General features: G+C 70.5%; 55 protein-coding genes (1 of these 55 only partly in view). 28 read left to right on the plus strand and 27 right to left on the minus strand.

Features of this window, described 5'->3' with window-relative positions; genetic code table 11:
* Window positions 1-54 precede the first annotated feature (54 nt).
* The gene (locus ACFQ7C_RS15930; protein ID WP_378903274.1) at window positions 55-2,199 is read right to left on the minus strand and encodes a S9 family peptidase; all 2,145 of its coding nucleotides are present in this window, start codon (window positions 2,197-2,199) and stop codon (window positions 55-57) included.
* A 157-nt stretch (window positions 2,200-2,356) separates the two neighbouring features.
* Here ACFQ7C_RS15930 and ACFQ7C_RS15935 point away from each other — a divergent pair, with 157 nt between their 5' ends.
* The 5 genes from ACFQ7C_RS15935 to ACFQ7C_RS15955 all read left to right on the plus strand — a co-directional run bounded on the left by ACFQ7C_RS15935 (window position 2,357) and on the right by ACFQ7C_RS15955 (window position 7,159).
* Entirely contained in the window at window positions 2,357-3,661 is a 1,305-nt protein-coding gene (locus ACFQ7C_RS15935) for an anion permease (protein ID WP_378903277.1), read from the plus strand.
* Window positions 3,658-3,987: a peptidase gene (locus tag ACFQ7C_RS15940; RefSeq protein WP_378903280.1), complete on the plus strand. Its 330-nt coding sequence runs from the start codon at window positions 3,658-3,660 to the stop codon at window positions 3,985-3,987. The genes ACFQ7C_RS15935 and ACFQ7C_RS15940 overlap by 4 nt, the downstream gene beginning before the upstream one ends.
* Before the next feature lie 52 nt (window positions 3,988-4,039).
* Entirely contained in the window at window positions 4,040-4,951 is a 912-nt protein-coding gene (locus ACFQ7C_RS15945; protein WP_378903283.1) for a phosphodiesterase, read from the plus strand.
* 147 nt (window positions 4,952-5,098) lie between these two features.
* Window positions 5,099-6,580: an aspartate ammonia-lyase gene (locus ACFQ7C_RS15950; RefSeq protein WP_378903286.1), complete on the plus strand. Its 1,482-nt coding sequence runs from the start codon at window positions 5,099-5,101 to the stop codon at window positions 6,578-6,580.
* 60 nt (window positions 6,581-6,640) lie between these two features.
* Window positions 6,641-7,159, plus strand: a complete 519-nt coding sequence (locus tag ACFQ7C_RS15955; RefSeq protein WP_378903289.1) for a DUF4190 domain-containing protein — start codon at window positions 6,641-6,643, stop codon at window positions 7,157-7,159.
* 66 nt (window positions 7,160-7,225) lie between these two features.
* Here the strand turns inward: ACFQ7C_RS15955 and ACFQ7C_RS15960 are convergent, their stop codons facing one another.
* Complete coding sequence (locus ACFQ7C_RS15960) at window positions 7,226-8,089, minus strand: fumarylacetoacetate hydrolase family protein (protein WP_378903292.1); 864 nt, start codon at window positions 8,087-8,089, stop codon at window positions 7,226-7,228.
* 86 nt (window positions 8,090-8,175) lie between these two features.
* Between ACFQ7C_RS15960 and ACFQ7C_RS15965 the strand changes: the two genes are divergently transcribed.
* From ACFQ7C_RS15965 to ACFQ7C_RS15975, 3 genes are all read left to right on the plus strand, one after another.
* Complete coding sequence (locus ACFQ7C_RS15965) at window positions 8,176-9,402, plus strand: PrsW family intramembrane metalloprotease (protein ID WP_378903295.1); 1,227 nt, start codon at window positions 8,176-8,178, stop codon at window positions 9,400-9,402.
* A 197-nt stretch (window positions 9,403-9,599) separates the two neighbouring features.
* The gene (locus ACFQ7C_RS15970; protein WP_056370156.1) at window positions 9,600-9,968 is read left to right on the plus strand and encodes an FKBP-type peptidyl-prolyl cis-trans isomerase; all 369 of its coding nucleotides are present in this window, start codon (window positions 9,600-9,602) and stop codon (window positions 9,966-9,968) included.
* A 173-nt stretch (window positions 9,969-10,141) separates the two neighbouring features.
* The gene (locus ACFQ7C_RS15975; protein WP_378903299.1) at window positions 10,142-10,705 is read left to right on the plus strand and encodes a YceI family protein; all 564 of its coding nucleotides are present in this window, start codon (window positions 10,142-10,144) and stop codon (window positions 10,703-10,705) included.
* Between the two features lie 72 nt (window positions 10,706-10,777).
* Here the strand turns inward: ACFQ7C_RS15975 and ACFQ7C_RS15980 are convergent, their stop codons facing one another.
* Window positions 10,778-11,425 (minus strand): NAD(P)-dependent oxidoreductase, encoded by a 648-nt coding sequence (locus ACFQ7C_RS15980; RefSeq protein WP_378903302.1) that lies wholly within the window; start codon window positions 11,423-11,425, stop codon window positions 10,778-10,780.
* Window positions 11,426-11,523: 98 nt separating this feature from the next.
* Between ACFQ7C_RS15980 and ACFQ7C_RS15985 the strand changes: the two genes are divergently transcribed.
* A complete protein-coding gene (locus ACFQ7C_RS15985; protein ID WP_378903305.1) occupies window positions 11,524-12,471 on the plus strand; it encodes an AraC family transcriptional regulator in 948 nt (315 codons plus the stop codon).
* Between the two features lie 21 nt (window positions 12,472-12,492).
* Here ACFQ7C_RS15985 and ACFQ7C_RS15990 read toward each other — a convergent pair whose 3' ends face one another.
* Window positions 12,493-13,434: a DMT family transporter gene (locus ACFQ7C_RS15990; RefSeq protein WP_378903308.1), complete on the minus strand. Its 942-nt coding sequence runs from the start codon at window positions 13,432-13,434 to the stop codon at window positions 12,493-12,495.
* 101 nt (window positions 13,435-13,535) lie between these two features.
* Complete coding sequence (locus ACFQ7C_RS15995) at window positions 13,536-14,846, minus strand: MFS transporter (protein WP_378903311.1); 1,311 nt, start codon at window positions 14,844-14,846, stop codon at window positions 13,536-13,538.
* Between the two features lie 176 nt (window positions 14,847-15,022).
* Here ACFQ7C_RS15995 and rpsO point away from each other — a divergent pair, with 176 nt between their 5' ends.
* Window positions 15,023-15,292: a 30S ribosomal protein S15 gene (gene rpsO, locus ACFQ7C_RS16000; RefSeq protein ID WP_005048780.1), complete on the plus strand. Its 270-nt coding sequence runs from the start codon at window positions 15,023-15,025 to the stop codon at window positions 15,290-15,292.
* A 99-nt stretch (window positions 15,293-15,391) separates the two neighbouring features.
* Here the strand turns inward: rpsO and ACFQ7C_RS16005 are convergent, their stop codons facing one another.
* Together ACFQ7C_RS16005 and ACFQ7C_RS16010 are read right to left on the minus strand one after the other, a co-directional pair.
* A complete protein-coding gene (locus ACFQ7C_RS16005) occupies window positions 15,392-15,637 on the minus strand; it encodes a hypothetical protein (RefSeq protein ID WP_378903314.1) in 246 nt (81 codons plus the stop codon).
* Window positions 15,638-15,701: 64 nt separating this feature from the next.
* Window positions 15,702-16,724: an isopenicillin N synthase family dioxygenase gene (locus ACFQ7C_RS16010; RefSeq protein ID WP_378903317.1), complete on the minus strand. Its 1,023-nt coding sequence runs from the start codon at window positions 16,722-16,724 to the stop codon at window positions 15,702-15,704.
* Between the two features lie 104 nt (window positions 16,725-16,828).
* Here ACFQ7C_RS16010 and ACFQ7C_RS16015 point away from each other — a divergent pair, with 104 nt between their 5' ends.
* Entirely contained in the window at window positions 16,829-17,677 is an 849-nt protein-coding gene (locus ACFQ7C_RS16015; protein ID WP_378903319.1) for an SDR family oxidoreductase, read from the plus strand.
* A 45-nt stretch (window positions 17,678-17,722) separates the two neighbouring features.
* Here the strand turns inward: ACFQ7C_RS16015 and ACFQ7C_RS16020 are convergent, their stop codons facing one another.
* Entirely contained in the window at window positions 17,723-18,934 is a 1,212-nt protein-coding gene (locus ACFQ7C_RS16020; protein ID WP_378903322.1) for an oxygenase MpaB family protein, read from the minus strand.
* Window positions 18,935-19,093: 159 nt separating this feature from the next.
* A complete protein-coding gene (locus ACFQ7C_RS16025) occupies window positions 19,094-20,269 on the minus strand; it encodes an acyltransferase family protein (protein ID WP_378903325.1) in 1,176 nt (391 codons plus the stop codon).
* 59 nt (window positions 20,270-20,328) lie between these two features.
* Between ACFQ7C_RS16025 and ACFQ7C_RS16030 the strand changes: the two genes are divergently transcribed.
* Entirely contained in the window at window positions 20,329-21,897 is a 1,569-nt protein-coding gene (locus tag ACFQ7C_RS16030; RefSeq protein WP_378903328.1) for a carboxylesterase/lipase family protein, read from the plus strand.
* Between the two features lie 13 nt (window positions 21,898-21,910).
* Entirely contained in the window at window positions 21,911-22,792 is an 882-nt protein-coding gene (locus ACFQ7C_RS16035; protein WP_378903331.1) for an alpha/beta fold hydrolase, read from the plus strand.
* A 41-nt stretch (window positions 22,793-22,833) separates the two neighbouring features.
* On the opposite strand, the gene ACFQ7C_RS16040 is transcribed toward ACFQ7C_RS16035, so the two are convergent.
* The 4 genes from ACFQ7C_RS16040 to ACFQ7C_RS16055 are packed head-to-tail and all read right to left on the minus strand — an operon-like array spanning window position 22,834 to window position 28,178.
* Window positions 22,834-23,751, minus strand: a complete 918-nt coding sequence (locus tag ACFQ7C_RS16040; RefSeq protein ID WP_378903334.1) for a carbohydrate ABC transporter permease — start codon at window positions 23,749-23,751, stop codon at window positions 22,834-22,836.
* Window positions 23,751-24,686 carry a carbohydrate ABC transporter permease gene (locus tag ACFQ7C_RS16045; protein ID WP_378903337.1) on the minus strand — a complete coding sequence of 312 codons (936 nt, stop codon included), beginning with the start codon at window positions 24,684-24,686 and terminating at the stop codon, window positions 23,751-23,753. Before ACFQ7C_RS16045 ends, ACFQ7C_RS16040 begins: the two co-directional genes overlap by 1 nt.
* Before the next feature lies 1 nt (window position 24,687).
* Window positions 24,688-25,974, minus strand: a complete 1,287-nt coding sequence (locus ACFQ7C_RS16050; protein WP_378903340.1) for an ABC transporter substrate-binding protein — start codon at window positions 25,972-25,974, stop codon at window positions 24,688-24,690.
* Between the two features lie 35 nt (window positions 25,975-26,009).
* Window positions 26,010-28,178 (minus strand): alpha-galactosidase, encoded by a 2,169-nt coding sequence (locus ACFQ7C_RS16055; RefSeq protein ID WP_378903343.1) that lies wholly within the window; start codon window positions 28,176-28,178, stop codon window positions 26,010-26,012.
* A 128-nt stretch (window positions 28,179-28,306) separates the two neighbouring features.
* Here ACFQ7C_RS16055 and ACFQ7C_RS16060 point away from each other — a divergent pair, with 128 nt between their 5' ends.
* The 3 genes from ACFQ7C_RS16060 to ACFQ7C_RS16070 all read left to right on the plus strand — a co-directional run bounded on the left by ACFQ7C_RS16060 (window position 28,307) and on the right by ACFQ7C_RS16070 (window position 31,462).
* A complete protein-coding gene (locus ACFQ7C_RS16060; protein ID WP_378903346.1) occupies window positions 28,307-29,422 on the plus strand; it encodes an ROK family protein in 1,116 nt (371 codons plus the stop codon).
* Window positions 29,423-29,586: 164 nt separating this feature from the next.
* Window positions 29,587-30,786 carry an LLM class flavin-dependent oxidoreductase gene (locus tag ACFQ7C_RS16065; protein ID WP_378903558.1) on the plus strand — a complete coding sequence of 400 codons (1,200 nt, stop codon included), beginning with the start codon at window positions 29,587-29,589 and terminating at the stop codon, window positions 30,784-30,786.
* A 1-nt stretch (window position 30,787) separates the two neighbouring features.
* A complete protein-coding gene (locus ACFQ7C_RS16070; protein ID WP_378903349.1) occupies window positions 30,788-31,462 on the plus strand; it encodes an FMN reductase in 675 nt (224 codons plus the stop codon).
* Window positions 31,463-31,465: 3 nt separating this feature from the next.
* Here the strand turns inward: ACFQ7C_RS16070 and ACFQ7C_RS16075 are convergent, their stop codons facing one another.
* Entirely contained in the window at window positions 31,466-32,299 is an 834-nt protein-coding gene (locus ACFQ7C_RS16075) for a DNA/RNA non-specific endonuclease (protein ID WP_378903352.1), read from the minus strand.
* 45 nt (window positions 32,300-32,344) lie between these two features.
* A complete protein-coding gene (locus ACFQ7C_RS16080) occupies window positions 32,345-32,953 on the minus strand; it encodes a DedA family protein (RefSeq protein WP_378903354.1) in 609 nt (202 codons plus the stop codon).
* A gap of 139 nt (window positions 32,954-33,092) precedes the next feature.
* Between ACFQ7C_RS16080 and ACFQ7C_RS16085 the strand changes: the two genes are divergently transcribed.
* Window positions 33,093-35,078: a glycosyltransferase gene (locus ACFQ7C_RS16085; protein WP_378903356.1), complete on the plus strand. Its 1,986-nt coding sequence runs from the start codon at window positions 33,093-33,095 to the stop codon at window positions 35,076-35,078.
* A gap of 9 nt (window positions 35,079-35,087) precedes the next feature.
* Here ACFQ7C_RS16085 and ACFQ7C_RS16090 read toward each other — a convergent pair whose 3' ends face one another.
* The 4 genes from ACFQ7C_RS16090 to ACFQ7C_RS16105 form a co-directional block, all read right to left on the minus strand.
* Window positions 35,088-35,744, minus strand: a complete 657-nt coding sequence (locus tag ACFQ7C_RS16090) for a hypothetical protein (RefSeq protein WP_378903358.1) — start codon at window positions 35,742-35,744, stop codon at window positions 35,088-35,090.
* Window positions 35,741-37,108, minus strand: coding sequence for a glutamate decarboxylase (locus ACFQ7C_RS16095; protein WP_378903361.1), 1,368 nt, complete (start codon window positions 37,106-37,108; stop codon window positions 35,741-35,743). Before ACFQ7C_RS16095 ends, ACFQ7C_RS16090 begins: the two co-directional genes overlap by 4 nt.
* Before the next feature lie 165 nt (window positions 37,109-37,273).
* Entirely contained in the window at window positions 37,274-37,966 is a 693-nt protein-coding gene (locus ACFQ7C_RS16100) for a response regulator (RefSeq protein WP_378903364.1), read from the minus strand.
* Entirely contained in the window at window positions 37,963-39,228 is a 1,266-nt protein-coding gene (locus tag ACFQ7C_RS16105) for an ATP-binding protein (RefSeq protein ID WP_378903367.1), read from the minus strand. The genes ACFQ7C_RS16100 and ACFQ7C_RS16105 overlap by 4 nt, the downstream gene beginning before the upstream one ends.
* A 181-nt stretch (window positions 39,229-39,409) precedes the next feature.
* On the opposite strand from ACFQ7C_RS16105, the gene ACFQ7C_RS16110 reads away from it, so the two are divergent.
* A complete protein-coding gene (locus ACFQ7C_RS16110) occupies window positions 39,410-40,861 on the plus strand; it encodes a cation:dicarboxylate symporter family transporter (protein ID WP_378903370.1) in 1,452 nt (483 codons plus the stop codon).
* A gap of 43 nt (window positions 40,862-40,904) precedes the next feature.
* On the opposite strand, the gene ACFQ7C_RS16115 is transcribed toward ACFQ7C_RS16110, so the two are convergent.
* From ACFQ7C_RS16115 to ACFQ7C_RS16125, 3 genes are read right to left on the minus strand one after another with little or no spacing between them, the layout of a single operon-like run.
* A complete protein-coding gene (locus ACFQ7C_RS16115; RefSeq protein ID WP_378903373.1) occupies window positions 40,905-41,090 on the minus strand; it encodes a hypothetical protein in 186 nt (61 codons plus the stop codon).
* Between the two features lie 13 nt (window positions 41,091-41,103).
* Entirely contained in the window at window positions 41,104-41,235 is a 132-nt protein-coding gene (locus ACFQ7C_RS16120; RefSeq protein ID WP_378903376.1) for a hypothetical protein, read from the minus strand.
* A 10-nt stretch (window positions 41,236-41,245) separates the two neighbouring features.
* The gene (locus ACFQ7C_RS16125; RefSeq protein ID WP_109211870.1) at window positions 41,246-41,428 is read right to left on the minus strand and encodes a DUF5302 domain-containing protein; all 183 of its coding nucleotides are present in this window, start codon (window positions 41,426-41,428) and stop codon (window positions 41,246-41,248) included.
* A gap of 311 nt (window positions 41,429-41,739) precedes the next feature.
* Here ACFQ7C_RS16125 and ACFQ7C_RS16130 point away from each other — a divergent pair, with 311 nt between their 5' ends.
* From ACFQ7C_RS16130 to ACFQ7C_RS16140, 3 genes are all read left to right on the plus strand, one after another.
* Window positions 41,740-44,019 (plus strand): polyribonucleotide nucleotidyltransferase, encoded by a 2,280-nt coding sequence (locus tag ACFQ7C_RS16130; RefSeq protein ID WP_378903379.1) that lies wholly within the window; start codon window positions 41,740-41,742, stop codon window positions 44,017-44,019.
* 293 nt (window positions 44,020-44,312) lie between these two features.
* Window positions 44,313-45,365, plus strand: a complete 1,053-nt coding sequence (locus ACFQ7C_RS16135) for an aldo/keto reductase (RefSeq protein WP_378903382.1) — start codon at window positions 44,313-44,315, stop codon at window positions 45,363-45,365.
* 114 nt (window positions 45,366-45,479) lie between these two features.
* The gene (locus tag ACFQ7C_RS16140; protein WP_159845044.1) at window positions 45,480-46,082 is read left to right on the plus strand and encodes a histidine phosphatase family protein; all 603 of its coding nucleotides are present in this window, start codon (window positions 45,480-45,482) and stop codon (window positions 46,080-46,082) included.
* Window positions 46,083-46,094: 12 nt separating this feature from the next.
* Here the strand turns inward: ACFQ7C_RS16140 and ACFQ7C_RS16145 are convergent, their stop codons facing one another.
* Window positions 46,095-46,568, minus strand: a complete 474-nt coding sequence (locus ACFQ7C_RS16145) for a GNAT family N-acetyltransferase (protein ID WP_378903385.1) — start codon at window positions 46,566-46,568, stop codon at window positions 46,095-46,097.
* A gap of 72 nt (window positions 46,569-46,640) precedes the next feature.
* Here ACFQ7C_RS16145 and ACFQ7C_RS16150 point away from each other — a divergent pair, with 72 nt between their 5' ends.
* A complete protein-coding gene (locus ACFQ7C_RS16150; protein WP_378903388.1) occupies window positions 46,641-47,456 on the plus strand; it encodes a 4-hydroxy-tetrahydrodipicolinate reductase in 816 nt (271 codons plus the stop codon).
* Entirely contained in the window at window positions 47,453-47,902 is a 450-nt protein-coding gene (locus ACFQ7C_RS16155) for a hypothetical protein (RefSeq protein ID WP_378903391.1), read from the plus strand. The genes ACFQ7C_RS16150 and ACFQ7C_RS16155 overlap by 4 nt, the downstream gene beginning before the upstream one ends.
* A gap of 13 nt (window positions 47,903-47,915) precedes the next feature.
* On the opposite strand, the gene ACFQ7C_RS16160 is transcribed toward ACFQ7C_RS16155, so the two are convergent.
* The 4 genes from ACFQ7C_RS16160 to ACFQ7C_RS16175 all read right to left on the minus strand — a co-directional run bounded on the left by ACFQ7C_RS16160 (window position 47,916) and on the right by ACFQ7C_RS16175 (window position 50,368).
* On the minus strand, window positions 47,916-48,845 hold the full coding sequence (locus ACFQ7C_RS16160) for a TIGR01777 family oxidoreductase (protein ID WP_378903393.1): 930 nt from the start codon (window positions 48,843-48,845) through the stop codon (window positions 47,916-47,918).
* On the minus strand, window positions 48,838-49,263 hold the full coding sequence (locus ACFQ7C_RS16165) for an OsmC family protein (RefSeq protein WP_376010701.1): 426 nt from the start codon (window positions 49,261-49,263) through the stop codon (window positions 48,838-48,840). The genes ACFQ7C_RS16160 and ACFQ7C_RS16165 overlap by 8 nt, the downstream gene beginning before the upstream one ends.
* Before the next feature lie 132 nt (window positions 49,264-49,395).
* Window positions 49,396-49,938: a DUF4395 domain-containing protein gene (locus ACFQ7C_RS16170; protein ID WP_378903397.1), complete on the minus strand. Its 543-nt coding sequence runs from the start codon at window positions 49,936-49,938 to the stop codon at window positions 49,396-49,398.
* Window positions 49,931-50,368: a TlpA family protein disulfide reductase gene (locus ACFQ7C_RS16175; RefSeq protein ID WP_378903400.1), complete on the minus strand. Its 438-nt coding sequence runs from the start codon at window positions 50,366-50,368 to the stop codon at window positions 49,931-49,933. The genes ACFQ7C_RS16170 and ACFQ7C_RS16175 overlap by 8 nt, the downstream gene beginning before the upstream one ends.
* Window positions 50,369-50,517: 149 nt before the next feature.
* On the opposite strand from ACFQ7C_RS16175, the gene ACFQ7C_RS16180 reads away from it, so the two are divergent.
* From ACFQ7C_RS16180 to ACFQ7C_RS16200, 5 genes are all read left to right on the plus strand, one after another.
* Window positions 50,518-51,327, plus strand: a complete 810-nt coding sequence (locus ACFQ7C_RS16180) for a thymidylate synthase (protein WP_378903403.1) — start codon at window positions 50,518-50,520, stop codon at window positions 51,325-51,327.
* The gene (locus tag ACFQ7C_RS16185; RefSeq protein ID WP_378903406.1) at window positions 51,324-51,848 is read left to right on the plus strand and encodes a dihydrofolate reductase; all 525 of its coding nucleotides are present in this window, start codon (window positions 51,324-51,326) and stop codon (window positions 51,846-51,848) included. Before ACFQ7C_RS16180 ends, ACFQ7C_RS16185 begins: the two co-directional genes overlap by 4 nt.
* Before the next feature lie 21 nt (window positions 51,849-51,869).
* Entirely contained in the window at window positions 51,870-52,634 is a 765-nt protein-coding gene (locus tag ACFQ7C_RS16190; protein ID WP_378903409.1) for an SDR family NAD(P)-dependent oxidoreductase, read from the plus strand.
* Between the two features lie 56 nt (window positions 52,635-52,690).
* Window positions 52,691-53,668 (plus strand): 4-hydroxy-tetrahydrodipicolinate synthase, encoded by a 978-nt coding sequence (dapA, locus tag ACFQ7C_RS16195; protein ID WP_376010718.1) that lies wholly within the window; start codon window positions 52,691-52,693, stop codon window positions 53,666-53,668.
* A 73-nt stretch (window positions 53,669-53,741) separates the two neighbouring features.
* Window positions 53,742-55,176 carry the 5' portion of a ribonuclease J gene (locus ACFQ7C_RS16200; protein ID WP_378903412.1) on the plus strand. Its footprint extends 242 nt past the window's final position, so the window shows 1,435 of its 1,677 coding nt (coding positions 1-1,435); the start codon lies at window positions 53,742-53,744; its stop codon lies beyond the right edge, outside the window.

Genomic DNA, 55,176 nt, shown 5'->3' on the forward strand with positions numbered 1-55,176 from the left:
GCCGTCCTGGACGGCCGCGCATGCCGGTTCGAGCAGCGCGAAGGGCGCGACGGCTCAGGCGTCGGCGACGCCGAGCACGTCCAGCAGCCACGCGAGCTCGAAGGCACGCTCGCGCCAGGCGTTGTAGCGGCCCGACACGCCGCCGTGGCCGGCGACCATCTCGCACTTCAGCAGCGCGTCGGCGCCGACCTCGCGCAGGCGCGCGACCCACTTGGCGGGCTCGACGTACAGCACGCGGGTGTCGTTGAGCGACGTGACGGCGAGGATGCGCGGGTACGCGGCATCCGTCCGCACGTTCTCGTACGGCGAGTACGACTTCATGTAGGCGTACACGTCGGCGTTGTGGAGGGGGTCGCCCCACTCGTCCCACTCGATGACCGTGAGCGGCAGCGACGGATCGAGGATCGTCGTGAGCGCATCGACGAACGGGACGTCCGCGAGCACGCCGGCGAACAGCTCCGGCGCGATGTTGGCGACCGCGCCCATCAGCAGGCCGCCGGCGGAGCCGCCCTCGGCGACGAGCTGGGAGGCCGTGGTGTAGCCGTTGTCGATGAGGTGCAGCGCGCTGTCGACGAAGTCGGTGAACGTGTTGCGCTTGTTGAGGAGCTTGCCGTCCTCGTACCACTGCCGGCCCATCTCACCGCCGCCGCGCACGTGCGCGACCGCGAACACGACGCCGCGGTCGAGCTCCGACAGGCGCGGCACCGAGAAGCCGGGCTCGATCGAGTGCTCGTAAGAGCCGTACCCGTACAGGTGCACCGGGCGCGGGGCGACCCCGGCGTCGCCGAACGACCTCTTGTAGACGAGCGAGATCGGGATCTGCGTGCCGTCCTGCGCGGTGGCCCACACGCGCGCCTGCGCGTAGTCGTCGGGCTCGTAGCCGCCCAGCACGGGCTGACGCTTGCGCAGGTGCAGCTCGCGCGTGGCGACATCGAGGTCGTACACGGTGCCCGGCGTCACGAACGAGCCGTAGCCGAGCCGCAGCAGCGGCGGAGCCCACTCGGGGTTGCCGCCGGTGCCGACCGAGTAGAGCGGCTCGTCGAACGAGATCTCGTCGACGGCGCCCGTCCCGTAGTCGAGCATGCCCAGGCGCGCGAGGCCGCCGCGGCGGTAGCCGACGACGCCCCAGTCGCGGAAGGTCGACACGCCCAGCAGGCGCTCCCCCGGACGATGGGGGATCACGACAGCGCGGTCGCCGGACGGATCGGATGCTGCCACCCGCACCAGCTCGAAGTCCAGGGCTCCGTCGTTGTGGAGGATGAACAGGACGTCCTCGCCGTCGACGACCGCGTGCTCGGAGTCGTACTCGACGCCCTCGGTGCGCGGCCACACCACGCGCGGCTCGCCGCGGAGGTCGTCGGCATCCAGGAGCCATTCCTCCGACGTGATGGACGAACCGAGGCCGATCACCAGGAAGCGGTCGCTGCGGGTGAACCCCGCGCCCACCCAGTACTTCTCGTCGGGCTCGTGGAAGAGCTTCGCGTCGTCGGCGACGGACGTGCCGAGCTCGTGCAGCCACACGGTGTCGGGGCGCCACGCGTCATCGACGGTCGTGTAGACGATGAAGCGGCCGTCGGGGGAGAAGGTGGCACCGGCGAAGGTGTCGGGGATCTCGTCGGGAAGCTGCTCGCCTGTCACGAGGTTGCGCACGCGCACGGTGTAGCGCTCGTCCCCGGCGACGTCGACGCCGTAGAGCATGAGCGTGCCGTCGTTCGAGACCTCGAAGCTCCCGAGGGAGAAGAACTCGTGCCCTTCGGCCTCGACGTTGCCGTCGAGCAGGATCTGCTCGCCGGCGACCTCGACGTCCGGGGAGAGCTCGGGCGGCGTCCAGTCGTCGGCGGATGCGAGCGGGGCGCGGCACTGGATGCCGTACTGCTTGCCCTCCAGCGTGCGGCCGTAGTACCACCAGTCGCCGCGGCGGGTCGGCACCGACAGGTCGGTCTCGAGCGTGCGGCCCTTGATCTCTCCGAAGATGCGCTCGCGCAGACCTTCGAGGTGCGCCGTGCGCTGCTGCGTGTACGCGTTCTCGGCCTCGAGGTGCGCGATGACAGCGGCGTCCTCCTTCTCGCGGAACCACTCGTAGCGGTCTTCGACGTCATCGCCGTGATGCGACCGGACGGTGATCCTGCCCTGGGCGACGGGCGGGCGGGTGCCGGCGACAGGGGTGGACGAAGAGGATGCGGAGTCGCTGAGAGTCACCGTTCCACGCTAGTCGTCTCCGAGTTGACCGTCAGGGTCGCCGATGTAGGATTCTTCCTGGCCGGTTGCCGGTTCCTGAATTCTTGGTGAACTGTTCGTTCGTCGCGCCGATCCCGTCGGCACACCCCTCTCCACTCCTCCTCACCGAAAGCGAACGGTGGAAACCGCAACCCTCATCATCGTTCTGGTGATCGCGCTGGCGCTGTTCTTCGATTTCACGAACGGCTTCCACGACACGGCGAACGCGATGGCGACGCCCATCGCCACCGGCGCGCTCAAGCCGAAGACCGCAGTCCTGCTCGCCGCAGTCCTCAACCTGGTCGGCGCATTCCTGTCGACCGAGGTCGCACAGACGATCTCGGGCGGCATCATCAACGAGGATCAGATCGCGCACGACATCTTCCCCGAGATCATCCTCGCCGGCCTCATCGGCGCGATCACGTGGAACATGCTGACGTGGCTCCTCGGCCTTCCCTCGTCGTCGTCCCATGCCCTGTTCGGCGGGCTGATCGGCGCCACCATCGTCGGCGTCGGCGTCACCGCGGTCAACTTCGGCGTGGTGATGTCGAAGGTGATCCTCCCGGCGTTCATCGCGCCGGTGACCGCCGGTGTGATCGCGTTCACGGCGACCAAGCTCGCCTACGTGCTGACGCGGCGCTACGACAGCAAGCCCGACGGGCGTGACGGGTTCCGTTTCGGCCAGATCTTCACGTCGTCGCTGGTCGCCCTCGCGCACGGCACGAACGACGCGCAGAAGACGATGGGCATCATCACGCTCCTGCTCATCACCGCCGGACTGCAGTCCGCGTCGAACCCCGAGCCGCAGACCTGGGTGGTGTTCGCCTGTGCGATCACGATCGCGCTGGGCACCTACATGGGCGGCTGGCGCATCATCCGCACGCTCGGCAAGGGCCTCACCGAGGTCAAGCCGGCACAGGGCTTCGCCGCCGAGGCGTCGACGGCGTCGACGATCCTCGCCTCCAGCGCCCTCGGCTTCGCGCTGTCGACCACGCAGGTCGCGTCGGGCTCGGTCATCGGCTCCGGCCTCGGACGCCGCGGCTCGCAGGTCCGGTGGCGCACCGCCGGCCGGATCATGGTCGGCTGGGTCCTCACTCTTCCGGCGGCCGGTGCCGTCGGAGCCGCTGCCGCGCTGATCGTCGTCTGGCTGCCGGTGTGGGGCGTGATCATCGACTCCGTGCTCGCCGTCGCGATCATCCTCGGGCTCTTCCTGCGTTCTCGTCGCGACGAGGTCACGGCGGCGAACGCGATGAGCGAGGTCGCCGATTCCGGTCGCGCCGTCAAGGTGAAGCGCAACCCGCCGCCCACGCGCCGCCAGCGTGCGCTCGCGCGCGAGGAGGCCCGGCGCGTCGCCGCGGCCGAGGCAGCCGCGAAGAAAGCCGCAAAGGCGGCCAAGGCCGCCGGGCGATCCGAGGGCCGCCCCAAGGACGGAGGCCCGCGATGATCATCAACTGGCTCGCGTTCGTTCAGGTCTTCATTGCGGCGTTCACGGCGGCGGTCCTCGTCGTCGGGTTCTACGCCCTCGGACTGCGTCTGCTCGTGCGCGCCGGCCGTGCGCCGGTGGTCGCCCCGGCCGAGTTCACCGACGCCATCACCGTCATCTCCGAGAAGGATGCGCGGCGCGCCGAGAAGGCCGCCGCGAAGGCGGCCAAGCGCAGCCCCCTGACCGAGGGGCAGAAGCGGTTCGCCCTGCTGGGCGCCTACGCGTGCTTCGCGGTGTGCGCCGCGGCGGTCCTCGGCGGACTGCTGCTGATCATCTTCAACCACTGACCGCGGCGGGCCACGGTGACCGGCCGCCGGGCGACGGCCTAGGCTGAGGCCCATGGCCACCGCCGCACCGGTCCGATTCGGTCAGTATCCGCCCGCGCGGCGCACGCTGCTGCATGTGAGCGACACGCACCTGCTGGCGGGCAACGCGCCGCTCGGCGGCCGTTTCGACACCGCGGCGAATCTCGCCCGGACGCTCGAGGCGGCCGAGGCCACCGGCATCCGTCCCGACGCGATCGTGTTCACGGGAGACTTGACGGATCTCGGCGAGCCAGAGGCGTACGCGGCGCTGCGCGAGACCGTCGAGCCGGTCGCGGCGCGGCTCGGCGCCCCCGTGGTGTGGGTCGCCGGCAACCACGACGAGCGCCCGGCGCTCCGCCGCGACCTGCTCGGCCTCGAGGCGACCGAGGAGCCCGTCACCGGCGTGTGGGATCTCGGCGGGCTGCGGCTCATCGGCCTGGACTCGACGGTCCCCGGCTGGCACCACGGCGACCTCGATCACGGGCAGCTCGAGTGGCTGCGGCACGAACTGGCGACGCCGGCGCCGCTCGGCACGATCCTGGCGCTGCACCACCCGCCGCTGCCGTCGCACGTCCCGCTGTTCGACATCCTCGAGCTGCGCGATCAGGGGCGGCTCGCCGACGTGATCGCCGGCTCCGACGTGCGCGCGATCCTCGCCGGTCACCTGCACTACTCCACGAGCGGCACGTTCGCCGGCGTCCCGGTGAGCGTCGCCGCCGCCACCTGCTACACGATGAATCTCGCGCGACCCGCGGCGGAGGTCAACGGCATGGACGCCGGACAGTCGTTCCACCTCGTGCACGTCTACGACGACACCATCACCCATGCAGTGGTGCCCGTCGTCGATGCGCCGACCGGCGACTTCTTCTCCGCCGAGTGGGTCGAGCGGATGTCGCGTCTCACGCCCGAGGAGCGCCTCGAGGCGTTCTCGCGCAAGCGTCCCTGACGACCTCATCGCGAGAGTGCGCGACCGCCGCCATGTACGTGGGGGCGGGCCCCTGTGTACGCCGTGTACAACCCGGCGCGTCACCGCCGCAGGTAGGCTCGAAGCATCCCCGCACACCGCTGTGAACGACCCACGAGGACTGCACACATGGCTCTGGACGCAATGACGCGAACCCGCATCGAGACCGACTCCCTGGGATCCCTGGAGATCCCCGCCGACGCGTATTGGGGCATCCACACCGCCCGCGCGCTGGAGAACTTCCCGATCTCGAAGAGGCCGATCTCGGTCTACCCCGACCTGGTGCGGGCGCTCGCGATGGTGAAGCAGGCGTCGGCCCGGGCGAACCGCGAGATCGGCGTGCTCGACCCCGCGAAGGCCGACCTCATCGACCGCGCCTCGCAGCTGGTCATCGACGGCGACTTCCACGATCAGTTCGTCGTGGGCGTCATCCAGGGCGGCGCGGGCACGTCGACCAACATGAACGCGAACGAGGTCATCACCAACGTCGCGCTCGAGCTCGCCGGTCGGCCCAAGGGCGATTACGCGTTCCTCTCGCCGATCGACGACACCAACCGCAGCCAGTCGACCAACGACGTCTACCCGACCGCGATCAAGGTGGGTCTCGGCCTCGACCTGCAGACCCTGCTCGAGGAGCTCGACCTGCTGCGGCAGTCGTTCCTCGCGAAGGCCGTCGAGTTCCACGACGTGCTCAAGGTCGGCCGCACCCAGCTGCAGGACGCCGTGCCGATGACGCTGGGCCAGGAGTTCCACGGGTTCGCCACCACGCTCGGCTACGACCTGCAGCGTCTCACCGAGAACGCGTACCTGCTGTACGAGGTCAACATGGGGGCGACCGCGATCGGCACCGGCATCACGACGCACCCGTCGTATGCTCCCGCGGTGCTGCGTCACCTGCGCGAGATCTCGGGTCTCGACCTCGCCACGGCGACCGACCTCGTCGAGGCCACCAGCGACACCGGCTCGTTCATGTCGTTCTCGGCATCGCTCAAGCGCAATGCGATCAAGCTCTCGAAGATCTGCAACGACCTGCGTCTGCTGTCCTCCGGCCCGCAGGCCGGTTTCGGCGAGATCAACCTCCCCGCTCGCCAGGCCGGGTCCAGCATCATGCCCGGCAAGGTCAATCCCGTCATCCCCGAGGTCGTCAACCAGGTGGCGTTCTCCGTCGCCGGGGCCGACCTCACGGTCACGATGGCGGTCGAGGGCGGGCAGCTGCAGCTCAACGCGTTCGAGCCCGTCATCGCCCACTCGATCTTCCAGTCCATCACCTGGCTGCGTCAGGCGATGTTCACCCTGCGTGTCAATTGCATCGACGGCATCACCGCGAACCGCGAGCGGCTCGGAGCCATGGTCGGCTCGTCGGTCGGTGTCATCACCGCCCTCACTCCGTTCATCGGCTACGCGGCGGCCGCGGCGCTCGCCAAGACCGCACTGCTGACCGGCCGCGGCGTCGCCGACCTCGTGGTCGAGGCGGGCCTCATGTCGCGCGACGAGGTCATCAAGCAGCTCTCACCCGCCCGCCTGTCGGGGCTGGAAACGATCACCGCCGCGATCCCGGTGGTGCCGGCGCCGGCGGAGATCGTCGAGGAGGCGTCGGCGGACACGCGCTGAATCTGTTGCCGTGGGGGCTCACGGTCGATAACGTCGGGTGACTCGAACGAAAGGCGAGAAATGACCGATCCGCAGAACTCGGCGGCACCCGAGCCGCCGCAGCAGCCCGCGTCGCAGCCGACTGCGCCTCAGCCGCCCGCCGCCAGCCCCATTCCGCCGGCACAGCCGGGCCCCGACGCGCCGACGTATCCTGCGGCTGCGCCTGCGTACAACACCGCTCCGCCCTCCTACGCGGCGGCGCCGCCGGCGGCGTACGGCGCTCCCGCAGACGCGCCGGTCCCGGGCAAGACGCTCGGCATCCTGGCGTTCGTGCTGTCGTTCTTCATCCAGCTCGTCGCCCTGATCCTGGGCATCGTGGCGCTCGTGCAGAGCAAGAAGGCCGGTGTCAAGAACGGCTTCGCGCTGGCGGCGATCATCATCTCGTCCGTGCTGATCGTGGTGGGGATCATCGTCGGCATCGTGCTCGCCATCACGCTCGGCGCGGCCGCGGCCGAATACGCCCGCCTGTGCGCCGAGTACGGCACCGGCGTGCACGAGATCGGCGGCGTCACCGTCACGCTCACCTGCCCGTCGAACTGACGGAGGCATTCGTCGAAGGGCGGGTCCGCAGCGCGGGCCCGCCTTTCGCCGCTCGGAGGACCGACCTCAGTCGACGATGCGGCAGTGCGTGGTGAGGGCGCCGATGCCGTCGATCCCGACCGTGACGGTAGACCGGTCCCGCAGGAACACCTGAGGATCCCGCGAGTAGCCGGCCCCACCGGGGCTCCCCGTCGAGATCAGCGTCCCCGGCAGCAGCGTCGCCGACTTCGACAGGTGCGAGATCAGCGTCGCGACCGGTCGCACCATCTGGCCGGTGGACGCGTCCTGCAGCGTCGTGCCGTCGAGCACGGTCCAGATGTGCAGGTCCTGCGGGTCGGGCACCTCGTCCGCCGTCACGACGAACGGACCGGTCGGCGTGAACCCGTCGAACGACTTGCAGCGTGACCACTGCGCCTCGGAGTACTGGATGTCGCGCGCCGTGATGTCGTTCACCACCGTGTAGCCCCACACGTGGTCGAGGGCCCGCTCGGGCGTGACGTCCTTCGCGGGGGTGCCGATGATGACGCCGAGCTCGGCCTCGTAGTCGACCGACTCGCTGAGCGACCGCGGCCAGATCGTCGTGTGGTCGTGTCCGGCGAGCGAGTTCGGCCAGAGCACGAACACGGTGGGTGTCGAGTCGGTCTTGAGCCCCAGCTCGCTCGAGTGAGCGGCGTAGTTGAGGCCGATCGCGAGGATGACCGGCGGTGCGAGGACGGCGGACGCGAACCGCATGCCGTCGAGCGGATGCTGCTTCGCCCGGCCGGCGGCATCCTGCACGCGTGCGAGCACCTCGTCGCCCCCGGCGATGAGTTCTTCGAGGACGCGGGGCGCTCCGTCGAACAGCTCCTCGACCAGAACCGCGTGATCGCCCTCGACGAGTGCGAGCTTCGGCTCGCCCGACTCCGGTGGCACGACATGGGCGAAGCGCATGCCCCCAACCTAGTCGCCGGGTCGCCCGGGCGGGCGGTCCACAGCCCGTGTGACGGGTGAGCGTTCTGCACCCATAGGCTGTGCGCATGACGCTCGACCCCGGTGCCTCCCGTCCCCGGCCCTCTCTCACGCCGCCGGAGTTCGCCTCGGCGCTCGCGCAGCCCCGCGTCGCCGCACCCGCCGCGATCACGCCGCCGGCGACCTCGCCCGCACCCGTGCAGATCCCCACCGCCGCCGCCTCGCGCCGCGGCCGCAGCGCCTCGATCTGGATCATCGGCGTCCTCGTGCTCGTGCTGATCGTGCTGGTGGCGTACTTCCTCGAGGCACTGGGCCCGGGGGCGTCGCTCATCGGGATGGTACTCGCCGTGGTGCCGCTCGTCGGCGTGCTGCTGGCGGTGCGGATCGTGGACCGCTGGGAGCCTGAGCCTCGTGGGCTCCTCGTCCTGGCGATCGCGTGGGGCGGGATCGCCGCCGTCGGCATCGCGCTCGGCGTCGACCTGCTGCTGTCGATGGCGTTCGGGCCGGCGACCGGGATTCGCGAGGTGCTTCAGCCGGTCGTCCAGGCACCGGTCGTCGAGGAGTTCGCGAAGGGGCTCGGCGTCTTCCTCATCTTCGCCACCGCGCGGCGCGCGTTCGACGGGCCGGTCGACGGCATCGTCTACGGCGCGCTGGTGGGCGCCGGCTTCGCGTTCACCGAGAACATCCAGTACTTCGCCGTGAGCTTCATCGAAGGAGGCGCGGCCGAGGCGACGACGACGTTCTTCCTGCGCGGCATCCTGTCGCCCTTCGCACACGTCATGTTCACGAGCGTCACCGGCTTCGCTCTCGGTCTCGCAGCGCGGCGCGGCCTGTCGACAGGGCAGGCGATCGGACCCGGGCTGGTCGGGCTCGCAGGCGCCATCGCGCTGCACGCGTTCTGGAACGGGTCGGCGATGTTCGGCGACTTCTTCCTCCTGTACCTGACGCTGCAGGTGCCGCTGTTCATCGGGTTCATCCTGGGCATCGTGGCGCTCAGGCGGGAGGAGTCGCGGCTCACTCGGCGCCGGCTGGGGGAGTATGCCGCCGCCGGATGGTTCACTCCGCAGGAGGTCGACATGCTCGCCACGTCGGCGGGACGGAAGGCGGCGCTCGCGTGGGCGCAGACCCTGCGAGGAGACCGCACCGCGCTCATGAAGACCTTCATCACGGACGCCACGGCCCTGGCGGCGACCCGCCAGCGCGCGATCACCGGGCGCGACCCGCAGGCATCGGCCGAGGAGCGGGACCTGCTCGCGAAGACCGCCGCGACCCGCGCGGCCATGTTCGCGCCGTAGCCCCGAGCGGAGCGAAGACCCCCGCAGACGAAGACTCAGCGCTCGGTGCCGCGGCGATGCCTGCGTGTCTACCGAGCGCTGAGTTGGTCTGTCCCCAGCATGCCTGGGGGCCCGCGCGGGTGTCAAGAGAACGCCGACGGTTCCCCTGACGGCGAACTCGCTCGGCGCGCGCGGCACCTGGATGGTTGGATGGACGCATGACTGACGACCGCACCAAGCCCGAGATCGACGCACCCGCCGGCCCGGCGCCGGCCGACCTCGTCGTCCGCGACATCGTCGTGGGCGAGGGCGCCGAGGCGAAGCCCGGCGACACCGTGACCGTCCACTACGTGGGCGTCGAGTACGAGACCGGCGAGGAGTTCGACTCGTCGTGGAACCGCGGTGAGAGCATCCAGTTCCCGCTCCGCGGCCTCATCCAGGGCTGGCAGGACGGTATCCCGGGCATGAAGGAGGGCGGTCGCCGCGAGCTCGTGATCCCGCCGCACCTCGCCTACGGTCCGGCCGGCGGCCACTTCCTCGGCGGCAAGACGCTGATCTTCGTCATCGACCTCATCAAGGTCGGCTGACCCCGCTTCGATCCTTCAGAGGGACGGATGCCGCGGCATCCGTCCCTCCGTCGTCTCCATGTGTTCGCAGGAAATGTGCATTCATGGGAATAGAAAGTCTACGAGGCTGTGTTGGACCCGGTATGCCCGTTGCCGCGGGCGCCCCACACGGACCTGACACACGAAGGACGACCATGACCGACTCCACCACGATCGACGTTCCCGGCTACAAGGCGGGCACCTGGGTGCTCGACCCCGCTCACAGCGAGGTCACCTTCAGCGTGCGCCACATGATGATCTCGAAGGTGCGCGGCACGTTCGGCATGAAGAGCGCGACCCTGATCGCCCCCGAGAACCCGCTGGACGCCCAGGTGGAGGCATCCGTCGACGTCACGTCGGTCGACACCAAGGACGAGGGTCGCGACAACCACCTGCGTTCGGCCGACTTCTTCGACACCGAGAACCACCCGACCATGGAGTTCCGTTCGACCGGTGCCCGCGTCGAGAAGGGCGAGTTCCTCGTCGACGGCGACCTCACCATCCGCGGCATCACCAAGCCCGTCACCTTCGAGTTCGAGTTCGGCGGCTTCGGCACCGACCCGTGGGGCAACTACAAGGCGGGCGCGACGGCGAAGACCGTCGTCAACCGCGAGGACTTCGGCCTCACCTGGAACGCCGCCCTCGAGACCGGCGGTGTGCTGGTCGGCAAGGACGTCACCATCACGCTCGACCTGCAGGGCGCCCTCCAGCAGGACTGATCGCCTCAGACGCGCACGAAGAGCGGATGCCTCGACCCGAGGCATCCGCTCTTCGTCTGCGTGTGGCGGAGCTCAGCCCGACACCGACACCGTCTCGCGCACGCTTCCGGCGCCCTCGACGAGGTCGGCGTGGACGTGGGCCACGCCCCGGCGCGCCACCTTGTTGCGCCGGATCGTGCCGTCGATCGACGTGAAGTGCTCGGTCGAGTCCTCGTCGGTGAGGTACACCGGCTGAACGATGGTCCAGTCGAGCTCGGAGCCGCGCAGCACGCCCTCCTGGATCTCGGAGTCGATGATCTGCGGGCGGATGAGCAGTGCGAACAGGATGCGATCGATCAGGCGCAGGAGCGAGCGCGTGTCGCCGACGCCGTACGATGACTGCACCACGAGGCGGTGGACGCCGGCGCGCCGCGCGGCCGCCACGATCTCCGCGGTGCCCTTGGAGCGCACGTCGTCTCGGGTGCCACGGGCGCCCCGCAGCCGGACGCGCAGCGGCGGCTCCGAGATGCCCAGCGTGACGACGATCGCGTCGTGGCCCGGGATCACGGCATCGAGGACGGATGCCCGGGTGGCGTCGCCGTCGACGCGCTCGAGGTCCGGCTGGGCGGGGAGCGAGGAGGCGCGGCGCGCGAGCGCCGTGACTCGGTGCCCTCGTTCGAGGAGGGCGTCGCAGACGGCGCGGCCGGATCCGCCGGTGGCGCCGATGACCAGGATGTTCATGAGGGTCTCCCTTCGGTGGTGTTCTCACCCTCGCAGTCCACACTCGGATGATCTATCGTCAGCAGTACGCATTTCTTGATCGATCGTCCGGAGGCGAGATGAGCGTCGCGATGCCGTGGGACAGCGAGGATGCCTTGACGGCGGCCCTCTACCGGGTGCGCATGCGCGGCGCGTTCTACTCCTGGACCGAGGCGTCGACCGAGTGCGCCGTCGAGATGCCGCAGTTCCCGGGCACGCTGAGCTTCCACATCGTCGCGCACGGCACGGCGTACCTCGAGGTCGACGGAGCCGAGCCGGTGCGACTGGGCGCCGGCGAGCTGGCCCTCGTGCCGCGGGGGATCGGTCACCGCGTCGCGACGACGCCGGGCGCGGAGGTCGTCGGTCGCGCGGACCTGCTGCCCCAGGCGATGCTCGGCGACGCGTTCTCGGTGCTCCGCATCGGGCCGGAGCTCGCCGAGCCGCCGCTGGCGCTCCTGTGCGGCGTCGTCGCGTTCGACTCGCCGGCCGTCGACGACATGCTCGCCGTGCTCCCGCCGATCGTCACCGTGGACTCCGCGCGCCACCCCGTGATGGCGGCGCTGCTGCCGCTGCTCTCGCGAGAGCTGCGAGAGCCGAAGCCGGGTGGGGATGCCGTCGCGACACGCCTCGCGGACGTCCTCGTCGTCGAGACCGTCCGGGCCTGGCTGGCCGATGACCACACGGACTCGAACGGGTGGCTCGCGGCGCTGCGCGATCCGCAGCTGGGCGCGGCCCTCGCCGCCGTGCACCGCGATCCGGGGCACCCGTGGACCCTCGACGCGCTGGCCCGCCGCGCGACGATGTCGCGGTCGGTGTTCGCGGCGCGGTTCGCCTCGGTGGTGGGGATGCCGCCGATGGCGTATGTGTCGGCCGCGCGGATGCGCGGCGCGCGCGCCATGCTTGCCGAGGGGCGCAGCGTGGCGGCCGTCGCCGCCGCGCACGGCTACGGCTCGGAGGCCGCCTTCAGCCGCGCGTTCACGCGCGTGACCGGTGAGACGCCCGGGCGGGTGCGCCGCAGCGCGGCCTGAGACCGCAGTGCGGTCGCGGCGTCAGCTTCGCGGTCGCCGGCCCAGCCGGTCCTGGGCGAGCAGGATGCCGAGGAACACGACGACCGCACCGGCCGGCTCGTTCCACGAGATCGTCTCGCCGAGGATCACGATGCCGAGGATCACGCCGACGACGGGGGTGATGTAGGTCACCGTCGAGGCGCGGGTCGGCCCCCAGGCACGCACGGTGTTCTGGTTCCACACGTACGCGATGCCGGTGCCGAGGCACCCGAGCAGCAGCAGGCTGACGACGATCGGCACGTCGAGGCGCACCGGCGTCAGCACGAGGAACGGGGTCAGGAGCGCCATGACGACGCCGGCCATCGCGATGTAGCCGAAGGTGAACGCGAGCGCCGACATCCCGGTGTTCGAGACGAAGCGCCGCATGTAGGCGAAGCTGAAGCCGTAGCTCGCGGTCGCGCCGAGGATGGCGAGCTCGGCGACCAGGCTGCCGTCCAGCGAGACGCCCTGCCAGGGCGCGATGATCACGACGACACCGAGGATGCCGACGCCGATCCCGACGACCTGCAGGGCCTTCAGCCGCTCGACGCGGAACACGAGCCACGCCATGATCGCCGTCATGATCGGCGTCGTCGCGTTGAAGATGCTCGCGACGCCCGAGCTGACATGCTGCTGTGCCCACGAGAACAGCAGGAACGGGATGACGCAGAAGGTGAGCCCGAGCACGGTCAGGTGCGCCCACACCCTGAGGCTGCGGGACAGGTGCTCGCGCCGCAGGAGCACCAGGGCGCCGAGCGTGAGGGCGCCGAGGAGGATCCGTGTCCACGCGACCTGCGCGGGGGAGATGCCGGTGAGCGACACCTTCATGAACAGGAAGCTCGCACCCCACACGATCCCCGCGAGCACGAACTGCACCGTGATCCAGTGCGGCGACGGCAGCTTCTCTGCACGCAGTGCCGGGGGAGGCGTTCGAGTCGAGGTCACGGTGGCCACGGTACGCCCGCCCGCAGACGCCCGAGCCGCGGAAGGGATGCGACGTCCGAAATCCGCCGATGTGCGGCGGTCCGGCTACGGCGCGGAGCCGCTCAGGGAACGGGATTCTCTGCGTCGTAGGCGCGGAACCGCGGGCTGAACCGCACCAGTGTCGCCACCAGCCCGACGATGATGAACCCGCCGAGCAGCGGCGGGAACCAGAGGGCCGTGAGCGTCGCCAGTGTGCCGGCGTAGAGCGCGCCGAGGCGGGGTCCACCCGCGACGACGACGATGAAGATGCCCTGCAGACGCCCGCGGATGGCGTCGGGCACGGCCGACTGCACCATCGTGTTGCGGAAGATCGAGCTGACGTTGTCGGCGGCTCCCGAGATCGCGAGCACCAGGCAGGCGAGGGCGATGAGCGTGAGGTTCGGGGTGTCGGCGTCGACGCCCGCGGGCGCGAACCACCCCAGCGCCGCAGCGCCGAGGACGAGGCCGAGCGCGGCGATCGAGCCGCCGTAGACGAGGATCGCCCGCTCGATCCCGAGACCCTGACGACGGATCGCGCCGACGCGGCCGGAGAACAGGCTCGACGCGAACGCGCCCGCCGCGACCGATGCCGTGAGCACGCCCGTCGTGATCGGACCGCCGCCGAGCAGCACCGCACCGATCGCAGGGAAGAGCGACAGCGGCTGGCCGAACGTCATCGCGATGATGTCGAGGATGAACTGCAGGCGGATGTTCGCCGCGCGGCGGAGGAAACGCCAGCCGTCCCGCAGCGACTCGAGGCCCGGCCGCACGATCTCGCCCTCGGGTCGCAGCGTCGGAAGGGTCCACAGCCCGAGGAAGAGCGAGGTCATCAGCACGACGTCGAGCGTGTAGGTCCACGCGTAGCCGGTCAGCGCGACGAGCACGCCCGCGAGCGCCGGGCCGGCCATCACCATGATCCCCACCGTGATGCCGCCGAGCGCCGAGGCCGCGGCGAGCAGCTCGCGGGGGAGCAGCCGGGGAACGATGGCCTGGCGGGTGGCGAGCACGATCGAGTTCGCCGCGGAGTTGACGATGCTGAGGACGTACAGCCACCACACCGTCTCGAGGTTCGCCCAGGTCAGCAGCGCGAGCAGCGCCGTCGAGCCGAACGTCACGGTCGCCGCGACCAGGGCGACCGCCCGCCGGTCGAAGGCGTCGGCGAGCATGCCGCCGTAGATGCCCGCGATGATCATCGGAACGAGGCCCGCGACCGCGATCATCGACACCGCGAACGTCGACGCCGTCAGGTCGTACATCTGCAGCATGATCGCGACGATGGTCAGCTGCCCGCCGAGTCCGGCGAGCGTCGAGCCGATCCACATGCGCGCGAACGCGGGACTGGCGCGGAAGGGCCGCAGGTCGATGAAGTGGCTGCGATGCTCCCCGGCGCTCACTCGTCGGCCTCGGTGTGCTGCACGTGTTCGAGCGTACCCGGGCAGCTCGACAGCGCGTTCGCCGCAGCATCCGTTCGCTGGTAGACTCTTCAGGTTGCCGTTGGATCGGCCGCGGAGAAAGAGAGCTCGCACATCGGGTGACGGGCACCGCGCAACAAGCAGAGAGGGGATCACCTATGGCACTGGAAGCAGACGTCAAGAAGGCGATCATCGAAGAGTACGCGACGCACCCCGGTGACACCGGATCCCCCGAGGTGCAGGTCGCGATGCTGACGCAGCGCATCAAGGACCTCACCGAGCACCTCAAGGAGCACAAGCACGACCACCACTCGCGTCGTGGGCTGTTCCTGCTCGTCGGTCAGCGCCGCCGTCTCCTGGGCTACCTCCAGGACATCGACATCAACCGTTACCGCTCGCTCATCGAGCGCCTCGGTCTCCGTCGATAAGGCATCGACCAGCGTTCAATCGCGCAAAACATTCTTGAGAAGGCCTCCCCACGGTGTGGGGAGGCCTTCGGCGTTCCTGGAGACCCCCCTGCTCACCTGTCACGAAGCGCCGCGCGGGGCGGCCGATTGTGACGGGCGAGCGGATGCTGCGGCCCGGGCGACGTCGAGGGGCACGTGCGAGACCGGGTCGAGGCCGGTGAGCGTGATCCATCCCAGTCGCCGCAGCATGCGCGCCTGCCAGACGCCCTGGCAGCCGGAGTGCAGATGGATGTCGGGCTCGTCGTCGTGCTCCTCGACGGTCACGGTGAGCGTGGGGGAGGGGGCGAAGATCGTCACGTCGCTCATCACGCCACGCTGAGCGCGGCTCAGTGCGTCCGGGACCCCCTTGCACGGGGCTGCGAGAAGTGCGTCACACGGAGCTCGCCGCCCGCGCCGCGACCAGATCCGCGTGGTGGATCCCGGCGACGTCGGGGTGGGCGCGCAGCCGCGACTTCAGCGCGTTCTCGCCGTACAGCGCGTGGATGGGGTTCGACGGATCCTGCGTCACTCCGCGGGCCTGAGCCGCGAGCTCGTCGGGCAGCTCGATGAGCGGCAGGCGCTTGTCGAGGGCGGGATTGAAGAAGAACGGGACGGAGATGCGGTCGCCGGGGTATCTCGGCGAGATGACGCGGTGCTTCGTCGCGATGAGGTAGCCCTGCGTCGCGTATTCGAGCAGCTCGCCGATGTTGACGACGAACGCGCCCGGCACGGGCGGGGCGTCGACCCACTCGCCCTCGCGCTCGACCTGGAGGCCGCCCTTGCCGGGCTCGACCCAGAGCAGCGTCAGCACGCCGGAATCCTTGTGGGCGCCCACGCCCTGCTGGGGTGTCGGGTCCTCCTTGCCGGGGTAGCGGACGATCTTGATGAGCGTCGAGGGCTCGCCGAAGTGCTCGTCGAAGTAGTTCTCCGGGGCGCCCAGCGACAGCGCCCAGGCGCGCAGCAGCTTGCGGGCGACGCCCGACAGGTGGTCGTGCCACTCCGACACGACCTCGCGGAGCTCCGGCTGCGCCTCGGGCCAGAGGTTCGGCCCGACGAGGCGCGAGAAGTCGGGGGCGCCGGGGTCGGTGATCGCCTCACGCTCGGGACCGATGTCGATCTGCTCGCGCCAGTCGACCTCGCCCTGCGTGCGTTCGCCGCCGACGCGGGTGTAGCCGCGGAAGTGGGGGCTGTTGACGTTCTCGATCGCCAGCTTGTCGACCTCGGGCAGGGCGAAGAAGTCCCGCGCCGCCCGGTGCAGCCGAGCCTCCAGCGCGGGCGAGACGCCGGTGCCGGTGAGGTAGAAGAACCCGACGTCGTGGGTCGCGGCGCGCAGGTCGTCGCGGAAGCGCGCGGCCTCCTCCGGGCCCGCGTCGAGCCGGGAGAGGTCGAGGATCGGCAGGTTGAGGTCGGTCATGGTGCGAGAGTAAGCGGGATGCTGCGGCCGCCGCCCGTTTGTTGCCGCGGGTTACCGGCGGCTCCACCGTTGCGCGTGCGACGTTCGTCGGGTGTGCTGGACGCATGACGCGTCCCCCACGCAGTGTGCTCGTGACCGGCTGTTCCACCGGCATCGGCCGGGAGACGGCATCCGTTCTCGCCCTGCGCGGCTGGCGCGTCTACGCGACGGCTCGCCGCCTCGACGCCGTCGCGGATCTCGAGAGGCACGGATGCCGCCTCCTCGAGCTCGACGTGACGGACGAGGCTTCGCGGACCGCTGCCGTGGACGCGGTCCTCGCCGCCGAGGGCACGATCGGCGCGCTGGTCAACAACGCGGGCATCAGCGAGCTCGGTGCGACGGCGGCCATGCCGGTCACGCACGTGGAGCGGATGTTCGCGACCAACGTGTTCGGCATGCTGAGCCTGACGCAGCTCGTCGTCCCCGGCATGCGCGCCCGCGGCGCCGGGCGCATCGTCAACATCGGCTCGATGAACGGACGCTGGATGATGCCGGGGATGGGCTCGTACGCCGCCACCAAGCATGCGCTCGAGGCATTCAGCGATGCCCTGCGCTATGAGCTCCGGCCCTTCGGCATCCAGGTGTCGGTCATCGCACCCGGCATGGTGACGACGGGGTTCGGTCACGCGGCCGCGCAGCGCAGCGATCCCGCCGCCGACGACCCGCGGTGGGCGGACTTCACCGCCCGCGTGTCGGAGCTGACGCTGACGTGGGACGCCGGTCCGCGCGCCCGCCTGGCGTGCTCGCCGCGCAACGTCGCCGAGCGCGTGGTGCGTGCGGTCGAGTCGCCGCGTCCGCGGGCGCGGTACCGCGTCGCGCCGTCGGCGGCGATCATGCTGTCGCTGCGGCGCGTGCTGCCGGAGCGGACGTTCGAGCGCGTGCTGCGCACGCAGTTCCCCTCTCCCCGGCCATGAGCAGGGCGATGGCCGGGCCGGCGTGCGGCCCGGCCACCACGATGCTCAAGGGGTGGGACGGTTCATGTCGGGGATGGTGATCGGGGTGGTCGTCCCCGACGCACCCCGGTTCAGGAACGCCATCGCGATCGCTCGCAGCAGCTGGTCGAACAGGTAGAAGTTCGCGGGCATCAGCGGCAGGAGCCCCTCGCGGAACGCGATGTAGCTCGGCCAGCCGACCCGGATGGTGGCCGCCGACACATAGTCGCGCGGCAGGCCGAGCCAGTCGCCGATCTCGTTCCCGAGCTGGTAGCGGACGAACTCGTTGAGGAACCCGCGCGTGACTCCGAGGTCCACCTGCGCCGTGAGACCGAGGAGCGTCTCGGCGAGCTCCTGGCCCTCGGGCGTCCAGGCGAGCTTGGGCGTCAGGATCTGAGCGGCCTGGGCGTGTGCGGCATCCCAAGTCGCGGGGATGTACTCGTCGTGCACACCGAGGAAGTGGAGGGCGACCTGCCACGAGTGCAGGAACGCCTCCTGATCGGCGGTGGACATCGGCACCCGCCACTCCTTGAGCTTCTTGTGCGCGAAGGTGCCGGTGCTGTGGAAGGTGACGAGGATGTCGTGGTTGCTGATGGGGATCTGCTCGTCGTGGCCGCTCTGCTGCCAGTGCGGCGACTGCGGAAGGAGGTGGCGCACGGCGGAGTGCACCATGCGCGTCTTGTTCGACGTCACCATGAACTCGCCGGTCGTCTCGAACGCGTTGATGTCGCTCAGGTCGTAGCCGAAGCTGAACGTCTTCGCGGCGCGGTCCTGCATGTCTGCGCCGCCCTTGGAGTGGTACACCGACCGCGCCTCGCGCGGGATGACGGTGCTCATGATGCCGCCGCCGATGCCGTAGATCATGAAGAGGTACGTGTCTTTGCGGCGATTGAAGTCCGCCGCGCGGCGCAGCTTCGTCCGGTCCGCCCAGGCGGGCAGCTTCGTCGCCCCCTGCAGGAACGTCGCGAGCTCGGGCGGCAGCCCGTTCGGCACCGGCTGCCAGTTGTTCACCCACGGGAGGATCGCGTCGTTGACCGCGGCGGTCTGTCCGCTCGAGATCACCGACGCCATGATGCGGTCGAGGTCGTCGTCCCACACCCACTGGGGATCGACGCCGGATCCGCTGCCGAGGACGGACGCCGCGGGCGACCACGACCAGGCCGCCTTGGGGATGGCGACGCCGGCGAGGCCGAGTGCGGCTCCGACGGTGAGTACGGAACGTCTGCTGATTTCGGGCATGGGGCACCTGCTTCCAGACAGGGATGGACCACGCCACGGCGACACCTTCGACACCGTTCCCGCACCTTCGATCCATCCAGGACGAATGTGATTCGCCGTTAACATATGGTGCGATGGCGCGCGGCACAACCCCCTGATCGCCAGGGCTTGCGGATCAGGTCAGCCGTTCTGACGAGGATCGGGTCGCGGCACGCGCGGCTGCTCCCGCGGGCGGCGCGAGCCGGTGGGGTCGTTGCGTCGCCCCTCGCGGCGGGCGAGGGTGCGATCGGCGAACAGCCATGCCGGCCGCGGCTCGACGAGCGGGCGGAAGACGCGGCGCACGGGTTTCGTCGCGAGCCCCAGCGCGATGAGCACGGATCCTACGATCACGAGCGGCAGCCAGAGCCACGTGGGCTCCGCATTGCGGAGCAGGCCGTTCTCGCGGAACGGGTAGAGCACGAAGGAGTGGAGCAGATAGACGTACATCGTGTACTGGCCGAAGTGCGTCCACCAGTGCGAGTCGCGCGGAACGAGCGCGAAGAACGCGGTCGACAGCACGACCGCGACGGCCATGAGCGCGAGGCGCACGCCGCCCGCCCACCACTGCGTTCCGCCGATCGACGCGTAGTTCTCGTCGTAGAACAGCCACTCGCGGAGGTTCATCGCTCGCCACTCGTCGACGAAGAACCACGCCGCCCATCCGGCGACCGCGAAGAGGCCGAGTCCTCCCACGAGAACCCACCAGGGGCGGCGGTCCAGCAGGCGCAGCCGCGCGACGATGTCGTGCTCGCGCAGCCACCAGCCGAGCGTGAAGAACGGCAGCAGCCCGAGGGTGCGCGACAGCGAGAAGGTCGAGCCGATGTTGGGGAGATACCCGGCGCCGATCGAGATCACGACCGTCCACAGCAGTGGCCAGCGCAGCAGCGCGAGGTACGGGAGCACGACGCGGAAGATGCCCAGCGCCAGCAGGAACCACAGCGTCCACGAGGGCTGCGTGATGTTCGGGTTCGCCTGACCCTCGACGATCCACTTCGTCAGCGTCCACAGCCCCTCGAACACGATGTACGGCACCAGGATGTCGGTGATCACGCGCGCCATCTGGGTCTTGGTCGGGGCGTCCGACTTCGAGAAGTAGCCCGAGATGATCGCGAACGCCGGCATGTGGAACGCGTAGATCACCAGGTACAGCCCCAGCGCGATGTCGGAGTCGTACGTGAGCCGCTGCACCGCGTGGCCGAGCACCACGAACACGATGCACGCGAAGCGGGCGTTGTCCCAGAAGGGCGTGCGCCGCCGCGGACGGGCGATCGATCCTGTGGGGGTTGTCGCCGTGGGCGGAACGCTGCTGCCGGTCATCGTCACCTCTCGCCGGGGCGCAGACCAGACTAGCCGCGCGTTCCGTGCTCCGCTTTCGCTTGACACCGAGTCCCACGCTGGCTGAGTCTGAGTTCGAGCGTGCCGACGTCGCGCGCCAGGAGGGACTCACGATGACGGATGCTGCGCCCCAGGCCGGATCGACGGGCTCGGCGACTGCGCGGCCCGTCGTCCAGGTGAGCGCCGGCGCGGTGCGCGGCACCCGCCACGGCGGGCTGGACCGTTTCCTCGGCATCCCCTATGCCGCGCCGCCCGTCGGCGAGCGCCGCTTCCGCGCCCCCGAGCCCGCGTCGCCGTGGGAGGGGGAGCGGGATGCCGCGACCTTCGGCCCGACCGCCCCGCAGCGTCCGTACAGCCCGGCGATCGCGAAGTACCTGGCGTCCGTCGATGTGCCCGGCGACGACATCCTCACCGTGAACGTGTGGACGCCCGCCGACCGCTCCGCGGACGCGGCCCTGCCGGTGATGGTGTTCGTGCACGGCGGCGCGCTGACGCGCGGCGCGGCCGCGCTGCCCACGTACGACGGCGAGCGGTTCGCGCGACACGGCCTCGTGTTCGTGTCGGTCCAGTACCGGCTCGGTCAGGAGGGGTTCGCGGTGCTGGACGACGTGCCGCAGAACCTCGGCGTGCTCGATCAGCAGGCTGCGCTTCGCTGGGTGCGACGCGAGATCGCGGCGTTCGGCGGCGACCCGTCCCGTGTCACCGTGATGGGGCACTCCGCCGGCGCCAACACGCTGGCGGCGCTCCTCGCTCTGCCGCACGCGAAGGAGCTGTTCGACCGGGCGATCCTGCAGTCCGGCCCGCTCGAGGCTCGGCCGCCCAAGAAGGCGGGCCGCATGTCGCGGGAGATCGCCAAGCGCCTTGCGGCGCCCGCCACCCGTGCGGGCTTCTCGGCCCTCTCCGCCGACGAGCTCGTCGCGCAGCAGACCGCACTCGCCGCGGCCGGCTCGCCGCTCGGCGGCGGTCCGTCCGTCGCGTTGGCGATCGGAGGCGAGGCTGTCCCACTGAACCCGCTCGATGCGCTGCTCGACGGCGCCGGCCGGGGCATCCCGGTGCTCGTCGGCTCGACCAGCGAGGAGTATCGGCTGTGGCTGGTCCCGTCCGGAGCGGTCGACAAGGCGAGCTGGCTCACGGTCACCCTCGCGCGGCTCGCCGCGCGCGTGCCTGCACGCATCGTCCGCGCGCACCGCGCGCGCCGGCCCGACGCGAAGCCGGGGGAGGTGCTGGGCGAGGTCATCGGCGACATCCTGCTGCGCGGCCCGATCACGCGGTTCGCCGACAGCCGGGTCGGGTCGGCGGACTCGCCCACGTGGGTGTACGAGTTCCGGTGGCGGAGCCCCGTCGACGGGCTCGGCGCCGCGCACGTCATGGAGCTGGGCTTCGTGTTCGATCGGCTCGCCGAGCCCGATGCGATCGGCATCGGCGGTCCCGACGGACCGCAGGCGCTCGCCGAGGCGATGCACCGGGCGTGGGTGTCGTTCGTGGTCGACGGCGATCCGGGCTGGGAGGCGTGGTCGGCGCACCGGCCGGTGCAGGCGTTCGACGCCGACGGCGGCCACATCGACTACGCGCCGCGCCAGGACGAGCTCGACGGCCTTCCCCGGGCGTAGTCTCGCAGGCGCGATGACGACGATCGACGACGCGCTGCAGCGCGACCAGGCCATTGGCGACCTCGACTGGCGGGTCTTCCCGACCGGCACCGAGCGCGACGTGTTCCACGCTCCCAGCGGCGGTCTCGCGCGCGTGCGCCTGGGCGACCGCGACGCACCGAGGGTCGTGCTCGTCCCCGGCGTGGCGGGCTCCAAAGAGGACTTCGTCCTGCTGTTCCCGCTGCTGGCCGCCGCCGGCTGCCGGGTCGAATCGTACGACATCGCCGGGCACTACGAATCGGCCGACGCCGGACCGCAGCACCTCGACCCGCCGCGCGGTTCCTACGACTACCCGCTGTTCGTCGACGACCTCGTCGCGATCCTCGAGGACGGGGATCCCGCCCATGTCCTCGGCTACAGCTTCGCGGGCCTCGTCACCGAGCTCGCCCTCGTCGCCCGCCCCGAGCTGTTCCGCAGCCTCACACTCATGGCCGCCCCGCCGGCGACAGGACAGGTGTTCCGGGGCGTGAAGCACATCGGTCCCATCTCCGACATGTCGCCGCACCGCGCCGCGGGGCTCATCCTGTGGGGCATCCGCTACAACCTCAACCGCACGCCTCCGGGGCGCATCGCCTTCGTGCGCGAGCGTCTCGGCGTGACGGGACGGGCGTGCATCGACGATGTGGTGGGGCTCATGATGGCGACGCCCGACTTCGCGGATGCCGTCGCCGCCGTCGACGTCCCGAAGCTGATCGCTGTGGGCGACCAGGACCTGTGGCCCCAGGCGCAGCACGACGCGTACGCCGCGCGCATCGGCGCCCGTGTGGCGACCTACCCCACCGGCCACGCGCCGTGCGAGACCGCCCCGCACCAGCTCGCGCGCGACATGCTGCAGCTCTTCGCCGACGCGCAGTAGAGGGGAACGGATGCTGCGGGCCGCAGCATCCGTCCCCGCGCTCACTTGATCGAGCCCCGCGTGACGCCCGAGATCACCCAGCGCTGGCTGAAGATGTAGACGATCAGGAGCGGCGCCATGGCCATCAGGTACGACGCGAACGCCACGGTGTAGTCGGTGTTGAACTGCCCCTGGAACACCCACTGTGCGAGCGGCAGCGTGCGTGCGGACGGTTCCGTCAGCACGACGAGCGGCATGATGAAGTCGTTCCACGCCCACACGCACGTGAGGATGCCGACCGTCGCGTTCATCGGCATGAGCAGCGGGAAGATCACCTGCCAGAAGACGCGCCACGTGCCCGCCCCGTCGACCCTCGCCGCCTCCTCCAGTTCGATCGGGATCGACCGGATGTACGCGGTGTAGATGAAGATGTTCAGCGACAGCCCGTAGATCGTGTAGAGGAGGATCATCCCGGCCTGGTTGTCGAGGCCGAGCAGCGAGGTCTGCTTCACCAGCGGCAGCATGATGATCGGGAACGGGATGAACAGGGCCGCCAGCAGGTAGAAGAACACGCCCTTGAAGAACGGCCGGTGGATGTTGCGCGCGAGCGCATACGCCACGATCGAGCTCGTCAGCAGCGTGAAGCCGACTGCCCCGACCGTGATGATCGCCGTGTTCAGCAGCGCCTGCGGGAAGCTCGTCCTCACCCAGGCGTCGGCGAAGTTCTCCCAGCGGATCGGATTCGGGATCTCGAAGCCGGTGCCCTCTGCGAGCTGGCCGGGCGTCTTCAGCGCGACGACGACCGCGAGATAGAGCGGGATCAGCACGGTGAGCGAGCACACCGCGATGAGCGCGGTGGCCCACCAGTTGATCTTGCGCGTGTCGTCGTCGGGCTCGCCGCGGCGCTTGCGTCGGTCGTTCGCGGTGACGGCGTCGACCTCCTGCTCGAGCTGCGACGCGGTGTTGGTCATGCTGGTCATCAGAAATCGGCCTCTCTGCGCTGAAGGACCCGGAATTGGAAGAGCGAGACGACCGTGATCACGATGAAGAAGATCACCGCGTTGGCCGTCTGGTAGGCGAACTCGCCGCCCGAGAAGCCGCCCCGGAAGATGAGCAGCGTCACCGATTCGGTCGACGTGCCCGGTCCGCCGTTGGTCAGCGCGACGATCGGGTCGAAGACCTGCAGGAATCCCTTGAGGCTCAGCACGACGTTGATCGTGAAGAACGCTCCGATGAGCGGGAACGTGATCGACCGGAACTGACGCCAGGGCGAGGCGCCGTCGAGCGCGGACGCCTCGTAGAGCTCCGCGGGGATCGTCTGCAGCCCGGACAGGTAGATGATGATCGCGAACGCGCACGCCTGCCACACGGCCAGCGTCACGATCGCCGTCCAGGCCCAGGTCTCGTTCGTGAGGATGTTGTCGGCGATCAAGGGGATGCCGGACAGGATCTTCGGCAGCGAGTTGGAGAACAGGAACTGGAAGACGTAGCCGATCACCAGGATGGAGAGGATGTAGGGGACGAAGTACACCCCGCGGAAGAAGTTCCGTGCACGGATCTTCGCGTTGAGCCCGAGCGCGATCGCAAGCGAGAACGCGTTGGTCAGGATCGTCGCCACGATCGCGAACAGGAACGAGAACCCGTAGGCCTGCAGCACGCGGTCGTCCCGGAACAGGTTGATGTAGTTCGACAGCCCCACGAAGTTCCAGGCACCGTAACCGGCGTAGTTGGTGAAGCTGAAGAAGATGCCGACGAGCACCGGCACGGTGTGGAAGGCCGCGAACGCGATCACCGCGGGCCACACCATCCAGTAGTAGGCGGGAAGGGCGCGTCTGGTCTCGGTGCGCACGCGCGACGCGCGCTTTCCGGCGTCGCTCGTCGAGCTGGAGCGGACCGCCTGGGTCAGGGTCGTCATGTCACTCCTCCGTCACGGGGATCGTGCGGGCGGCCACCTTGGCCCACTCGCTGTCGAGGGTCTTGAGGGCGGTCTCGGCATCTCCGTCGAACAGGAACTGCTGGTCGGTCGGGACGAGCGGGATCGCGGGCGGGATCTGGTGGTCGATGAAGCCGGTGATCCGCTGCTCCTCGAAGTACGGCCGCACGGACTGGAGGGCCGGGTCGTCGCTGAGCTTCGCCCCCTCGACCGAGGGGACCATGTTCTGCGAGGCGGCGAACGCCTCGATCACCTCGGGCTGGAAGACGTAGTCGATGAAGCGCTGGGCGGCCTCTTCCTTGGCGCCGTTCTTGCCCATCGTGAACACGACGTCCACACCCGACACGAGCAGGCTCTCGCCGGCCTCGTCCGTCGGGTACGGGAAGATCCCCATGCGGATGTCGGGGTTCACCTGCTTGATCGGATTGGTCGCCCAGATCCCCTGCAGGAGCATCGCGGACTCGCCGTTCGCGAACGCGGCGTTGCCATCGTCGTAGGTCTTTCCGCGATACCCGTCCTGCATGTACGAGTACAGCTGGTACTGCCGCTCCATGGCCTCGGGGAAGTCCTTCTGGAACGACACCTCCGAGTCGGGTCCGACGTTCTCGCCCTCTGCGCGCATGCGGTCCCAGAAATCGCCCTGCGACGGATATGCGCCCAGCGCATTCCACGACGGGATGCCCGTCCACGAATCGGCCAGCGTCCCGTAGAAGGGCTGGATGCCGGCATCCACCAGCGCATCGCACACGGCGATGAGCTCGTCCCACGTCTCGGGCACCGCGAGCCCCTGCTCCTCGAAGATGTCCTGGTTGTAGATGATGCCGTTGGCATTGTTGACGTAGCCCAGCCCGTTGACCTCGTCGCCGTAGGTCCCGAGATCCGCCAGGATCTCCTGAACCGCGGGATTGATGGTCTCGAGGATCGGGTCGCCGGTGAAGTCGTGGAAGACGCCCGCCTGCGCCAGCCTTCCGAAGTTGCCGTTGGCGTTGAGGGTGATCACGTCGGGCACGCGATCCTTGACGAGGAGCGTCCGGATCACCGTGTCGGCGTCGGCGACCTGGTTCTGCACGACGTCGATGTCGGGGTTCTCGGCCTCGAAGTCCGCGATGATCTCGTTGAAGTCCTCGAGCGCCTCGCCTTTGAACTGGAAGAAGTTCAGGGTCGTCACGCCGTCCGAGGGATTCTGGGCGCAGCCGCCGAGTACGGCGGCCGTCGCGGCGACGGCGACGACCGCGAGCGGCCGGATCCATCGTCGGTGAGTGGTTCTCATCGTGCGCCTCCTTGCGCGTTGGGGGTGGGGAGTGTTCAGTTCTCGGCGGTGAGCTCGACGACCATGGCCTGCTGCGGACGCTGCACGGGTGGGCGCACGCCCACTTCGGCCAGCTGCAGTCCGGTCAGCGCGGTGTCGGACTGGGCCCACTCGAGCGGGGACTGCCCGGCATCGTCGCCGTCGCGCGTCACCACGCGGAGCCGGTAGGTCTTGGCGGGGTCGAGTCCCGGCATCCGGATGCGTCCTGGGGGGTACGCCGCGCTGGTCGCGGTCTGGACGACCGTGAAGACCGCGGATGCAGCATCCCGCGCCACGATCCCGCGCACGTCGATCCCGGGATCGGTGCCGTCGACGTGGATGACGCGCCCCGACGCGATCAGCGGCCGCAGGCGTCTGGCCAGCGCGACCCACTCCGCGATCTCGGAACGACCGGCGTCGTCGAGGGTCGTCAGATCCCATTCGATGCCGAAGTGGCCGAGCAGGGCGACCGCGCCGCTCAGGCCGACCGAGACCGTCCGGCCCGAGGAATGGACGACGGGACTCGTCAGGTGCATGCCGAGCATCTCGGGCGGCACCACGATGCCGGTGTGCTTCTGATTGTCGAGCCGCTCGAGCGGATCCAGGCTGTCGCTGGTCCACACGCGATCGGTGCGATCCAGGATGCCGAGATCGACTCGCGCGCCGCCGGAGGCGCAGCTCTCGATCTCGAGGCCCGGGTGCGCCGCCTTCAGCTCGTCGATCAGCCGATAGACGGCGAGGGTGTGCGCGTGCACCCGGGCACTCCCGGCGGGCCCGCTCGCCGCGTCCACGAGATCGCGGTTGTGATCCCACTTGAGGTAGGCGATCGGATACTCGTCGAGGAGGGCGTGAAGACGCCCGGCGATGTGGGCGTACGCCTCGGGCTGGGAGAGATCGACGACCTGCTGCTGGCGAGCGGACGGCGGCAGCGACATCCGTCCGCGCAGGATCCAGTCGGGGTGCTGCCGCGCGAGGTCGCTGTCGGGGTTGACCATCTCGGGCTCGACCCAGAGGCCGAATTCCATGCCGAGTCTGCGCACGTGGTCGGCGAGCGGGTGAAGGCCCTTCGGCCAGACATCGCGGTCGACCGTCCAGTCGCCGAGTCCCGCGGTGTCGTCGCGTCGGCCCTCGAACCACCCGTCGTCGAGGACGAAACGCTCGACACCGACGGATGCTGCGGCATCGGCGAGTGCGGTGAGCCGATCGAGCGAGTGGTCGAAGTAGACCGCCTCCCAGGTGTTCAGGGTCACCGGGCGGGGGCGACGCGGGTGCTGGGGACGGGCGCGCCACTCGTCGTGGAACCGCGCGGACAGCTCGGTCAGGCCGTCGCCCCACGAGCCGACGACCCAGGGTGAGCTGTACGCCGCACCGGGATGCAGGACGACCTCACCCGGCAGGAGCAGCTCGCCGCCCGAGAGGAAGGCGTCGCCCGTGGTGGTGCGCTCGGCCAGCACGCGGTGGTTGCCGCTCCAGGCCACGTGGATGCCGTGGACCCGGCCCCGTTCGAAGCCGAACCCGGGCCGGCCGGCAGCCAGGAGGATCGTGGAGTCGGCGCCGGTGCGCCCGCGCCGGCTCTCACGGACGTGGGCGCCGATGCCGAGCCCGCTTCGCTGCGGCGACCGCTCGCGGAGGTGGTGACCAGTGGTGTCGAACACCTCGGTGGCGTCCCAGGGGAGGGGGAACGTGGGCTGCGCGGTCTGCAGCGTGTACGGCGTCGCGCCGGCGTTGCGCACCGTCACACGCTGGTGGAACAGACCGGCGGGGCCGATGCGCAGGTCGACCCGAACGGCGACACCCGCCTCGGCGTCGGCGAGGGCGAGGCTCGCGCGGTGCTCGCCGGCCTGGACATCGGCGAGGGAGAGACGGATGCTGACACCGGAGCCGTCGCGGTGACCTTCGAGTCCCGGCGCGGCGAACCACCCTTCGGCGCCCGTGGGCACGAGCGTCAGGGCCGGCGTCGCATCGAGGCCGCCCGAGACCCGCTGCCCGCGTGCGGCGACCGCGAGGGCCTTGAGGGTGTCGGGCGTCGAGCCGGCGAGCGCCGCACCCCAGTGCACGATCGCCGGCGCGGGTGGCGCGTCCAGGTCGACGACGACGCTGGTTCCTCCACGGGTGAGGTGGAGCACGCCGTGCTCGGGAGCGGGGGCGGTGTGCTCGGCGTCGAGCATCCGGTCGGTGCTGTGCATGGAGTTAGTTTTAGCACGAAAGTAATAAAGCCCGCAAGAGCGCGCGAATGTCGCCGCGGGGAGGATTGTTGGGAGCTATTCGTGCCAGAATGAAACCATTGCCGCAGGGCGAGGGGAGCTCATCGACGATGCTGACCGACAGCGAACGCGCGCTCGCACGGGCGGTGCTCATCCATGGCCCGATCGCCCGCAGTGCGCTCACGAACCGCCTCGGCCTGTCGCCGGCGAGTCTCACCCGGCTCGCCAAGCCGTTCCTCGACCGCGGCTACCTCGTCGAGCTGGACGACCTCTCCGACGGGACGGTGGGGCGACCGGTGCGGCCCCTCGATGTCGCCCCTGATCTCGGGGGGTTCGCGGGTGTCAAGATCACCGGTGACGCCATCCATGCGGTGAAGACCGACGTCCGTGCCGGGCTGCTCGCCCAACGGACGATCCCGCTCGACTCGCATCGACCCGAGGAGGTCGCCGAGGTCATCGCGCGAACGCTCGGTGCGATGGCGGACGACACCCTCGTCGGCGTCGGCGTGGCGCTCGGCGGCGCGGTCGACGGCGGCGTGGTGCGCTACGCCCCGTTCCTCGAGTGGGAGGACGTGGCGTTCGCGTCGATCCTGGAGCGTGAGCTCGGCGTCCCCGTGGCCCTGGAGAACGACCTCATCGCGCTCACCGAGGCCGAGCGCTGGTTCGGCCTCGGTCGCGGCATCCCGGGGTTCGTCGTCCTGACGATCGGGGTGGGCGTCGGCTACGGGCTCGTCGTCGCCGGCGAGGTGGTGCACTCCGCGGAGGCAGGTCTCGGTCTCGGTGGACACATCCCGCTCAGTGACAACGGCCCGCTCTGCCAGGAGGGCCACCGCGGGTGCTCGCAGGCGATGCTGACGTCGGGATCGATCGCCGCGCAGGTGTCGGCGGCGCTGCAGCGCACGGTCACCTATGACGACGTGCTCGGGCTGGCCGTCGCCGGTGAGCCGGCCGCGGTCGCGGTGGTCGACGCCGCGGCCGATGCGCTCGGCCGTTTCATCGCGCTGGCGGCCAACCTGACGTTCCAGAGCGCAGCGGTGCTCGCGGGCGACGGCATAGGGCTGTTCCCCATCGTCGAGGACCGGGTGCGCGCCGCGATCTCCGCGAGCCGGGATCCTCGGGCTCAGCCCGTCCAGCTCTTCGTGGACGACTCCGGATTCACCGCGTGGGCGCGCGGTGCCGCGGCCGTCGCGATCCAGGCCGCCGTCGATCGGCTGCGGTTCGACTGAGGTGCTGTGAAGCGGTCGCAGGAGTCGCGGCATCCGTTTCGGAATAATCTTGGTCCGCACACGTTGCACGAGATACATTCATTTGCATGGATTCGCACGACGGAGAACCCGCACGGCGAAAGAGCGGAGAAGCGATCGTGAGCGAGAGCACCACGTGGTCGGGTATGCAGTTCGGAATCTTCACGGTGAGCGACATCACCCAGGACCCGACCGACGGCACCACGCCCAGTGAGGCGGAGCGGATCAAGGCGACCCTGAGGATCGCCCAGCACGCCGAGGAGGTGGGACTCGACGTCTTCGCCCTCGGTGAGCACCACAACCCGCCGTTCTGGTCGTCGTCGCCGACCACGACCCTCGCCTACATCGCGGCGCAGACCGAGCGCCTCATCCTGTCCACGGCCACGACGCTCATCACCACGAACGACCCGGTGAAGATCGCCGAGGACTACGCGATGCTGCAGCACGTGTCGGACGGCCGTGCCGACCTCATGCTCGGCCGCGGCAACACCGGCCCGGTCTACCCGTGGTTCGGCAAGGACATCCGCCAGGGCCTGCCCCTCGCGATCGAGAGCTACAACCTGCTGCACCGCCTCTGGCGGGAGGACGTCGTGGACTGGGAGGGCCAGTTCCGCACACCGCTGCAGGGCTTCACGTCGACCCCGCGGCCGCTCGACGGCGTCGCGCCCTTCGTGTGGCACGGCTCGATCCGCACGCCCGAGATCGCCGAGCAGGCCGCGTACTACGGCGACGGCTTCTTCGCGAACAACATCTTCTGGCCCAAGGAGCACTACCAGCGCCTGATCCAGCTGTACCGCCAGCGCTTCGCGCACTACGGCCACGGCACGCCCGAGCAGGCGATCGTCGGCCTCGGCGGGCAGGTGTTCATGGCGGCGAACTCGCAGGACGCGGTGAAGCAGTTCCGCCCGTACTTCGACAACGCCCCGGTGTACGGCCACGGCCCGTCGCTCGAGGACTTCAGCGAGATGACGCCGCTGACAGTGGGCTCGCCTCAGCAGGTGATCGATCGCTACGCCGCGATGCGCGAGACGTACGGCGACTACCAGCGCCAGCTGTTCCTCATGGACCACGCCGGCCTGCCGCTGAAGACCGTGCTCGAGCAGCTCGACATCCTGGGCGGCGAGGTGGTTCCGGTGCTGCGCAAGGAGCTGCAGAAGAACCGTCCGGCGGAGGTTCCGGATGCCCCGACCCACGCGAACCTCGTGGCCGCGAAGTACGGGGACGAGGCGCCTCGCCAGGCGGTCCCCGGTGCGAACCGCGGCGACAACCTCGTGGGGGCGAGCCCGTATCAGGACAGCCCGGCGCCGGCGGGCGCCGCGTTCGGCCTCGGCCGGAAGGAGGCGTGACATGACCTCCGGTGCCCAAGCAGGCGCTTCGCGCGCGGCTCGCCGCATCGCGGTGATCTCGGCCGGACTGTCGAACCCGTCGTCCACCCGCATGCTCGCCGACCGGCTCGCCGCTGCGACGGCGAAGCAGCTCTCCGAGCGCGGGATCGAGATCGAGACCGACGTGTTCGAACTGCGCGACTACGCGCACGACATCACGAACAACCTCCTCACCGGGTTCGCGCCGCCTGCCCTCGAATCAGTGATCAACGCGGTCGTCTCGGCCGACGCGGTCATCGCGGTCACGCCGATCTTCTCGACGAGCTACTCGGGGCTCTTCAAGTCGTTCATCGACGTGCTCGACCCCGACGCGCTCACCGGCAAGCCCGTGCTGATCGGTGCGAACGCGGGCACGGCCCGTCACTCGCTCGCGATCGACTACGCGATCCGGCCGCTGTTCACGTACCTGCACGCCGAGCCCGTCTCGACCGGTGTGTTCGCGGCGTCGAGCGACTGGGGCGCGTCGGCCGACAGCGTCGCGCCGCTCGGCGAGCGCATCGACCGCGGCGCGCGCGAGCTCGCCGAGGCGATCGCGCGTCGTGAGCCGGCCACCGACTCCGACCCGTTCGACCCCGCCAACTACCTCGGCGAGGGGCGCTCGTTCGGCCACCTGCTCGGCGGCCTCGCGGGGGAGTAGGCCTCAGCCGAGAACGACATCCTCCGGTGCGCGGAGGGGACGCCACCCGTCTCCTCCGCGCACCGTCGTCTTCGCGAGCACGTCGGCGTCCACCAGATCGCCCAGGTCCACGCCGGACATCTCCTCGATGTCGGCGACCCGGACCTGGAACGTGCGGAAGGCGCCGAGGGTGGGCACGTCGAGCACGCCCTGGCTCAGATCCACGAGCTCCGACTGATCGAGCACGAATCCCGCGGCCGCGAGTCGCGGCAACCCCTCGTCGTCGGGTGTCGTCCACGCGGCGACCTTGAAGAACCGGCGCGGGACGCGGATGCCGCGGTACGGCGGGTCGTCCTCGGCCAGCACCGGCGCGGTGAAGACGCTGATCCGCTCGTCGGTCGTGTCGGCGAAGTCGAGGACGTGGTCCTCGAGCCCCAGCCACAGCTCCTTCGACTGATTGAACCCGCTCGCCTGCGGCGCCGCGTTGGGGTACGTGAACGTCGCCTCGGTCGCCCTGCGTGCTTCGGCCTCGGAGCCCCAGCCCGGATCCCGGCGGCGCACGAGGTGCCCGCGGTCGAGGTCGTTCGAGGCGTAGACGGCCGGCCCCGCCTGCTCTGCGGCGGGGATCCGCGGATCGAGCTCCCAGTCGCCGGTCCGGGGCAGGTCCTGCAGCGACGAGCCGTCGATGTTCACGGCGGTCACGACGGCGAACCGCCGCCTGGGGTCTTGGAGCACGGTGAACCGCGGGTAGGTCAGCTCGCGCACCTCGCGGCCGTCCTCGGGACGGGGGAGCGGGAGCGGGATGCCGAGGAAGTCGTCGTCGTATGCGTCCGAGGTCACGTCTGTCACGTCTGCCACAGGCCCATCATGGTCCCGGCGGGCGACATCGCGCGATGCTCCGGCTCACTCACCCTCGGATGCCCTCCGGGCGCCGAGGCGGCGCGCGAGCACCGCGTCGATCGCCAGTCCGAGCCCGACGGCGAACGCGACCGAGACGACCACCGCCACGACAGCACCGCCGGGCACGAGCGTCGCGACGACCGCTCCGACCAGGGCCTGGTAGATCGCCCACGCGAGCGCGGCGAGACCGGCCACAGCGAGGTAGCGCGGCGCGGGCAGCCGGGTCGCGCCCGCGGTCAGGTTGACCGCGAGCCGGGCGAACGGCATGAACCGCGCGGTGAACAGCACGAGCGCCGCACGGCGCTCCAGGCGCATTCGCGCCCACGCGAACGCGCTCTGCGCCCGGGAGGCGCGCATCCAGCGCCAGCGGTGGAGGCCGATCGTGCGGCCGAGGATGTAGCAGGCGACGTCGCCCGTGAGCGCGGCCGCTGCGGCCACGAGCACGATCGCGGCCAGCGCGGGCTCTCCCTGCGACACTGCGAGCGCGCCCAGCGCGGTGACGGCGGCCTCGCCGGGGATCACCACGAGGAACGCGTCGCCCAGGACGAGCACGAACAGCAGCGGCAGCGCCCACGCGCTCGCCGCCACGGTGGTGAGCAGGTCCTCGACCATGCTTCCTTGGTAGCCGCCCGCGGTGAACGGCGACCGAACGGGGCACGTCCGGTGACCCGCCGCGGTGCATCCGGTGAACTCTTCCGCGCGGAGGCCGGTTCGCGGCATCCGTCCCCGCCCGTCCCGTCACGCTGGAGGCGTGAGAGTCGCACTGCTCGCCGAATCGTTCCTGCCCCACATGAACGGGGTGACGGGGTCGGTGCTCCACGTCCTCCGGCATCTCGCCGCCGAAGGACACGAGACGCTCGTCATCGCACCGCGCGCCGGTGAGATCACCACCGATCTCCACGGCGCCCGCACGGCGCTGCTGCGCTCTGCGCCCCTGCCGTCGTATCCGGAGGTGCGCGTGGTGTTCGCGCGCGCCGCGCGGCTGACGGCCATCCTGCGCGAATTCCGGCCCGACGTCGTGCACCTGGCGTCGCCCTTCGTGCTCGGCTGGCAGGGACTCGCTGCCGCAGACGCTCTGCGCGTTCCCGCCGTCGCCGTCTACCAGACCGATGTCGTCGCCTACGCCGAGAAGTACGGCATGCCGCAGGCCGCCGCGCTCGTCGGGCGGCACGTCGGGCGCCTGCACCGGCGGGCGACCCTGACGCTGGCGCCGTCGACTGCGTCGCTGCAGCAGCTCGAGGAGCTCGGCGTGGACCGCCTCCGCCGGTGGGGACGCGGCGTCGACGTCGAACGCTTCGGCCCCGAGCGGCGCAGCGACCACTGGCGCGCCCGCATCGCGCCGGGAGAGGCGATCGTCGGCTACGTCGGCCGCCTCGCACCCGAGAAGCAGGTCGAGGACCTCGCGGCGCTCTCCGGGCTCGCCGGCAGCCGTCTCGTCATCGTCGGCGACGGACCCGCGCGCCCCGCACTCGAACGAGCGCTGCCCGAGGCCGTCTTCACCGGGCACCTCACCGGGCCCGCGCTCGCCGAGGCGCTCGCGAGCTTCGACGTCTTCGTGCATCCCGGCGAGAGCGAGACGTTCGGCCAGACGATCCAGGAGGCCCTCGCCAGCGGCGTGCCCGTCGTGGCGACCGGCGTCGGCGGCCCCGTCGACCTGGTGCGTTCCAGCGTCGACGGCTGGCTCTACCGCCCGGGCGACCTCGGCGACCTGCGGGCGCGGGTGGCCGACCTCGTCGGCGACGACGGCAAGCGCCGCGCCTTCGCCGCGGCGGCACGCGAGTCGGTGCGCGAGCGCACCTGGGATGCGGTCTGCAGCCGTCTGATCGAGCACTACGACGAGGCACGGATGCTGCGTCCCATCGACGACGCGCAGCCCCAGCGTGCGGCGACCCGGCCGGAGGTGCCGACGCCCGCGCCGCGGCGGTCGTGGTCGCGGTTCGTCGCGCTCGGCGACTCGATCACGGAGGGCCTCTGCGACGCGTCGCGCATGCCGGCCGGCCAGTACCGCGGCTGGGCCGACCGGCTGGCACAGCTGCTCGCGCATGCCGGACGCGGCGGCGAGCAGTTCCGCTACGCGAACCTCGCCGTGCGCAGCCGCCGGGTTCGGCAGGTCGTGGCCGAGCAGGTCCCTCAGGCGCTCGCCCTGCGTCCGGAGCTGGTGTCGATCCTCGTCGGTGCCAACGACCTCGTCGGGCGCCGGGTGGACCCGGTCGCCGTCGCCGGTGAACTCGAACAGGCCGTGAGGACGCTGCGCTCCGCAGGCGTCGACGTGCTGCTCGTGACGCCGTTCCTCCCGAGCCGGCGCCCCGCACGGCTGTTCGCCCGCCGGTTCGCCGTGTTCTCGTCGGAGCTCCGGCGCATCGCCGCCGCCACCGGGGCGGTGCTGCTCGACACCGATGCGTACGTCGACGCGCGGGGACTCCCGGCGATCGGCGACCTCGACCTGTGGGCGGACGACAAGGTCCACCTGCGTCCGCGCGGACACCGCTACCTGGCCTACCGCGCGGCGGAGGCGCTGGGCGTCCCCGACGCCGAGGCGCTCGGCGAGCTCGACGCGAGTCTGCACGCCGACGCCGACCCGGTGCTCCCCGGCACCTGGCTGCGCCGCGACGCGCTCCCGTGGGTGTGGCGGCGTCTGCACGGGCGCACGGCCGGCGACGGGCTCATGGCCAAGCACGCCGACTATGTGCTCATCGGCGGCGCGGGCGACGTTCCCGCCCGTGTGAATGCGGGCTGACCTCTCCGCTCAGTCCGCCTCGCCGATCGTCCGGCGCGCCAGGAGCGCCGCCGCGAAGAAGCAGAGCGCGCCGACGCCCGTGCCGAGATTCGCCCACAGGGGGCTCATCAGCTCGCCCGTGGACGGCACGACGAACGCCGCGACCGCCGACACGCCGAAGGCGATCGATCCCAGGAGGTTGAGGCCGGTGCCATGCCACGTCCGAGCGTCGCGGTCCCACAGCGTTCCCCGTTCCTTCGTCGCGACCACCGCCAGCACGCTCGACACGAGGAAGGCCGCCGAGCCCCATGCGTCGGGCCGCCACCCGGCTCCCACATAGTCCGGATCCGTGATCGCGGCGATCAGGGCGGCGCCGGTCGACACGTTGAACAGGAGGGTTCCGGCGAACTGGATCGCCGCCGCCCACCAGTCCGCGCGATCCGCCCGGTTCATGCGGGCGTCAGGCGTCCGGCGTCCGCTCAGCAGCAGCTGGATGAGTCCTGCCGTGGTGAAGAAGATCGATCCGGCGAAGAACGTCACGTTCGCGCCGACCGGACCGGCCCACGCGGCATACGGCGGCAGCACGCCGATGAAGAACAGCGCCGAGCCGACCGCGAATCCCCAGGACTCCCTCCGGAGGCGCCGGATCCGCCGCGCGGACGGATCGACCGCTCGTCGCGCGCTCAATGGTGGAAGCTGGGACCGATGCCGGGATGGGGCATGGGACTGTCGAGCGAGTCGAGGAACTCCGTCTCGCTGCGGATGTCCTTCATGAGCTCCTCCGCGAGATCCCGGCTGAGCCCGTTGCGGCACACGATGCGCATCACCGTCTGATCCGACAGCTCGCCCGAGAGCGGATACGCGGGGACGAGCCACCCCTTGATCCGCAGCCGCTCCGACAGGTGGTACAGCGTCCATTTGTCGGTGTAGCCGGGCGTGAGCCGCCAGGCGAACACGGGGATGTCGGTGCCGTCGCTGAGCAGCTCGAACGCGTCGAGTTCGGCGACCGCCGACGAGAGATACACGGCGACATCCTGCGATGCCTGCTGGATCGCGGTGTAGCCGGCGCGGCCGAGGCGAAGGAACCGGAAGTACTGCAGGAGCACCTGCGTGCCGGGCCGCGAGAAGTTGAGCGCGAAGGTGGGCATCGAACCGCCCAGGTAGCTCACCTTGAAGACGAGATCGTCGGGCAGCGCCGCGGCGTTGCGCCATACGACCCATCCCACGCCCGGATACACGAGTCCGTACTTGTGACCCGAGGTGTTGATCGACTGCACGCGCTCGACCCGGAAGTCCCACTCGAGGTCGGGCTGCAGGAACGGCGCGATCATGGCGCCCGAGGCGCCGTCGACGTGCATCGGGATGTCGAGCCCCGTCTTGGCCTGGATCTCGTCGAGCTTCGCGGCGATGGCCTTCACCGGCTCGTACGCGCCGGTGTACGTGACGCCGACGATCGCGACGACGCCGATCGTGTTCTCGTCGACGTAGTCCTCGAGTCCTGTGCCGTCCATGAGCGGGTGCTCCTCGGTCACCGGGATCAGGCGCATCTCGACGTCGAAGTAGTTGCAGAACTTCTCCCAGCACACCTGGACCGCGGAGCTCATGATGAGGTTCGGCTTCTCCGTCGACTTCCCCGCGGCGCGTCGGGCGTGCTGCCACCGACGCTTGAGCGCGAGGCCGCCGAGCATGCACGCCTCCGACGAGCCGATGGTGGACGTCCCGATGACGTCGTCGTTGTCGGGCACGTTCCACAGGTCGCCGAGGATGCGCCAGCAGCACTCCTCGATGGCGGCCGTGGCCGGATACTCGTCCTTGTCGATCATGTTCTTGTCGGCGGAGTCGACAGCGAGCCGGTTGGCGTGGTCGTCCATCCAGGTGCCGACGAACGTCGCGAGGTTCAGCCGCGCGTTGCCGTCGAGCATGGTCTGGTCTCGGATGATGCGGTACGCCGTCTCGGGCAGCATCTCCCCGTCGGGGATGACGTTGTACCTCGCGGTCGTCGCCTCGCCGGCTCGGGTGAAGGTGGGCTGGAGCGCCTCGTCCTGGTACATGCATCCTCCATCGCTGCGGACCGGCCGCGCAGGTGCGCGTCGACGGCTCAGACGCTCCGGATTCCCCGCCCGGGCGCCCGGTGATCGGTCCGCTACGCCGCGACCCTATTCCCCGCGGGCGCACCACCGAAACCCCCCGACGAGAGACAGTGGGTGACGATTCGCCTACGGAGCGAACGGATGCTGCGCCCACGCGTATTCGGACTCCGGCCGGCCGCGCGTGCCGTAGCGGGCGGCGCGATGCACGCGACCCTCGGCCACGAGATGCTCGAGGTAGCGGCGCGCGGCCACGCGCGACATGCCCAGCCGCTCCGCCGCCTCCGCTGCCGAGACCGGCCCCCGCGCGCGCACCTCGTCGCTGATGCGGGCGAGCGTGTCGGCAGAGAGCCCCTTCGGCAGCGCGACCGGGGTGGCGGGTCGCAGCGCCCCGAGGAGCGCATCGATCTCGGCCTGCGTCGGCGCGCCCGCGGCCTGCGCCGCGCGCCGCCGGAACTCGCGGTACTGCTCGAGTCGCTCGCGGAAGACCGCGAAGGTGAACGGCTTCACGAGGTACTGCGCGACGCCGAGCGACACCATCTGCCGCACCACGTCCGCGTCGCGGACTCCCGTGATCGCGATGACGTCCACGGCTGCGCCGCGTGCCCGCACGTGCCGCAGCACATCCAGGCCGGTGCCGTCGGGCATCGTGACGTCCAGCAGCACGAGGTCGATCTCGTCGCCGCGCTCCAGCACCGCGTCGATCGCAGCGCGCGCACCGGTGCACTCCGCGACGGCCTCGAAGTCGTCGAGACGCGCGAGATAGTCGCGATGCAGCTCGAGCGTGAGGGCGTCGTCGTCGACGAGCAGGACGCGGATCATGTCTTCCTCGCGGGGAGGGTCACGACGAACGAGGTCGGCGCGTCGCGCAGCTCGATCTCGCCGCCGGCGCTCGCGACGATCGAGCGAACGAGCGCCAGCCCCACCCCGCGCCCCTCCGCGCCGCCGGGCTTCGTGGAGAACCCGTGCTCGTAGATGCGATCGCGCAGGTCCGGGGGCACGCCCGAGCCGCTGTCCGACACCTCCAGCCGCAGGGCCGCGGGGGAGGCGGACGTCCTGCCGAACGTGACGCGCACCCATCGCGGCGCGTCGGCGGCGGCCGCAGCATCCATCGCGTTGTCGATGAGATTCCCCACCACCGAGACGGCGTCGACGGGCGAGAGGACGCTGCGCGGCGCCTCCGGGTCGATCTCGGCGGACCATTCGATGCCGCGTTCCCGCGCCTGGGCGGCCTTCCCGAGCAGCAGCGCGCCCACCGTGGGGTCGCCGCCGCGCCGCGCGGCGACCTGGTCGACGAGCTCCTGACTCTGCCGCGAGGTCTCGGTCAGGATCTCGATCGCCTCGCCGGTGCGGCCGAGCTCGAGCAGCGACACCGCGGTGTGCATGCGGTTGCCGTGCTCGTGCGTCTGCGCGCGCAGGGCCTCGCCGAGCGTGCGCACCGACTCGTACGAGGCGACGGCGTCGCGGATCGTGCCGGTGGGCAGGTCGCCTGCGACGCGCCGCGTGGTACGGCGGGCGAGCCACGCGCCGACCAGGCCCGCGGCGAGGAGCGCGAGCGCGATCGACACGACGAAGGGCAGTCGCGGCAGGATCTTCGACCAGATGCTGCCGATCGTGACGCCGACCGAGACCCAGCCGACGAGATCGCCGTCCGCGGTCACCGGCACGATCGTCCGCACTGAAGGGCCCAGCGTGCCGGTGAACTCCTCGGTGAAGACCTCCGGCGTGCTCGGGATCGTGCCGAGATAGTGCCGGCCGATCTCCGCGGGGTCGCGGTGGCTGACGCGGATGCCGTCCGAGGTCATGATCGTGACGAAGTCGAGCCCCGTCCGCGCCATGACGTCCGCGGCGAGCGGCTGCAGGGTCCCGGAAGGGTCCGGCGCGTCGAGGGACTCGGCGACCTCCGGCAGCGACGCGAGGGACGACGCGACCGCGCGCGTCACCTCTGCCGCTTCGTCGCGCTCCGACCGCTCCGCGTCCAGCACGAGCACGGCGGCCAGTGCTGCCACGATCACGGCGGCGGACACGGCGACGACGACGAACACGCGCGATGCCGCGCTGCCCTGCTCCGTCCGCGTTGACATGGCTCTCCTCGTCGATGCCGCCGCATCCATCCTCGCCGGTGACGGGTGCGAAGAGGGAGCCCTGGGCCGCGACCAATACGACCGCAAATCGCGGCGCGACGCAGCGGCGCGCACGCTGTGGTCACGCCGCACTTCGAGCGGCGCCGCGGAAACACCGCTGTTCATCCCGCAGGAGGCAATGATGGCTCTCTCGACACGCACCACGTCGTTCACACTCCCCGGCTTCAACTGGAGACGCGGCAAGCAGGCGTGGGACAAGCACACCTGGCTCTACCTCTCCGTCATCGCCGCCGTCGTCCTCGGGGCGATCGTCGGGCTGGTCTGGCCCGAGGTCGGCGTCGCACTCAAGCCGCTCGGCGAGGGTTTCGTCGCCCTCATCAAGATGATGATCGCGCCGATCATCTTCTGCACGATCGTGGTGGGCGTCGGCTCGATCGCGAAGGCGGCCACCGTCGGGAAGATCGGCGGGCTGGCGCTGCTGTACTTCATGGTGATGTCGACGTTCGCGCTGGCGATCGGCCTGGTCGTGGGCAACCTGCTGCACCCGGGGGAAGGCCTGAACATGGCCAACGCGACGTACGAGGCGACCGCCGAGGCCAAGACCACGCAGGAGTTCATCCTCGGCATCATCCCGACCACGTTCTTCTCGGCGTTCACGGGCGAGAGCGTGCTGCAGGTGCTCTTCATCGCGCTCCTCGTCGGCTTCGCACTGCAGCAGATGGGCGACAAGGGCGCCCCGATCATGAACGCGGTGAAGCACCTGCAGGCGCTGGTCTTCCGCATCCTCGGCATGATCCTGTGGCTCGCGCCCATCGGGGCGTTCGGCGCGATCGCCGCGGTCGTCGGCAACACCGGGATCGCCGCGATCTGGGCCCTCGGCACGCTGATGATCGCGTTCTACATCACCTGCGTGCTGTTCATCGTCGCCGTGCTCGGCACCCTGCTGTACGTCGTGACGCGCGTGAACATCTTCAGCCTCATCAAGTACCTCTCTCGTGAGTACCTGCTGATCGTCGGCACGTCGTCCTCCGAGTCGGCGCTGCCGCGACTCATCGCGAAGATGGAGCACCTCGGGGTCTCGAAGCCCGTGGTGGGCATCACCGTCCCGACCGGCTACTCGTTCAACCTCGACGGCACCGCCATCTACCTCACGATGGCGTCGCTGTTCATCGCGAGCGGCATGGGCGCGCCGATGTCGATCGGCCAGCAGATCGGCCTGCTCGTCTTCATGATCATCGCGTCGAAGGGCGCGGCGGGCGTGACGGGTGCGGGTCTGGCGACGCTCGCGGGCGGCCTGCAGGCCTACCGGCCGGATCTCGTCAACGGCGTCGGGGTGATCGTCGGCATCGACCGGTTCATGTCGGAGGGCCGCGCGCTCACGAACTTCACCGGCAACGCCGTGGCGACCGTGCTGATCGGCACGTGGACGAAGGAGTTCGACGCCGCCCGCGCGCGCCGCGTGCTCGCCGGCGACCTGCCGTTCGACGAGACCACGCTGTCGGGCGACGGCCACGATGGGATGTCGACCTCGGCGGAGGCGGTCGGCGTGCAGGGGCTCGAAGAGGCCGCGATCACCGAGGCGGAGGCCAAGGAGCGGCGTGTCCGCGAGCGCGAGGAACTGCTCTCGCGCTGAGCGAACGGACGGGCGGGCGCGGGGGAGACCCGCGCCCGCCCGTTCAGTCGTCCGGGCTGATCTCGCCGGCTTCGATCGCCGCCTCGCGCTCCTCGAGCTCGAGGTCGTCGACGTCCTCCTCGACCGCTTCGAGGGGATCGAGGGTCGGCGGCGGCAGCTCGAACTCCACGCTGTCGTCGACCGGCACGTCCCGTTCGTCGTCGGGGATGCGCTCGCGGAAGTCGCTCATGGCCGTCTCGCGATCATTCCTCGCCGTACGGCGGCAGCTCGTCTTCCTCGACGTCCTCCAGAGGAGGCGCCTCGTCCGAGCCGTCCAGATCGGGCAGCTCGTCGGCCTCGTTCGAGATCTCGTGGAACGTCGGGTCGAAGACCATGACCTTGCTCCTATCCGCTCTTGCGACGGAACTCGCGCTTGGTGACCGCGCCGTGGGTGCCGTGGATCGCCGAGTCGGCGTCCATGTGGGACTCGCCCTGGCGGTGGTTCGCGTTCTTCTTGTCGAGTGCTTCCTTGAACTTTCGCTTCATCTCATCGGATGCCGCAGACGCCGGCTTCTCGTCGGTGCTCATGCCCCCACCCTAGGGGCGGCATCCGACGCCCGCCAGGGTGGGGGTCATCGGGAGCCCTGCTGATAGGCTTGGGCGGGTTGCCCTGCGGCAACCGCTCAATTCCACATGTGAGCTACACGGAGCAGGCCGGCAGGAAGCTGGTCCCCTGTGGTGGATTCCCCGCCGTCCGACGTCGGGTGATCTTCTACTGGTGACCAGCGCTGGCGAACCCCGCGGCACTCCCGCGCGCCGAGATCTGCCTGTTCCTGCTCCTTCGCACGAGCTCGTGCGCGAAACGCGCGTGCGAGCCTAAACAAAGAAGGAGAGACCTCTTGGAAGGTCCTGAAATCACCGCCGCTGAAGCCGTTCTCGACAACGGCCGCTTCGGCACCCGCACCGTCCGGTTCGAGACCGGACGACTCGCGCAGCAGGCACAGGGTGCCGTCGCCGCGTACCTCGACGAGGAGACGATGCTCCTGTCGGCGACCAGCGCCGGCAAGTCGCCTCGTGAGGGCTTCGACTTCTTCCCGCTGACCGTCGACGTCGAAGAGCGCTCGTATGCGGCGGGCAAGATCCCCGGCTCGTTCTTCCGTCGCGAGGGCCGCCCCTCGACCGAGGCGATCCTCGTGTGCCGTCTCATCGACCGCCCGCTGCGCCCGTCGTTCGTCGACGGCCTCCGCAACGAGGTGCAGATCGTCGTCACGGTGCTCTCGATCGCGCCGGGCGAGTTCTACGACGCGCTCGCGATCAACGCGGCATCGCTGTCGACCCAGATCTCCGGGCTGCCGTTCTCGGGTCCGATCGCCGGCGTGCGCCTCGCGCTCATCCCCGGCCACGGGGAGCACGCCGACCAGTGGATCGCGTTCCCGACCGTGACCCAGCTCGAGGAGGCCGTGTTCGACCTCATCGTCGCCGGCCGCGTCCTGCCCGACGGCGACGTCGCGATCATGATGGTCGAGGCGGAGGCCACCGAGCACAGCTGGAACCTCATCAAGGCCGGCGCCACGAAGCCCAGCGAGGAGATCGTCGCGCAGGGCCTCGAGGCCTCGAAGCCCTTCATCAAGGAGCTCGTCGCGGCGCAGAACGTCGTGGCGAACGCCGCGGCGAAGGAGATCCAGCCCTACCCGGTGTTCCCGCAGTACAGCCAGGAGGTCTACGACTTCGTGGCCGGCCGCGCGTACGACCAGCTCGTCCCGGTGTACCAGATCGCCGACAAGCAGGAGCGCCAGAACGCCGACGACGCGATCAAGGACGCCGTCAAGGCCGAGCTGCTCGCAGCCGTCGAAGCGGGCGAGCTTCCCGCGGTCGCGACGCTCGAATTCGGCGCCGCCTACAAGTCCGTCACCAAGAAGATCGTGCGCGGGCGCATCCTCGCCGAGGGCGTCCGCATCGACGGCCGCGGCCTCGCCGACATCCGCCCGCTCGACGCCGAGGTGCAGGTCATCCCGCGCGTCCACGGCTCGGCGATCTTCCAGCGCGGCGAGACCCAGATCCTGGGCGTCACCACGCTGAACATGCTCAAGATGGAGCAGCAGATCGACTCGCTGTCGCCCGTGACGAGCAAGCGCTACATGCACCATTACAACTTCCCGCCCTACTCGACCGGTGAGACCGGCCGTGTCGGCAGCCCGAAGCGTCGCGAGATCGGGCATGGCTTCCTGGCCGAGCGCGCCCTCGTGCCGGTGCTGCCCAGCCGCGAGGAGTTCCCGTACGCGATCCGCCAGGTGTCCGAGGCACTCGGCTCGAACGGCTCGACGTCGATGGGCTCGGTGTGCGCCTCGACCCTGTCGCTGCTGAACGCCGGTGTGCCGCTGCGCGCCCCGGTCGCCGGCATCGCGATGGGTCTCGTGTCCGACGAGGTCGACGGCCAGACGCGCTACGCCGCGCTGACCGACATCCTCGGCGCCGAGGACGCCCTCGGCGACATGGACTTCAAGGTCGCCGGCACGAGCGAGTTCGTCACGGCGATCCAGCTCGACACGAAGCTCGACGGCATCCCGTCGTCGGTCCTCGCCGCCGCGCTGACGCAGGCCAAGGACGCGCGCCTCACGATCCTGGGCGTGCTCACCGCCGCGATCGACGGTCCCGACGAGATGGCGCCGACCGCGCCGCGCGTCATCAGCGTGCAGATCCCGGTCGACAAGATCGGTGAGCTGATCGGCCCGAAGGGCAAGACGATCAACGCGATCCAGGACGAGACCGGCGCGCAGATCTCCATCGAGGAGGACGGCACCGTCTACATCGGCGCGACCGACGGCCCCTCGGCCGAGGCCGCGCGCGCCCAGGTCAACGCGATCGCCAACCCCACCAACCCGGAGGTCGGCGAGCAGTTCCTGGGAACGGTCGTCAAGATCGCGACGTTCGGCGCTTTCATCTCGCTCCTTCCCGGCAAGGACGGGCTGCTGCACGTCAGCGAGGTCCGCAAGCTCGCCGGCGGCAAGCGCGTGGAGAACGTCGAGGACGTGCTCTCGGTCGGTCAGAAGCTCCTCGTGAAGATCACGAAGATCGACGACCGCGGCAAGCTCTCGCTCGAGCCGGTGCTCGAGGAGGCCGCCGACCAGGAGGGTCGCGCTGCGGCCAGCGAGGGCCCGGAGGCTCCCGCCGAAGGCTGATCGCCCGCGCCGTCCGGTGCACCCGGCCGGCGAACCACGGATGCCCGTCCCCGCGAGGGGGCGGGCATCCGTCGTAGGGCCGTCCGGTAGGGCGATGGCGCACTCTGTCCGCCGAACAGGGGACAGAACCCTTAGGGACCAGCGGTTCGTGACCAAAGCGTTATGCAATGTTTATCCCAAGTTCGCCTCAGTGAACGGCTCGCTGTCCGGACTGGCCTACCCTGTGTGTAAGCGCCGGGGGGCGCGCATAGTGATCACGGCATCCTGCAGGGGATCTCGTGAGGGGGTGGCACATGGCTTACTTCGGCGTTGACTCGACGCTCCCGTCGTCGAGTCCGGATGCCGCTTCCGCGCCGCCGGGCGCCGTCGCGCGCGGCCAGCATCCCTCGGCCCCGATCCCGGTGCAGGGTCCTTCCATCGGCAGCAACGTGCGCGTCGCCCTCGGCGAGAGCGGCTCGCACATCTTCCCGCTGATCCTCGGCGCGGCCGAGTTCGGGTGGAACGTCGACCTCGAGTCGAGTCACGCGATCCTCGACACCTACGCCGAGCTGGGCGGCAACGCCGTGCACACGGCCGACAGCTACTCGAGCGGTCGCAGCGAGCACATCATCGGCCAGTGGCTGCAGTCGCGCGGGCTGCGCGACGACATCGTGCTCGCGGTCCGCGTGGGCGGCCACGCCGACAACCCCGGTCTCGGTCCGGTCAACCTCGTCCGCGCCGTCGAGGCCTCGCTGAACCGGCTGCGCACCGACCGCATCGACGTGCTCTACCTCGACGCGACGACCGATCGCGCCTCGTCGCTCGAAGACTCGCTCGCCACGGCGGAGTGGCTCGTCGAGACCGGCAAGGTGCGGGCGATCGGCGCCATCGGCTACGCAGCCGCACAACTCGTCGAGGCCCGGATCTTCGCATCGGCGGGGTACCCGCGCATCACGGTGCTCGACGTCCCGTTCAACGTGCTGCGCCGTCACGAGTTCGACGCCGACCTTCGTCTCGTCGCCGGGGCGCAGGGCATGGCGGTGACCCCGTCGCATGCGCTCGAGCACGGATTCCTCGCGGGCCGGCAGCGCTCCAAGATCCGCGGTGCCCTCTCGGTGCGCGGCGCACAGCTGGCCGCGAACCTCAACCGCCGGGGGAGCCGCACGCTGCGCGCGCTCGATGCCGTCGGCGCCGAGCTCGGCGTTCCCGATGCGGCGGTCGCCGTCGCGTGGCTGCTCGCCCAGAAGCTCGTCACCGCGCCCATCGTCAACGCGTACGCCCCGCAGCACGTCGAGGAGCTCGTGCAGGGTGTGGGCGTTCGTCTGAGCCGCGGTCAGCTGTCCGACATCGCGCGCGCCTCGGAGTAGTCGCCCACGCGCATGGGACTCGCCGTCCACAGGCGCTGAGCCGCCACGACGAGGTGTCGTAGGGTGGAAGACGTGCCTTTGCCCGGGCACGCGATCCCCGACGGAGTGAACTGCGTGACGCACTACATCTACCTCGTGCGGCATGGCGAGCATCAGGATGCCGAGCACGGACTCGTCGACGGGCCCCTCTCGCCGCGCGGGCGGCGGCAGGCCGCCCTGCTGGCGGACCGGCTGTCGGGGGTGCCGTTCGACGCGCTGTGGCACTCGCCGCTGGAGCGCGCGAGCCAGACGGCTCGCGCCGTCGCCGAGCGGATGCCGTCGCTCACGCCCGAGCCGTCCGCGCTGCTGTTCGATTGCGTGCCGACCGGCATGACCGACGAGACCCCGGCGGCGTTCGAGCCGTTCTTCGGCTCGGTCACCGAGGCCGAGGTCGAGGCGGGGCGCGCGCAGATGTCGGACGCCGTGAGCGAGTTCCTGGCGCGCAAGCGCGGTGAGGTGCACGAACTCCTGATCACGCACAACTTCGTGATCGCATGGTTCGTGCGCGAGGTGCTGCAGGCGCCCGATTGGCGCTGGATGACGCTCAACCAGGCGCACTGCGGGCTGACGGTCATCGCGCAGAAGCAGGGCCGCCCGTGGACCCTGCTCTCGCACAACGACCTCGCGCACCTGCCCGTCGAGCTGCGCACCGGTCTTCCCGAGGTCTACCCCGTCTGACGCGCTCGTCGCTCAGAGCGCCTTGCCGTACCAGCGCGATGCGTTCGGGTTGTCGTTGTAGGGCTCGACCGCGACGAACCCGGTGCGGGCGTACAGCGCGCCGGCGGCTTCGAGCGAGTGGTGCGTGTCGAGCACGAGCTCGGCGGCGCCGAAGCCGCGGGCGCGCTCGACGAGGTCTTCGACGAGCAGGCGTCCCCAGCCGCGGCCGCGCGTGATCGGCCGCAGGTACAGGTGCTTCAGCTCGTACCGGGTGCCGAGCGGCCCCTCCGGGATGAGACGGATGCCTCCGCAGCCCTGGGCGACGCCTTCCTCGTCGTCGAGCACGACGAAGATGCCGGCGGGTGGGACGAACGCCGCGGGGTCGGGGAAGGTCGTGCGGTACGAGACGCCCTGGTCCGCGAATCCCTCCGTGCGTGCACGGAAGTACTCGGCGAGGAGTTCGTGTGCGTCGGGGGCGTCGACGGGGGAGGGCCGGAGTGTCACCACGTGTCCAGCGTAGGCGCCCTCCGGCGGCGCCCCGGCCCGGCTCGGCTCCGGGCCGCCGCCTAGGATGGAGGCATGACGACACGCGTGGCCATCGTCGGCGGCACCGGCAAGCTCGGCGCGATCATCCGCGACGCGGTCGAGGCGGAGCCCGGGTTCGAGGTCGCCGCGGTGCTCTCCTCGCGGTCGGAGCTGTCGGAGCTCGACGGCGCGGACCTGGTGGTGGATGCCTCCACCCCTGCCGTGTCGATCGATGTCGTCCGTGCGGCGATCGAGCGTGGGATCAACGTGCTCGTCGGCACCTCCGGCTGGTCGGCTGAGCGCATCGCGCTGGTACGCCCGCTCGTCGAGGCCGCGGGCACGGGGGCGCTCTTCGTCCCGAACTTCTCCCTGGGCTCGGTGCTGGGCTCCGCTCTCGCCGCCGCGGCGGCGCCCTTCTTCCCCTCGATCGAGATCGTCGAGGCGCACCGCGAGACCAAGATCGACTCGCCGAGCGGCACGGCCGTGCGCACGGCCGAGCTCATCGCCGCCGCACGCGACGGCGTCGGGCCCGTCGAGTCGCCTCACGTCGACCAGCGCGCCCGCGGCCAGCAGGTCGCGAGCGTGCCCATCCACTCGCTCCGCCGCCCGGGTGTCGTCGCTCGCCAGGAGACGATCCTCTCGGGAGCGGGGGAGTCACTCGCGATCGTGCACGACACCGTGGAGCCGGCGCAGGCCTACGGCCCCGGCATCCGTCTCGCCCTCGCCGCTGCGCGGGACGCCTCAGGCGTGATCGTCGGCCTCGACAGCCTGATCGACATCGGCATCGGCCGCCGCACCGCGACGGCCGACACGCGCCCGGTCGACGAGGGCGGCGTCCCCGGCCAGGTCGCCCGCGCCACCGGCGCATGAGCGCGCGCATCGGCGTCGCCGTGATGGCGGCGCTGCTCGCGCTGTACATCGTGCTCGTCGGCCAGCGTGCCTGGCTGCTCCTGGTCAGCGGCGACCCGGTCGGCATCGCGATGGGCGCCGCGCTCGTCGTGCTGCCCGTCATCGCGGCGTGGGCCCTCGGGCGCGAGCTGTGGTTCGGCGTGCGCGCGCAGCAGCTCGGCAGGCGTCTCGAGGCCGAGGACGCTCTGCCGCAGGAGGAGGTCGCAGTCCGCCCCAGCGGCCGCGTGCTGCGGGAGGACGGCGAGGCCGTGTTCCCGGCGTACCGCGCCGACGTCGAGGCGCACCCGGACGACTGGCGGGCCTGGTACCGCCTCGGGCTCGCCTACGACGCCGCCGGCGATCGCCGTCGCGCGCGCGAGGCCGTGCGCGCCGCCATCCGCCTCGAGAAGACCGACCGCCCCGCCTGAACCCCGCGCTCGATCAGGACGCGGCGGGCACGGCCGCCGCGATCGCGTCCTCGACCGTCGGGTGCGAGAACGCGAAACCCGACTTCTCGAGAGAATCGGGCACGACGTGGGCGTCGGCGGTGAGGATCGCCTCCGTCGCGTCGGCGCCGAGCACGAGCTTCATGCCCCACACCGGCGCGCGCAGCAGGAACGGGCGGTTCATCCGCACCGCGAGGGCGAACCCGAGGTCGTTCGCGGTGGCGCGCGTGGGTCCTGCGAGGTTCACGGGCCCGCTGAGCCGGGCGTCGATCACGTGGCGGATCGCCCGCACCTCGTCCGCGAGCGAGATCCACGGCCACGCCTGCGTCCCGCGGCCGATCGGGCCGGAGAGGCCCAGCTTCGTGAGGAGCATCAGCGGCTTCAGCACGCCGTCGGCGTGCACGACCGGAGCGGTGCGCAGCACCGAGACCGCAGCATCCGTCCCCGCGCCGAAGGCGGCAGCCTCCCACTCGCCGCAGAGGTCCGCGAGGAACGAGTCGCCCCGCGGCGCGTCCTCCGCGATCCGCTCACCGGGGATCGAGCCGTAGTAGCCGACCGCCGACGCCGACACGAAGTGCGGGGCATCGGTCCCGAGCTCCCGGACCGCACGGGCGAGCGCCCGCGTCGGTGCGATGCGCGACCACAGCAGCGTGCTCTTGTACGACGTCGTCCAGGGGAACCGCCCGATGCTCGCGCCGTTCAGCCCGACCACCGCCTCCGCGCCGTCGAGCACCGCCGGATCCAGCGGTGCGGCCGTCGTGAGCCACTCGACCTCGTGCGGGTCCTCGGTGGGCCGGCGCACGAGCGTCGTCACCTCGACCCCGTCGGCGCGGAGACTGTCGACGAGCGCCCGGCCGATGAGGCCCGACGCCCCGGCGACGACGATCCTCCGACCGCCGTCACCCGCCGGACGGCCTTCAGGCAAGCGTCGCCTCGAGGGTGATCTCGATCCCCGCCAGGGCCTGCGAGACGGGGCAGCCGCGCTTCGCGGCCTCTGCGAGCCGCTCGAAGTCCTCGGGCTCCAGTCCCGGGACGACGGCGTTGACGTTCAGGTGGCTGCCGGTGATGCCCGTGCCCGGCTTGAACGTGACGGATGCGGTCGTGTCGATCGACTCCGGGGGAGTGCCGTTCTCCGCCAGCGCGAGGGAGAAGGCCATGCTGAAGCACGATGCGTGCGCGGCGGCGATCAGCTCCTCCGGCGTCGTGACCGACGTCGAGCCCTCGCTGCGCGCCTTCCAGTTGACGGGGAAGGTTCCGAGGCCGGACGACACGAAGGTGGTCTCGCCGGAGCCGTCGAACAGCCCGCCCTTCCACGCCGTGGTTGCTTCGCTGGTGACGGTCATGTGGGCCTCCTCGCTGGCGGGGCGCCCGCGTGCCGGGCGTCTTGCGTCAGCCTATGGCGTCGGGCTGGGCCGCCGCGATGGGTTGACACCGGATGCTGCGCCCCGCGGTACCGGCCGAGCGGCGGCGTCGCGTCAGGCCGAGGCGGGTCGTGCGCGGCCGACGATGCCCGCGCGCTGCAGCAGCAGGTACAGCTGGCAGCCCAGGCAGAGTCCGAAGACGGCGTTCAGGAACGCCGCGATGAACGCGGCGGCTGCCGCGATCGTCAGCGCCCACGGCACGCCGAACAGCTGCAGCACGAGGCCGAGCGCCGAGACGAAGAGGCCGACGCCCTGCGCGAAGCGCGGCGGACGCGGGTCTTCGAGCTCGGTCGGGGGAGCCAGGCGGGGTGCGACGAGCCTGCGGTAGAGCACGCCCCACGGCGCCGTGCGCGGGGAGAGGACGCCCCACAGGAACAGCAGGGTCGTCGCGAGCAGCAGCAGGAATGCGGGATCGAGGAACCGCTCGGCGACGCTCGCCGTGGTGATCGCCCATCCCTGCGCCGTCTGTGCAGTCGAGAGCCCGGTGAGACCGAGGAACACGTCGATGAGGAGCAGCAGCGCGGTGATCCCGGCCGCGAAGCGCGGACCTCGGGGATCGATGCCGCGCGGGGTCGAGGCATCCGTGCGGTCAGACATTCGCGTCCTCCGCGATCAGGCGGTTGAGCTCGAGCTCGAGCACGTCGCGCCCGGGCGCGCCGCCGAACCGGGTCTGGATGACGCCGTTGCGGTCGAGCACGAGCGTGGTGGGCGTCTGGAGGACGTGGAAGTGCTTCGCGATGTCGGGGCGGTACGTGAGGTCGACGTCGAGATGGCGGACGCCCTCGTGGTCGTCGGCGATCGCCGCGAGTGTGCGGTGCACGCCGGGACACCGCGCGCAGAGCTCGGTGCTGAACTGCAGGAGGGTGGCGACTTCGCCGAGCCCGTCGGCGCCGAGGCGGTGGGGTTCGACCACCTCGTGCTCGACGTTGCGGCGGGCGTGGGACTGACGCCAATTGAGGAAGACACCGAGTGCCACCGTCGCCGCGAGGAGCGCGGCGAGGGCGATGAGGGCGCCGACGAGGTTCACAGCACACCAGGCTAACCGCTTTCACCTGAATGGAGGCCGAATAGACGAATATGACGGATCCGATGTAACAGAAGGCGTGCGCGCGGTGTGAGGAAGGCGCGCGGCGCGGGCAGGCCGCCGCGGTCGACGGCGCGGGTATCGTGGCAGCCGTGACGACGCCGATCCCGACCCCGTACGAAGACCTTCTGCGAGACGTGCTCGAGAACGGCACGCACAAGGACGACCGCACCGGCACCGGCACGACGAGTGCGTTCGGCCGGCAGATCCGGTTCGATCTGTCGCAGGGCTTCCCGCTCATCACCACCAAGCGCGTGCACTTCAAGTCGATCGCGTACGAGCTGCTGTGGTTCCTGCGCGGCGAGTCGAACGTCGCGTGGCTGCAGGAGAACGGCATCACCATCTGGGACGAATGGGCGGATGCCTCGGGTGAGCTGGGTCCTGTCTACGGGGTGCAGTGGCGCTCGTGGCCCACCCCGTCGGGCGAGCACATCGACCAGATCGCGCTCGTGCTCGACCAGATCCGCGCGAACCCCGATTCCCGCCGCCTGATCGTGTCCGCGTGGAACCCGGCCGACATCCCCGACATGGCACTCGCGCCGTGCCACGCGATGTTCCAGTTCTACGTCGCCGACGGCAAGCTGTCGTGCCAGCTCTACCAGCGCAGCGCCGATCTCTTCCTCGGCGTGCCCTTCAACATCGCGTCGTACGCGCTGCTGACGCTCATGGTGGCGCAGCAGGCGGGGCTCGAGCCCGGCGACTTCGTGTGGACCGGCGGCGACTGCCACATCTACGACAACCACGTCGAGCAGGTGCGGGAGCAGCTCACGCGCGATCCTTACCCCTACCCGACGCTGCGCATGGCGCGGACGCCCGAGTCGATCTTCGACTACCGCTTCGACGACTTCGTGCTCGAGGACTACCAGCACCACCCCGCGATCCGCGGGGCGGTCGCGGTATGACATCCCCGATCGGCCTCGTCTGGGCGGAGGCCCACGACGGCGTGATCGGCGCCGACGGCGGCATGCCATGGCATGTGCCGGAAGACCTCGCGCACTTCAAGGCGCTCACGCTCGGCGCGACGGTGGTCATGGGGCGCCGAACGTGGGAGTCCTTTCCCGCGCGTTTCCGCCCGCTGCCGGGGCGGCGCAACATCGTCATCACGCGTCAGGAGGACTGGACGGATGCCGGCGCCGAGCGCACCGGCTCGCTCGAGGCCGCGCTGACGCTGGCCGGCGAGGGGGCGCCCGAGCGCATCTGGGTGATCGGCGGCGGACAGCTGTTCCGCGAGGCGATCGGCCTCGCCGACCTCCTCGAGGTCACGGAGCTCGACGTCGCGGTCGAGGGCGACACCCTGGCGCCCGACCGCGCCGGCTGGGTCACGGTCGCGACCGACCCGGTCGACGGCTGGCACACCTCGGGATCCGGCATCCGCTACCGATTCCTGCGACTGGTGCGGCCGCCGGAGCGCGGCGCGCAGTGACGCGGCAATAGGCTGGCGCGCATGGCGAAGACGGCGCTCATCACCGGTGCGAGCTCGGGTCTCGGCGCGGAGTACGCGCGGCAGCTCGCCGCGAAGGGCGCGCACCTCGTGCTCGTCGCGCGCGACCGGCAGGCGCTCGAGCAGCTCGCCGTCCGGTTGCGGTCGACCTACGGCGTCGAGGTCGAGGTGCTCGGGGCCGACCTGCTGAAGCGCAGGCAGCGCGAGCGCGTCGAGGCGCGTGTCGCCGACGAGACCCGGCCGATCGAGATCCTCGTCAACAATGCCGGGTTCGGGCTGCCGCTGGCATTCGAGCGCAACGACATCGACGACGAGGTGCGTCACCTGGAGCTGCACGTCGAGGTGCCGATGCGCCTCACGCACGCCGCGCTGGGCGCGATGCTGGCGCGCGGACACGGGCGCATCATCAACGTCGCGTCGGTCGCGGCGTTCATCCCGCGCTCGACCTACGGCGCGTGCAAGGGCTGGCTCGTGAGCTTCAGCCGCTGGGCGAACGGCCGCTACGGCCCGCGCGGCGTGACGGTGACCGCGGTGTGCCCTGGCTACACCCACACGAACTTCCACGAGCGCCTCGGGCTGCCGCCGGGGCAGGAGGGCGTGCCCGACGCGATGTGGCTCGACGCGCGCGACGTCGTGGCCGAGTCGCTGCGCGATGCGGCGCGCGGGGCGGCGGTGTCGATCCCGTCGCTGCGGTACAAGGCTCTCGTGGCCCTGGCCCGATTCGCCCCGCCATCCGTCGCTGCACGCATCGGAGAGCGCGGCCGCTGACCGCCGCCGGGGGTCACCGGGCGCGCCGGGGCGCGGCATCCCGATAACCTGAGTGCATGACGCATACGGGCAATCCCTTCGGACAGGTGCTCGTCGCGCTCGTCACCCCGATGACGGCCGACGGTGAGGTCGACTGGCCCGCTGTCGAGAAGCACATCGACGACGTCATCACCGCCGGCGCGGACGGCATCGTCGTGACCGGCACCACGGGTGAGACGTCGACGCTCACCGACGCCGAGAAGATCCGCCTCGTCGAGGTCGGGAAGGATGTCGCCGCCGGCCGCGCCAAGATCATCACGGGTGGCGGGTCGAACGAGACCGCGCACGCGATCGAGCTCTACAAGGCCAGCGAGAAGGTCGGCGCCGACGGCATCATGATCGTCACGCCGTACTACAACAAGCCCACGCAGGCCGGCATCCTCACGCACTTCCGCCTGGTCGCCGACGCCACCGACCTGCCGGTGATCCTGTACGACATCCCTGGCCGCACGGGCGTGCCGATCCGCTACGAGACGATCCTGCGACTCGCGAAGCACCCGAACATCCTCGCGATCAAGGACGCCAAGGGCGACTTCAGCGAGGTCAGCCGCGTGCTCAACCAGACCGACCTGATGTACTTCTCCGGCGACGACGCCAACGTGCTGCCGCACCTCGCCATCGGGGCCACCGGCCTCATCGGCGTGACCGCGAACATCGCGGCGCAGCCGTACCGTGCGATCGTCGACGCCGTGAACGCCGGCGACCTGAAGACCGCCACCGCGGCGCACCAGCAGCTCGAGCCGCTCGTGCGCGCCGTGATGACGCATGTGCCCGGCACGGTCTCGGCGAAGTACATCCTCCACGGTCTCGGCCGCATCGGGAGCCCGCGCGTGCGACTCCCGCTGGTCGGGCCGGAGGAGTGGGAGGCCGCGAAGATCGAGGACGAGCTCGCCCTCGTGAGCGACGTGCCCGGCGCCGACTTCTCGAACTTCCGCCCCGACCGCAACGCCGCCGCCGGTGGCGCGCTGCCGAAGGTGTCGGGCACCACGAGATGACAGACCGCGCCGTCGCGGTGTGACGGACGGCGCGCAGATGACGGGCGTCTGGACGCCCGGAGGAGGCTTCGCAATGCCCACCACCCCGTACGACCCGCCGGAGCTCGAAGCGGGAACCCTCCGGGTCGTCCCCCTCGGCGGCCTCGGCGAGGTCGGCCGCAACATGACGGTGTTCGAGTACGGCGGGAAGCTGCTCATCGTCGACTGCGGCGTGCTGTTCCCCGAGGAGCACCAGCCCGGCGTCGACCTGATCCTCCCCGACTTCGAGCCCATCAAGAAGCGCCTCGACGACATCGTCGGCGTCGTGCTCACGCACGGTCACGAGGATCACATCGGTGCGGTGCCGTACCTGCTGAAGCTGAAGAGCGACATCCCCGTCATCGGATCCGGACTGACGCTCGCGCTCACCGAGGCGAAGCTCAAGGAGCACCGCATCAGACCGTACAGCCTCACCGTCGCGGAGGGGCAGCGCGAGAACCTCGGGCCGTTCGAGCTCGAGTTCGTCGCCGTCAACCACTCGATCCCCGACGCCCTGGCGGTCGCGATCCGCACGCCGGCGGGCCTCGTGCTCGCGACGGGCGACTTCAAGATGGACCAGCTGCCCCTCGACGGCCGGCTCACCGACCTGCGCGCCTTCTCCCGCCTGGGGGAGGAGGGCGTCGACCTCTTCCTCGTCGACTCGACCAACGCCGACGTCCCCGGATTCACGCCGCTCGAGCGCGCCATCGGACCGGTGCTCGACCAGGTCATCGGCCGGGCGCCCCGCCGGGTCATCGTGGCGAGCTTCTCGAGCCACGTCCATCGCGTGCAGCAGGTGCTGGACGCGGCGGCCGCCCACGGGCGCCGCGTGGCGCTCCTCGGACGCAGCATGCTGCGCAACATGACGATCGCCGAGGACCTCGGGTACCTGCACGTGCCCGAGGGCGTGCTCATCGACTACAAGAAGGCGCGCGACCTCCCGGACGACCGGATCGTCTACATGTCCACCGGCTCGCAGGGCGAGCCGATGGCCGTCCTGAGCCGTATGGCGAACCTGGACCACGCGATCGAGCCCGGTCCCGGCGACACGGTGATCCTGGCGTCGAGCCTCATCCCTGGCAACGAGAACGCCGTGTATCGCGTCATCGACGGACTCACCAAGCTCGGCGCGAACGTGGTGCACAAGGGCAACGCGAAGGTGCACGTGTCGGGCCACGCCGCCGCCGGCGAGCTGCTCTACTGCTACAACATCCTCAAGCCGAAGAACGTGCTGCCGGTGCATGGCGAGTACCGTCACCTGATGGCGAACGCACGCCTCGCCCAGGACACGGGCATCGACCCCGAGCGCACGATCATCGCCGAGAACGGCACCGTGATCGACCTCAAGAACGGCGACGCGCGCGTGGTCGGCCAGTTCGACCTCGGCTTCGTCTACGTGGATGGGTCGACGGTGGGCGAGATCACGGACGCCGATCTCAAGGACCGCCGCATCCTCGGCGAGGAGGGCTTCATCTCGGTGATCGTCGTGG

Source organism: Microbacterium sp. NPDC056569 (assembly GCF_042793475.1).
GTDB lineage: Bacteria > Actinomycetota > Actinomycetes > Actinomycetales > Microbacteriaceae > Microbacterium.

Bases quoted from the DNA above. Each gene is read 5' to 3' on its own strand.
- ACFQ7C_RS15970 (WP_056370156.1), top strand. From the start codon at position 9,600: ATGACTGACGACCGCACCAAGCCCGAGATCGACGCACCCGCCGGCCCG.
- ACFQ7C_RS16155 (WP_378903391.1), top strand. From the start codon at position 47,453: ATGAGCGCGCGCATCGGCGTCGCCGTGATGGCGGCGCTGCTCGCGCTG.
- ACFQ7C_RS16110 (WP_378903370.1), top strand. From the start codon at position 39,410: ATGGCTCTCTCGACACGCACCACGTCGTTCACACTCCCCGGCTTCAAC.
- ACFQ7C_RS15955 (WP_378903289.1), top strand. From the start codon at position 6,641: ATGACCGATCCGCAGAACTCGGCGGCACCCGAGCCGCCGCAGCAGCCC.
- ACFQ7C_RS16190 (WP_378903409.1), top strand. From the start codon at position 51,870: ATGGCGAAGACGGCGCTCATCACCGGTGCGAGCTCGGGTCTCGGCGCG.
- ACFQ7C_RS16065 (WP_378903558.1), top strand. From the start codon at position 29,587: ATGCAGTTCGGAATCTTCACGGTGAGCGACATCACCCAGGACCCGACC.
- ACFQ7C_RS16095 (WP_378903361.1), bottom strand. From the start codon at position 37,108: ATGTACCAGGACGAGGCGCTCCAGCCCACCTTCACCCGAGCCGGCGAG.
- ACFQ7C_RS16120 (WP_378903376.1), bottom strand. From the start codon at position 41,235: ATGGTCTTCGACCCGACGTTCCACGAGATCTCGAACGAGGCCGACGAG.
- ACFQ7C_RS16115 (WP_378903373.1), bottom strand. From the start codon at position 41,090: ATGAGCGACTTCCGCGAGCGCATCCCCGACGACGAACGGGACGTGCCG.
- ACFQ7C_RS16100 (WP_378903364.1), bottom strand. From the start codon at position 37,966: ATGATCCGCGTCCTGCTCGTCGACGACGACGCCCTCACGCTCGAGCTG.
- ACFQ7C_RS16135 (WP_378903382.1), top strand. From the start codon at position 44,313: ATGGCTTACTTCGGCGTTGACTCGACGCTCCCGTCGTCGAGTCCGGAT.
- ACFQ7C_RS16035 (WP_378903331.1), top strand. From the start codon at position 21,911: ATGACGACGATCGACGACGCGCTGCAGCGCGACCAGGCCATTGGCGAC.
- ACFQ7C_RS16010 (WP_378903317.1), bottom strand. From the start codon at position 16,724: ATGACCGACCTCAACCTGCCGATCCTCGACCTCTCCCGGCTCGACGCG.
- ACFQ7C_RS15965 (WP_378903295.1), top strand. From the start codon at position 8,176: ATGACGCTCGACCCCGGTGCCTCCCGTCCCCGGCCCTCTCTCACGCCG.
- ACFQ7C_RS15960 (WP_378903292.1), bottom strand. From the start codon at position 8,089: ATGCGCTTCGCCCATGTCGTGCCACCGGAGTCGGGCGAGCCGAAGCTC.
- ACFQ7C_RS16150 (WP_378903388.1), top strand. From the start codon at position 46,641: ATGACGACACGCGTGGCCATCGTCGGCGGCACCGGCAAGCTCGGCGCG.
- ACFQ7C_RS15940 (WP_378903280.1), top strand. From the start codon at position 3,658: ATGATCATCAACTGGCTCGCGTTCGTTCAGGTCTTCATTGCGGCGTTC.
- ACFQ7C_RS15950 (WP_378903286.1), top strand. From the start codon at position 5,099: ATGGCTCTGGACGCAATGACGCGAACCCGCATCGAGACCGACTCCCTG.
- ACFQ7C_RS16020 (WP_378903322.1), bottom strand. From the start codon at position 18,934: ATGCCCGAAATCAGCAGACGTTCCGTACTCACCGTCGGAGCCGCACTC.
- ACFQ7C_RS16050 (WP_378903340.1), bottom strand. From the start codon at position 25,974: ATGAGAACCACTCACCGACGATGGATCCGGCCGCTCGCGGTCGTCGCC.
- ACFQ7C_RS15975 (WP_378903299.1), top strand. From the start codon at position 10,142: ATGACCGACTCCACCACGATCGACGTTCCCGGCTACAAGGCGGGCACC.
- ACFQ7C_RS16015 (WP_378903319.1), top strand. From the start codon at position 16,829: ATGACGCGTCCCCCACGCAGTGTGCTCGTGACCGGCTGTTCCACCGGC.
- ACFQ7C_RS16025 (WP_378903325.1), bottom strand. From the start codon at position 20,269: ATGACCGGCAGCAGCGTTCCGCCCACGGCGACAACCCCCACAGGATCG.
- ACFQ7C_RS16005 (WP_378903314.1), bottom strand. From the start codon at position 15,637: ATGAGCGACGTGACGATCTTCGCCCCCTCCCCCACGCTCACCGTGACC.
- ACFQ7C_RS16165 (WP_376010701.1), bottom strand. From the start codon at position 49,263: ATGACCGTCACCAGCGAAGCAACCACGGCGTGGAAGGGCGGGCTGTTC.
- ACFQ7C_RS16185 (WP_378903406.1), top strand. From the start codon at position 51,324: ATGACATCCCCGATCGGCCTCGTCTGGGCGGAGGCCCACGACGGCGTG.
- ACFQ7C_RS15945 (WP_378903283.1), top strand. From the start codon at position 4,040: ATGGCCACCGCCGCACCGGTCCGATTCGGTCAGTATCCGCCCGCGCGG.
- dapA (WP_376010718.1), top strand. From the start codon at position 52,691: ATGACGCATACGGGCAATCCCTTCGGACAGGTGCTCGTCGCGCTCGTC.
- ACFQ7C_RS16080 (WP_378903354.1), bottom strand. From the start codon at position 32,953: ATGGTCGAGGACCTGCTCACCACCGTGGCGGCGAGCGCGTGGGCGCTG.
- ACFQ7C_RS16055 (WP_378903343.1), bottom strand. From the start codon at position 28,178: ATGCACAGCACCGACCGGATGCTCGACGCCGAGCACACCGCCCCCGCT.
- ACFQ7C_RS15980 (WP_378903302.1), bottom strand. From the start codon at position 11,425: ATGAACATCCTGGTCATCGGCGCCACCGGCGGATCCGGCCGCGCCGTC.
- ACFQ7C_RS16125 (WP_109211870.1), bottom strand. From the start codon at position 41,428: ATGAGCACCGACGAGAAGCCGGCGTCTGCGGCATCCGATGAGATGAAG.
- ACFQ7C_RS16105 (WP_378903367.1), bottom strand. From the start codon at position 39,228: ATGTCAACGCGGACGGAGCAGGGCAGCGCGGCATCGCGCGTGTTCGTC.
- ACFQ7C_RS16170 (WP_378903397.1), bottom strand. From the start codon at position 49,938: ATGTCTGACCGCACGGATGCCTCGACCCCGCGCGGCATCGATCCCCGA.
- ACFQ7C_RS15985 (WP_378903305.1), top strand. From the start codon at position 11,524: ATGAGCGTCGCGATGCCGTGGGACAGCGAGGATGCCTTGACGGCGGCC.
- ACFQ7C_RS16045 (WP_378903337.1), bottom strand. From the start codon at position 24,686: ATGACGACCCTGACCCAGGCGGTCCGCTCCAGCTCGACGAGCGACGCC.
- rpsO (WP_005048780.1), top strand. From the start codon at position 15,023: ATGGCACTGGAAGCAGACGTCAAGAAGGCGATCATCGAAGAGTACGCG.
- ACFQ7C_RS16060 (WP_378903346.1), top strand. From the start codon at position 28,307: ATGCTGACCGACAGCGAACGCGCGCTCGCACGGGCGGTGCTCATCCAT.
- ACFQ7C_RS16040 (WP_378903334.1), bottom strand. From the start codon at position 23,751: ATGACCAGCATGACCAACACCGCGTCGCAGCTCGAGCAGGAGGTCGAC.
- ACFQ7C_RS16070 (WP_378903349.1), top strand. From the start codon at position 30,788: ATGACCTCCGGTGCCCAAGCAGGCGCTTCGCGCGCGGCTCGCCGCATC.